58 protein-coding genes and 3 pseudogenes (1 of these 61 cut by a window edge) are annotated in these 57,413 nt (G+C 39.8%); 45 read left to right on the top strand and 16 right to left on the bottom strand.

Annotated features, from left to right (window positions below; translation table 11 throughout):
* Window positions 1–302: 302 nt before the first annotated feature.
* The 11 genes from PAUR_RS10525 (at window position 303) to PAUR_RS10475 (ending at window position 10,779) form a co-directional block, all read left to right on the top strand.
* Window positions 303–1,481 carry an acetyl-CoA C-acyltransferase gene (locus PAUR_RS10525; RefSeq protein ID WP_192507714.1) on the top strand — a complete coding sequence of 393 codons (1,179 nt, stop codon included), beginning with the start codon at window positions 303–305 and terminating at the stop codon, window positions 1,479–1,481.
* 106 nt (window positions 1,482–1,587) lie between these two features.
* On the top strand, window positions 1,588–3,078 hold the full coding sequence (locus tag PAUR_RS10520; RefSeq protein ID WP_192507713.1) for a CoA-acylating methylmalonate-semialdehyde dehydrogenase: 1,491 nt from the start codon (window positions 1,588–1,590) through the stop codon (window positions 3,076–3,078).
* A gap of 143 nt (window positions 3,079–3,221) precedes the next feature.
* Window positions 3,222–4,379: an acyl-CoA dehydrogenase family protein gene (locus PAUR_RS10515; RefSeq protein ID WP_192507712.1), complete on the top strand. Its 1,158-nt coding sequence runs from the start codon at window positions 3,222–3,224 to the stop codon at window positions 4,377–4,379.
* Between the two features lie 9 nt (window positions 4,380–4,388).
* Complete coding sequence (locus PAUR_RS10510; RefSeq protein ID WP_192507711.1) at window positions 4,389–5,165, top strand: enoyl-CoA hydratase; 777 nt, start codon at window positions 4,389–4,391, stop codon at window positions 5,163–5,165.
* Entirely contained in the window at window positions 5,165–6,304 is a 1,140-nt protein-coding gene (locus PAUR_RS10505) for an enoyl-CoA hydratase/isomerase family protein (RefSeq protein ID WP_192507710.1), read from the top strand. Before PAUR_RS10510 ends, PAUR_RS10505 begins: the two co-directional genes overlap by 1 nt.
* 13 nt (window positions 6,305–6,317) lie before the next feature.
* Window positions 6,318–7,205 (top strand): 3-hydroxyisobutyrate dehydrogenase, encoded by an 888-nt coding sequence (mmsB, locus tag PAUR_RS10500; RefSeq protein WP_192507709.1) that lies wholly within the window; start codon window positions 6,318–6,320, stop codon window positions 7,203–7,205.
* Between the two features lie 8 nt (window positions 7,206–7,213).
* On the top strand, window positions 7,214–7,975 hold the full coding sequence (locus tag PAUR_RS10495; RefSeq protein ID WP_192507708.1) for an SDR family oxidoreductase: 762 nt from the start codon (window positions 7,214–7,216) through the stop codon (window positions 7,973–7,975).
* Between the two features lie 271 nt (window positions 7,976–8,246).
* Complete coding sequence (locus PAUR_RS10490) at window positions 8,247–8,708, top strand: GNAT family N-acetyltransferase (protein ID WP_192507707.1); 462 nt, start codon at window positions 8,247–8,249, stop codon at window positions 8,706–8,708.
* Between the two features lie 204 nt (window positions 8,709–8,912).
* Window positions 8,913–9,809: a hypothetical protein gene (locus PAUR_RS10485; RefSeq protein WP_192507706.1), complete on the top strand. Its 897-nt coding sequence runs from the start codon at window positions 8,913–8,915 to the stop codon at window positions 9,807–9,809.
* Between the two features lie 231 nt (window positions 9,810–10,040).
* Window positions 10,041–10,259 carry a helix-turn-helix domain-containing protein gene (locus PAUR_RS10480; protein ID WP_192507705.1) on the top strand — a complete coding sequence of 73 codons (219 nt, stop codon included), beginning with the start codon at window positions 10,041–10,043 and terminating at the stop codon, window positions 10,257–10,259.
* Between the two features lies 1 nt (window position 10,260).
* Complete coding sequence (locus PAUR_RS10475) at window positions 10,261–10,779, top strand: Clp protease N-terminal domain-containing protein (protein WP_192507704.1); 519 nt, start codon at window positions 10,261–10,263, stop codon at window positions 10,777–10,779.
* 369 nt (window positions 10,780–11,148) lie between these two features.
* Here the strand turns inward: PAUR_RS10475 and PAUR_RS10470 are convergent, their stop codons facing one another.
* Window positions 11,149–12,261, bottom strand: a complete 1,113-nt coding sequence (locus tag PAUR_RS10470) for a DUF3466 family protein (protein ID WP_192507703.1) — start codon at window positions 12,259–12,261, stop codon at window positions 11,149–11,151.
* Window positions 12,262–12,885: 624 nt separating this feature from the next.
* Between PAUR_RS10470 and PAUR_RS10465 the strand changes: the two genes are divergently transcribed.
* From PAUR_RS10465 to PAUR_RS10455, 4 genes are all read left to right on the top strand, one after another.
* The gene (locus PAUR_RS10465; RefSeq protein ID WP_192507702.1) at window positions 12,886–13,479 is read left to right on the top strand and encodes a Crp/Fnr family transcriptional regulator; all 594 of its coding nucleotides are present in this window, start codon (window positions 12,886–12,888) and stop codon (window positions 13,477–13,479) included.
* A 53-nt stretch (window positions 13,480–13,532) separates the two neighbouring features.
* Window positions 13,533–13,655 carry a hypothetical protein gene (locus tag PAUR_RS23790; protein ID WP_263973686.1) on the top strand — a complete coding sequence of 41 codons (123 nt, stop codon included), beginning with the start codon at window positions 13,533–13,535 and terminating at the stop codon, window positions 13,653–13,655.
* Complete coding sequence (locus PAUR_RS10460) at window positions 13,652–14,089, top strand: hydrogenase (RefSeq protein ID WP_192507701.1); 438 nt, start codon at window positions 13,652–13,654, stop codon at window positions 14,087–14,089. The genes PAUR_RS23790 and PAUR_RS10460 overlap by 4 nt, the downstream gene beginning before the upstream one ends.
* A gap of 141 nt (window positions 14,090–14,230) precedes the next feature.
* Window positions 14,231–14,713, top strand: a complete 483-nt coding sequence (locus PAUR_RS10455; RefSeq protein WP_225738336.1) for a GNAT family N-acetyltransferase — start codon at window positions 14,231–14,233, stop codon at window positions 14,711–14,713.
* A gap of 34 nt (window positions 14,714–14,747) precedes the next feature.
* Here the strand turns inward: PAUR_RS10455 and PAUR_RS23975 are convergent.
* Window positions 14,748–14,859: pseudogene (locus PAUR_RS23975) on the bottom strand (IS110 family transposase); the annotation flags it as partial.
* A gap of 1,061 nt (window positions 14,860–15,920) precedes the next feature.
* On the opposite strand from PAUR_RS23975, the gene PAUR_RS10450 reads away from it, so the two are divergent.
* Both PAUR_RS10450 and PAUR_RS10445 read left to right on the top strand, forming a co-directional pair.
* Complete coding sequence (locus PAUR_RS10450; protein WP_192507699.1) at window positions 15,921–16,223, top strand: hypothetical protein; 303 nt, start codon at window positions 15,921–15,923, stop codon at window positions 16,221–16,223.
* 112 nt (window positions 16,224–16,335) lie between these two features.
* On the top strand, window positions 16,336–16,641 hold the full coding sequence (locus PAUR_RS10445) for a hypothetical protein (protein WP_192507698.1): 306 nt from the start codon (window positions 16,336–16,338) through the stop codon (window positions 16,639–16,641).
* 30 nt (window positions 16,642–16,671) lie between these two features.
* Here the strand turns inward: PAUR_RS10445 and PAUR_RS10440 are convergent.
* Window positions 16,672–17,064, bottom strand: a pseudogene (locus PAUR_RS10440) (IS110-like element ISPtu2 family transposase); the annotation flags it as partial.
* 86 nt (window positions 17,065–17,150) lie between these two features.
* On the opposite strand from PAUR_RS10440, the gene PAUR_RS10435 reads away from it, so the two are divergent.
* The 4 genes from PAUR_RS10435 to PAUR_RS10420 all read left to right on the top strand — a co-directional run bounded on the left by PAUR_RS10435 (window position 17,151) and on the right by PAUR_RS10420 (window position 21,035).
* Entirely contained in the window at window positions 17,151–18,125 is a 975-nt protein-coding gene (locus PAUR_RS10435) for a transposase (protein WP_192507697.1), read from the top strand.
* 407 nt (window positions 18,126–18,532) lie between these two features.
* Window positions 18,533–19,138, top strand: coding sequence for a DUF998 domain-containing protein (locus PAUR_RS10430; RefSeq protein WP_192507696.1), 606 nt, complete (start codon window positions 18,533–18,535; stop codon window positions 19,136–19,138).
* Between the two features lie 421 nt (window positions 19,139–19,559).
* Window positions 19,560–19,871: a DUF2834 domain-containing protein gene (locus PAUR_RS10425; protein ID WP_192507695.1), complete on the top strand. Its 312-nt coding sequence runs from the start codon at window positions 19,560–19,562 to the stop codon at window positions 19,869–19,871.
* A 327-nt stretch (window positions 19,872–20,198) separates the two neighbouring features.
* A complete protein-coding gene (locus tag PAUR_RS10420; RefSeq protein WP_318782606.1) occupies window positions 20,199–21,035 on the top strand; it encodes an alpha/beta hydrolase in 837 nt (278 codons plus the stop codon).
* Between the two features lie 390 nt (window positions 21,036–21,425).
* Here PAUR_RS10420 and PAUR_RS10415 read toward each other — a convergent pair.
* Window positions 21,426–21,797 (bottom strand): annotated as a pseudogene (locus PAUR_RS10415) (transposase); the annotation flags it as partial.
* 499 nt (window positions 21,798–22,296) lie between these two features.
* On the opposite strand from PAUR_RS10415, the gene PAUR_RS10410 reads away from it, so the two are divergent.
* The gene (locus tag PAUR_RS10410) at window positions 22,297–22,692 is read left to right on the top strand and encodes a hypothetical protein (RefSeq protein ID WP_192507694.1); all 396 of its coding nucleotides are present in this window, start codon (window positions 22,297–22,299) and stop codon (window positions 22,690–22,692) included.
* A gap of 317 nt (window positions 22,693–23,009) precedes the next feature.
* Here the strand turns inward: PAUR_RS10410 and PAUR_RS10405 are convergent, their stop codons facing one another.
* Window positions 23,010–24,068, bottom strand: a complete 1,059-nt coding sequence (locus PAUR_RS10405; RefSeq protein WP_192507693.1) for a hypothetical protein — start codon at window positions 24,066–24,068, stop codon at window positions 23,010–23,012.
* A gap of 666 nt (window positions 24,069–24,734) precedes the next feature.
* Here PAUR_RS10405 and PAUR_RS10400 point away from each other — a divergent pair.
* A complete protein-coding gene (locus PAUR_RS10400; protein WP_192507692.1) occupies window positions 24,735–25,091 on the top strand; it encodes an MmcQ/YjbR family DNA-binding protein in 357 nt (118 codons plus the stop codon).
* A 340-nt stretch (window positions 25,092–25,431) separates the two neighbouring features.
* Here PAUR_RS10400 and PAUR_RS10395 read toward each other — a convergent pair whose 3' ends face one another.
* Entirely contained in the window at window positions 25,432–25,899 is a 468-nt protein-coding gene (locus PAUR_RS10395) for an Lrp/AsnC family transcriptional regulator (protein ID WP_192507691.1), read from the bottom strand.
* A 153-nt stretch (window positions 25,900–26,052) separates the two neighbouring features.
* Between PAUR_RS10395 and PAUR_RS10390 the strand changes: the two genes are divergently transcribed.
* The 5 genes from PAUR_RS10390 (at window position 26,053) to PAUR_RS10370 (ending at window position 30,219) form a co-directional block, all read left to right on the top strand.
* The gene (locus PAUR_RS10390) at window positions 26,053–27,030 is read left to right on the top strand and encodes a hypothetical protein (protein WP_192507690.1); all 978 of its coding nucleotides are present in this window, start codon (window positions 26,053–26,055) and stop codon (window positions 27,028–27,030) included.
* Between the two features lie 605 nt (window positions 27,031–27,635).
* A complete protein-coding gene (locus PAUR_RS10385; RefSeq protein ID WP_192507689.1) occupies window positions 27,636–28,499 on the top strand; it encodes a helix-turn-helix domain-containing protein in 864 nt (287 codons plus the stop codon).
* A 100-nt stretch (window positions 28,500–28,599) separates the two neighbouring features.
* The gene (locus tag PAUR_RS10380; RefSeq protein ID WP_192507688.1) at window positions 28,600–29,070 is read left to right on the top strand and encodes a nuclear transport factor 2 family protein; all 471 of its coding nucleotides are present in this window, start codon (window positions 28,600–28,602) and stop codon (window positions 29,068–29,070) included.
* Window positions 29,067–29,381 (top strand): putative quinol monooxygenase, encoded by a 315-nt coding sequence (locus PAUR_RS10375; protein WP_192507687.1) that lies wholly within the window; start codon window positions 29,067–29,069, stop codon window positions 29,379–29,381. The genes PAUR_RS10380 and PAUR_RS10375 overlap by 4 nt, the downstream gene beginning before the upstream one ends.
* 427 nt (window positions 29,382–29,808) lie before the next feature.
* A complete protein-coding gene (locus PAUR_RS10370; protein WP_192507686.1) occupies window positions 29,809–30,219 on the top strand; it encodes a hypothetical protein in 411 nt (136 codons plus the stop codon).
* A gap of 113 nt (window positions 30,220–30,332) precedes the next feature.
* On the opposite strand, the gene PAUR_RS10365 is transcribed toward PAUR_RS10370, so the two are convergent.
* Window positions 30,333–31,229, bottom strand: coding sequence for a hypothetical protein (locus tag PAUR_RS10365; RefSeq protein ID WP_192507685.1), 897 nt, complete (start codon window positions 31,227–31,229; stop codon window positions 30,333–30,335).
* 501 nt (window positions 31,230–31,730) lie between these two features.
* Between PAUR_RS10365 and PAUR_RS10360 the strand changes: the two genes are divergently transcribed.
* On the top strand, window positions 31,731–32,678 hold the full coding sequence (locus PAUR_RS10360) for a bifunctional helix-turn-helix transcriptional regulator/GNAT family N-acetyltransferase (protein WP_192507684.1): 948 nt from the start codon (window positions 31,731–31,733) through the stop codon (window positions 32,676–32,678).
* A gap of 281 nt (window positions 32,679–32,959) precedes the next feature.
* Here the strand turns inward: PAUR_RS10360 and PAUR_RS10355 are convergent, their stop codons facing one another.
* The gene (locus PAUR_RS10355; protein ID WP_192507683.1) at window positions 32,960–33,382 is read right to left on the bottom strand and encodes a BLUF domain-containing protein; all 423 of its coding nucleotides are present in this window, start codon (window positions 33,380–33,382) and stop codon (window positions 32,960–32,962) included.
* 224 nt (window positions 33,383–33,606) lie between these two features.
* On the opposite strand from PAUR_RS10355, the gene PAUR_RS10350 reads away from it, so the two are divergent.
* Window positions 33,607–34,830 (top strand): FG-GAP repeat protein, encoded by a 1,224-nt coding sequence (locus PAUR_RS10350; RefSeq protein ID WP_192507682.1) that lies wholly within the window; start codon window positions 33,607–33,609, stop codon window positions 34,828–34,830.
* Between the two features lie 109 nt (window positions 34,831–34,939).
* Here PAUR_RS10350 and PAUR_RS10345 read toward each other — a convergent pair whose 3' ends face one another.
* On the bottom strand, window positions 34,940–35,317 hold the full coding sequence (locus tag PAUR_RS10345) for a winged helix-turn-helix transcriptional regulator (protein ID WP_192507681.1): 378 nt from the start codon (window positions 35,315–35,317) through the stop codon (window positions 34,940–34,942).
* 141 nt (window positions 35,318–35,458) lie between these two features.
* Here PAUR_RS10345 and PAUR_RS10340 point away from each other — a divergent pair, with 141 nt between their 5' ends.
* A complete protein-coding gene (locus PAUR_RS10340) occupies window positions 35,459–36,001 on the top strand; it encodes a nuclear transport factor 2 family protein (RefSeq protein WP_192507680.1) in 543 nt (180 codons plus the stop codon).
* A 174-nt stretch (window positions 36,002–36,175) separates the two neighbouring features.
* On the opposite strand, the gene PAUR_RS10335 is transcribed toward PAUR_RS10340, so the two are convergent.
* From PAUR_RS10335 to PAUR_RS10310, 6 genes are read right to left on the bottom strand one after another with little or no spacing between them, the layout of a single operon-like run.
* Window positions 36,176–37,291 carry a pyridoxal-phosphate-dependent aminotransferase family protein gene (locus PAUR_RS10335; protein ID WP_225738334.1) on the bottom strand — a complete coding sequence of 372 codons (1,116 nt, stop codon included), beginning with the start codon at window positions 37,289–37,291 and terminating at the stop codon, window positions 36,176–36,178.
* Window positions 37,292–37,318: 27 nt separating this feature from the next.
* Complete coding sequence (locus tag PAUR_RS10330) at window positions 37,319–38,845, bottom strand: FAD/NAD(P)-binding protein (protein WP_192507679.1); 1,527 nt, start codon at window positions 38,843–38,845, stop codon at window positions 37,319–37,321.
* The gene (locus PAUR_RS10325) at window positions 38,835–40,322 is read right to left on the bottom strand and encodes a CoA-transferase (protein WP_192507678.1); all 1,488 of its coding nucleotides are present in this window, start codon (window positions 40,320–40,322) and stop codon (window positions 38,835–38,837) included. Before PAUR_RS10325 ends, PAUR_RS10330 begins: the two co-directional genes overlap by 11 nt.
* Before the next feature lies 1 nt (window position 40,323).
* Window positions 40,324–40,728, bottom strand: coding sequence for a cupin domain-containing protein (locus PAUR_RS10320; RefSeq protein ID WP_192507677.1), 405 nt, complete (start codon window positions 40,726–40,728; stop codon window positions 40,324–40,326).
* On the bottom strand, window positions 40,718–41,119 hold the full coding sequence (locus PAUR_RS10315) for a tautomerase family protein (RefSeq protein WP_192507676.1): 402 nt from the start codon (window positions 41,117–41,119) through the stop codon (window positions 40,718–40,720). The genes PAUR_RS10320 and PAUR_RS10315 overlap by 11 nt, the downstream gene beginning before the upstream one ends.
* Window positions 41,120–41,141: 22 nt before the next feature.
* Window positions 41,142–41,663, bottom strand: a complete 522-nt coding sequence (locus PAUR_RS10310) for an HPP family protein (protein WP_192507675.1) — start codon at window positions 41,661–41,663, stop codon at window positions 41,142–41,144.
* 139 nt (window positions 41,664–41,802) lie between these two features.
* Between PAUR_RS10310 and PAUR_RS10305 the strand changes: the two genes are divergently transcribed.
* From PAUR_RS10305 to PAUR_RS10245, 13 genes are all read left to right on the top strand, one after another.
* Window positions 41,803–42,342: a TetR/AcrR family transcriptional regulator gene (locus PAUR_RS10305; protein WP_192507674.1), complete on the top strand. Its 540-nt coding sequence runs from the start codon at window positions 41,803–41,805 to the stop codon at window positions 42,340–42,342.
* A 114-nt stretch (window positions 42,343–42,456) separates the two neighbouring features.
* Window positions 42,457–42,858, top strand: coding sequence for a DUF4267 domain-containing protein (locus PAUR_RS10300; RefSeq protein ID WP_318782605.1), 402 nt, complete (start codon window positions 42,457–42,459; stop codon window positions 42,856–42,858).
* Between the two features lie 37 nt (window positions 42,859–42,895).
* Entirely contained in the window at window positions 42,896–43,849 is a 954-nt protein-coding gene (locus PAUR_RS10295) for an alpha/beta fold hydrolase (RefSeq protein ID WP_192507673.1), read from the top strand.
* Window positions 43,850–44,279: 430 nt separating this feature from the next.
* Window positions 44,280–44,855 (top strand): transcriptional regulator BetI, encoded by a 576-nt coding sequence (gene betI, locus PAUR_RS10290; RefSeq protein WP_192508553.1) that lies wholly within the window; start codon window positions 44,280–44,282, stop codon window positions 44,853–44,855.
* A 1-nt stretch (window position 44,856) separates the two neighbouring features.
* On the top strand, window positions 44,857–46,332 hold the full coding sequence (betB, locus tag PAUR_RS10285; protein ID WP_192507672.1) for a betaine-aldehyde dehydrogenase: 1,476 nt from the start codon (window positions 44,857–44,859) through the stop codon (window positions 46,330–46,332).
* Window positions 46,333–46,343: 11 nt separating this feature from the next.
* Window positions 46,344–48,011, top strand: a complete 1,668-nt coding sequence (betA, locus tag PAUR_RS10280) for a choline dehydrogenase (RefSeq protein WP_192507671.1) — start codon at window positions 46,344–46,346, stop codon at window positions 48,009–48,011.
* 188 nt (window positions 48,012–48,199) lie between these two features.
* Window positions 48,200–49,417 (top strand): BCCT family transporter, encoded by a 1,218-nt coding sequence (locus tag PAUR_RS10275; protein WP_192507670.1) that lies wholly within the window; start codon window positions 48,200–48,202, stop codon window positions 49,415–49,417.
* Between the two features lie 10 nt (window positions 49,418–49,427).
* Window positions 49,428–50,126, top strand: coding sequence for a TorF family putative porin (locus PAUR_RS10270; RefSeq protein WP_192507669.1), 699 nt, complete (start codon window positions 49,428–49,430; stop codon window positions 50,124–50,126).
* 160 nt (window positions 50,127–50,286) lie between these two features.
* Window positions 50,287–50,706 (top strand): tetratricopeptide repeat protein, encoded by a 420-nt coding sequence (locus tag PAUR_RS10265; protein ID WP_192507668.1) that lies wholly within the window; start codon window positions 50,287–50,289, stop codon window positions 50,704–50,706.
* 658 nt (window positions 50,707–51,364) lie between these two features.
* Complete coding sequence (locus tag PAUR_RS10260; protein WP_192507667.1) at window positions 51,365–52,486, top strand: serine hydrolase domain-containing protein; 1,122 nt, start codon at window positions 51,365–51,367, stop codon at window positions 52,484–52,486.
* Window positions 52,487–52,503: 17 nt separating this feature from the next.
* Window positions 52,504–52,947, top strand: coding sequence for a GNAT family N-acetyltransferase (locus tag PAUR_RS10255; RefSeq protein ID WP_192507666.1), 444 nt, complete (start codon window positions 52,504–52,506; stop codon window positions 52,945–52,947).
* A gap of 249 nt (window positions 52,948–53,196) precedes the next feature.
* Window positions 53,197–53,700 carry a peptide deformylase gene (def, locus tag PAUR_RS10250; protein WP_192507665.1) on the top strand — a complete coding sequence of 168 codons (504 nt, stop codon included), beginning with the start codon at window positions 53,197–53,199 and terminating at the stop codon, window positions 53,698–53,700.
* 420 nt (window positions 53,701–54,120) lie between these two features.
* On the top strand, window positions 54,121–55,365 hold the full coding sequence (locus PAUR_RS10245; RefSeq protein WP_192507664.1) for an MDR family MFS transporter: 1,245 nt from the start codon (window positions 54,121–54,123) through the stop codon (window positions 55,363–55,365).
* Window positions 55,366–55,597: 232 nt separating this feature from the next.
* Here PAUR_RS10245 and PAUR_RS10240 read toward each other — a convergent pair whose 3' ends face one another.
* Complete coding sequence (locus PAUR_RS10240; RefSeq protein ID WP_192507663.1) at window positions 55,598–56,815, bottom strand: DUF418 domain-containing protein; 1,218 nt, start codon at window positions 56,813–56,815, stop codon at window positions 55,598–55,600.
* A 232-nt stretch (window positions 56,816–57,047) separates the two neighbouring features.
* Between PAUR_RS10240 and imuA the strand changes: the two genes are divergently transcribed.
* Window positions 57,048–57,413: the 5' portion of a translesion DNA synthesis-associated protein ImuA gene (gene imuA, locus PAUR_RS10235; RefSeq protein WP_192507662.1), read on the top strand. Its footprint extends 315 nt past the window's final position; the window shows 366 of its 681 coding nt (coding positions 1–366); it begins with the start codon at window positions 57,048–57,050; its stop codon lies off the right edge, out of view.

Raw genomic sequence — 57,413 nt, 5'->3', positions numbered from 1 at the left:
TGTTTACACATTTACTTCTGTGACTGATTAGACCAATATAAGTGAAGTTTACGTAAAGGTAAAGCTGAACGTTTAAATCATACTTTGGTCGCAGTTGTAAATAGCCATTCTAGATATGAAAAGCGAGGCTGCAATAAGGAAATTACGTGTTTGGCAAGGATTGTGTGCAGCATAACTTTACAAATTAGGCCAATGAAGTTTGTTTGATTTTAGATTTACGTTGGCGTAAACGTAAATATTATGTATGCTCGAAACATAAAATTTATTGTTCAAGCTAAATCGCTTGTGAATAGGAGCAAAAAATGAGTAATGATGCTGTTGTCATCGTAGCCGCAAAACGTACCCCTATGGGTGGCTTTATGGGCGCTTTATCTGGTGCAAGTGCCACCGAATTGGGCGCAACTGCGATTAAAAGTGTGATGTCTGAAACGGGTTTGTCAGATGCATCTATTGATGAAGTTATCATGGGATGTGTACTGCCAGCAGGATTAGGTCAAGCACCAGCACGTCAAGCAATGTTGCACGGCGGACTTGCGCGTTCAACAGGCGCAACAACAATCAACAAAGTGTGTGGCTCAGGTTTAAAAGCAGCCATGCTAGCTCATGATTTAATTAAAGCTGGCAGCATTTCCTCTGCAATTGCCGGTGGCATGGAGAGCATGACAAATTCACCGTATTTTATCCCGAAGGCCCGTGGTGGCATGCGCATGGGACATGGTGAAATTAAAGATCACATGATGTCAGACGGCTTAGAAGATGCCTACGATAACAAAGCGATGGGTTGTTTTGCGCAAGACACCGCCGACCAATATGGTATTACGCGTGAGCATATGGATGAATTTGCATTGGGTTCATTAAGTAAAGCCAACGCAGCAATCGAAAACGGTAGCTTTAGCGCGGAAGTTGCAGCGCACATCATTAGCACTCGCAAGGGCGACGTTGAAATTAGCATTGATGAGCAGCCAGGCAATGCACGCCCTGACAAGATCCCAAGCTTACGTCCTGCATTTAAAAAAGACGGCACCATTACAGCGGCGAATTCATCATCCATTTCGGATGGTGCAGCGGCATTAATTTTAATGAGTGAGTCAGAAGCCCAACGTCAAGGTTTAACGCCTTTGTGTAAAATTGCGGCACATGCAACACATTCACAAGCACCTGAAGAATTTACATTAGCCCCCGTTGGTGCAATGAATACGTTACTTGAACGCACCGGCTGGAGCAAAACAGACGTCGACCTTTGGGAAATTAACGAAGCGTTTGCGATGGTTACTATGCTTGCTATCAATGAAATGGGCTTAGACACCAACAAAGTAAACGTGAATGGCGGTGCATGTGCACTGGGTCATCCAATTGGCGCAAGTGGCGCACGTATTTTAGTGACACTTATTCACGCACTACGTAATAGAGGCTTATCAAAAGGTATTGCTTCTTTGTGTATTGGTGGCGGTGAGGCGGTTGCATTGGCAGTCGAAGTGTAACGCTTACTTGACATTAATTTAAAAAATTCGGGCATCGAATAACTGGTATAAAAAATATTACTAACCAGCGGTGCCTTATCTCATTTACTCTGGGGAGGAGTGCGTCATGCACCAAGTACCTTTATACATCAACGGCGAATTTTCACAATCATCATCTGACACTTGGATTGACGTAGTTAACCCTGCCAACCAAGAAGTATTGGCAAAAGTTCCGTGTGCTACCGAGGCGGAAGTTCAAGCTGCAATTACCTCAGCACAGGAAACCTTTAAAACGTGGAAAGAAGTGCCTATTTCGGAACGTGCGCGGGTGATGATGCGTTATGCTGCGTTACTTAAAGAGCATCATGATGAAATAGCGACGATTATTTGTCATGAGTTAGGCAAAACTTTTGAAGATGCCAAAGGTGACGTATGGCGTGGTATTGAAGTTGTAGAACAAGCTGCAAATGCACCTTCTATGATGATGGGTGAAACGGTTGGTAACGTTGCACGTAATATTGATACCTACTCTTATATGCAACCATTGGGTGTGTGTGCAGGTATTACCCCATTTAATTTCCCAGCAATGATCCCATTGTGGATGTTTCCGCTTGCAATCGTGTGTGGTAACACGTTTATTTTAAAACCATCAGAACAAGATCCACTCACGCCGATGCGTTTGGTTGAACTGTTTGAAGAGGCGGGAGCACCTAAAGGGGTACTTCAAGTTGTACATGGCACCAAAGCGCAAGTAGATCAAATTTTAGAAGCACCAGAAGTACGCGCTATTTCATTTGTTGGGTCGTGTGGTGTAGGTCAATATATTTACTCAAAAGGCACGCAAAACTTAAAACGTGTTCAAGCATGTGTAGGCGCTAAAAACCATATGGTGATCATGCCAGACTCTAAAAAAGAGCAGCTGATCAATAATTTGGTTGGTTCGTCTGTTGGCGCTGCAGGGCAACGTTGTATGGGTATTTCAGTTGCGGTCTTTGTGGGTGATTCTAAAGAGTGGGTTGCTGATTTAAAAGAAGCGTTTACCAAAGTACGCCCGGGTGTGTGGAATGATCCTGAAGCTGCATATGGTCCACAAACAACCGGCGCGGCAAAAGCACGTATTTTATCTCTCATTGAGGGGGCAAAACAACAAGGTGCGACGTGTTTACTTGACGGTTCAGATTTTACCGTTGAAGGCTATGAAAATGGCAACTGGGTTGGTCCAACTTTATTTACTGATGTAACACCTGAGATGGACTTATATAAAGAAGAAATATTTGGTCCTGTGCTCGCGTGTATGTTTGTAGATACATTAGAAGAAGCGATCGAACTGATCAACAATAGCCCATATGGTAACGGTACCTCATTATTTACATCAAGTGGTGCAGCAGCACGTAAGTTCCAGCATCATATTGAAGTTGGTCAAGTGGGTATCAATGTACCGATCCCTGTGCCATTGCCATTTTTCTCATTCACCGGTTGGAAAGGGTCTTTCTATGGTGACCAACATACCTATGGCAAGCAAGGTGTACGTTTTTACACTGAAACTAAAACCATAACATCTCGCTGGTTTGAAGATGGCGCTGTATCTGGTCCGAATATGAGTATTAACCTTAAATAATTTATTTAGTTATCAAACAAGTAACCACATAGAGTTGCAGAAACTAAGTAGTAGCCTAACCTGATTTCAGGTTAGCGCATCAATAATTAAAACAATCAAGCCTACGTTAGGTGGGCTTGCATTAGACAACAAAAGAGGTCTCTATGGACTTTAATCTGAACGAAGATCAACAGGCATTCGCCGAAACCGCCCACCAATTTGCAATGAGTGAACTCGCACCCAATGCAGCATTATGGGATCGCGAACATATATTTCCAAAAGAAGTTATCAAAAAAGCCGGCGAACTGGGCTTTTGTGGTTTATACACCCCAGAAGACGCAGGTGGTTTAGGCTTATCACGTTTAGACTCTAGTATTATTTTTGAACAACTGGCTATGGGCTGTACCGCCACAACGGCGATGCTAACCATTCATAATATGGCAACTTGGATGATTGCCAGTTTCGGCACTGATACCGTAAAAGACACTTTCATTGACCAATTAGTAATGGGTGAGTTACTGGCATCATATTGTTTGACAGAACCAGGAGCTGGTTCAGATGCGGCATCACTTAAAACTAAAGCAGTGTTAGACGGTGATGAATACGTACTCAATGGTTCAAAAATGTTTATCTCAGGTGCGGGCGAAACCGATGTGTTGGTGGTAATGGCTCGCACTGGTGAAGCCGGTCCTAAAGGCATTTCTGCATTTTTAGTACCTGCTGATGCAGCTGGTGTTGAATATGGTAAAGCCGAAGAGAAAATGGGCTGGAATGCGCAACCTACTCGATTAGTTAGCTTTGAAAATGTACGTATTCCTGCGAGCTATTTACTTGGTCAAGAAGGGGAAGGGTTTACATTCGCTATGCAAGGCTTAGATGGTGGGCGTATCAATATTGCGACCTGTTCCATTGGTACTGCACAACAAGCATTGAATACGGCAAAAGAATATATGCAAGAACGAGAACAGTTCGGTAAGCCGTTAGCAGCATTTCAAGCATTGCAATTTAAGATCGCTGATATGAATACCGAGCTTGTCGCTGCGCGTCAAATGGTACGTTTGGCAGCCTTTAAGTTAGACACTAATGATAGTGAAAAAACCACATACTGTGCCATGGCAAAACGCTTTGCAACTGATGTTGGCTTTAAAGTGTGTGATGATGCATTACAGATCCATGGTGGTTATGGTTATATAAAAGAATACCCACTAGAGCGACACGTACGTGATGTTCGTGTACACCAAATTCTCGAAGGTACTAATGAAATCATGCGTGTCATTATAGCACGTCGAATTTTAGCCCAAGGCGCCGCGAGCGTATTGTAAGGAGTTCCCATGACAGCACAACTTAAACTTGAAAAGCAAGGTAATACAGCCGTAATCACGATGAGCAATCCCCCAGCGAACACTTGGACTCGTGACACATTAGTGGGCTTAAAAGAACTGGTTATAGATCTTAATCAAGACAAAGATATTTACGCGCTGGTTATTACAGGTGAAGGTGAGAAGTTTTTCTCAGCAGGCGCTGATTTAAATGTGTTTGCAAGTGGTGACAAAGGTGTTGCGGCGGATATGTCTCGTGTATTCGGCGAAGCTTTTGAAACTTTGAGTGACTTTAGGGGGGTATCGATTGCCGCGATTAACGGATTTGCAATGGGTGGTGGTTTAGAAGTCGCACTGGCATGTGATATTCGCATTGGTGAAGAGCAAGCACAAATGGCATTGCCAGAAGCGAAAGTGGGCTTATTACCTTGTGCTGGTGGCACACAAAACCTGTCGTGGTTAGTGGGTGAAGGCTGGGCAAAACGCATGATTTTATGTGGCGAGCGCCTTAAAGCAGACAAAGCACTTGAGATAGGATTATTAGAAGAAGTTGTGGCGACAGGTACGTCTTTAGAAGCTGCAATTGCTTTGGCTACCAAAGTAGCTGATCAGAGCCCTGTTGCTGTGACAGCATGTAAAGCATTGATCCAAAAAGGGCGTTCGGGCACCATTAATAGTGCGTTACCGTTAGAACGAGAGTTATTTGTTACTTTATTTGATACGCAAGATCAAAAAGAAGGCGTTAATGCATTTTTAGAAAAGCGTAAAGCAAATTGGGTGAATGGCTAATGGCAAAGCTGCAGTTATTAAACCAAGCTGATGCGCCCGTTGTATTTGAACTCGCGCAAAGCGACAACGGTATGCAAGTGGCCTTCGCGACACTGAACGTACCGAAAGCTTTAAATGCACTTAATTTAGACATGATCCGTTTGTTAGCGAAGCAATTAGATGTGTGGGCACAAGATGACCAAATAGCTATGGTTGTTATGAAAGGCGAAGGAGTGAAAGCATTCTGCGCCGGCGGTGATGTGGTGAGCCTTTATAATGCAATGGCTGCCAATGATAAAAATACTTACATTGAAACATTTTTCAGCGAAGAGTACCGCTTAGACTACCAAATTCATACTTATGAAAAACCAATTTTGTTGTGGGGCAATGGCATCACCATGGGTGGTGGATTAGGATTAATGGCAGGCGCAAGTCATAGGGTAGTGACTGAAACAGCGCGCATTGCAATGCCGGAGATCACCATAGGCTTATACCCAGATGTCGGCGGTAGCTACTTTTTGAATAAGATGCCAGAAGGCGTTGGGTTGTTTTTAGGACTAACGGGTGCATCGATTAATGCTGCTGATGCACAATTTGTTGGTTTGGCAGATCACTTTATTGATGCTGAAAAGTATGGTGAGTTATTGGCTGGCTTATTGGGAATAGAGTGGGGGACAACTACCAGTTCAAACCATAACATGCTAACAAATATGCTAACCGAATTGACTAACATTTCAGGTGAGCCCCCAAAAAGTGAGATTCAGGCGAATATAGAGCAAATTTCGCACGTGAATAATTGTCATGATCTGCAAGCGCAAGTTGACTATATTTTATCAATTCCAAGCGATGATAATAAATGGTTAAGTCGAGCGCAAAAGTCGTTAAAACATGGCTCACCATTAAGTGCGGTGTTGGTGAGTGAGCAGCTCAAGCTTGGTAAAGGCAAATCTTTAAAAGAATGTTTTTTACTTGAGCTGGGTATGTCTGTACAAGCGGGTGAAGCGGGTGAATTTCAAGAAGGAGTTCGCGCATTACTCATTGATAAAGATGGTGCGCCACAATGGCAGTTTGATGCAATAAGTTCAGTATCAGATGAGACTGTATCAGCATTTACGAGCGCGCGTTGGAGTGACGCCGCACACCCGTTAGCAAATATGTAGGGAGCAGAACAACATGGCAAAGATTGGATTTATTGGCTTAGGAAACATGGGTGGCCCAATGGCCTGCAATTTAGTAAAAGCAGGGCATACGGTAACGGTATTTGATTTAAGTGATGATGCAATGGCACACCTTGCGGAGCAAGGCGCGTCCACAGCAAGTGATGTAACACAGGTATGTGATGGTGCAGATTATGTGATCAGTATGTTGCCTGCCGGCAAGCATGTGCGCGCCATTTATTGTGGTGAGAACGGGTTAATTAATCATTTAAGCACTCATACTTTGGTCATTGACTGTTCTACCATAGATGCAGAGTCGGCACAGTTTGTTGGTAAAGCACTCAGTGATGCCGGTGTCAGTTTTGTCGATGCCCCCGTATCAGGCGGTGTTGCAGGAGCAGCCGCAGGGACACTGACCTTTATTGTTGGTGGTAGCCAAAACGATTTTGATGGCGCCAATAAAGTACTCCCTGATATGGGTAAAAATATTTTTCACGCGGGTGAAATTGGCGCGGGTCAAGTCGCGAAGATCTGTAATAATATGCTGCTAAGTATATTAATGGCAGGGACCAGTGAAGCATTGCAAATGGGGATTGATCATGGTTTAGACCCCAAAGTACTGAGTGAGATCATGCTCAACAGTTCTGGTCGAAATTGGACATTAGAATTATATAATCCATGTCCAGATGTACTTGAGAATGCCCCGAGCTCTAATGATTATAAGCCGGGCTTTATGGTTGACTTAATGGCTAAAGACTTAGGCTTAGCACAGCAAGCTGCACAACAGACCAATTCGGCAACGCCGATGGGCGCACTTGCGAAGAATTTGTACAACTTGATGCAAAATCAAGGCAAAGGCTCAGAAGATTTTAGCGCGATTTTTAAACTTTTTAGCGAAAAATAAGATTCATTATGGATATTAAAGACAAAACGGTAGTGATCACAGGTGGTGCGCAAGGCTTAGGGTTTGCGATGGCCACACAAATGGCTGAGCTGGGCGCAAATTTGGCACTAATCGATATGCAAGAAGACGTTTTGGCGTCGGCATCTGCTGAGTTAAGCAAGTTAGGTACAACGATTAGCACTTACGTGGCCAATGTCAGTGTTGAAGCGGATGTTGAAAACGTATTTAACAGTATCGCAAATGATTTTGGTCGTATTGACGTTTTAATTAATAATGCTGGCATTTTACGTGACGGTTTATTACTTAAAGCTAAAGAAGGCAAGATTATTGATAAAATGTCTTTATCGCAATTTCAATCAGTGATTGATGTGAACCTGACGGGTGTTTTCTTGTGTGGTCGAGAAGCCGCAGTGAAAATGGTTGAAGGTGGTGAAGGTGGCGTGATCGTTAATATGTCGAGTGTGGCACGTGCCGGTAATATGGGCCAAACTAACTATTCTGCCGCTAAAACTGGCGTAGTTGCATTGACTACAACATGGGCAAAAGAACTGGGCCGTTTTGGTATACGTGTAGGTGCAATTGCACCTGGTGTTATTCGTACGCAAATGACTGATGCGATGAAACCAGAAGCGAAAGAGCGACTGGTTAAAATGAAGCCTGTCGGTCGACTTGGTGAAGCGCAAGAAATTGCCCATACAGCAAAGTACATTATTGAAAATGACTTTTTCACAGGCCGTGTGATAGAAATAGATGGTGGTATTCGCTTATAGATGACTCGCAGTGTTACTGAGAGGTCTTTTAACAAAAAAGCATAGTGCAGGCTATGCTTTTTTGCTTTCATCACTGCCACGTTTGTATCAAAGTCATATTTTGACAAAGGGGTTTAAGGAATATAGCTTTGGATGCCGTTGATATCACTTAAGTTAAAAATGAAGGACTGTATACCAACGATGATGTATTATCACTTTGTTTAAATTGAGTGTAGTGTCAGATTGGAATACAGAGGTAAAGCAGCCCTGATTAAAAGGTTCACGAAATTCAATGATAAAACAACTTAATCATTCGCAACACTCAGTCGCCAGCCAAATATACGGTGTTTTTCAAGGCTCTTATAAAGTGGAAGCGGCGCTGATTGGTACGACGCATTTTCCACCACTTTCACGCAGCGTACAAAACATAGAGTCGGCAACGACGTTATTTTATGGTTATTTTGAAGCCAATGTGCTTGCCGCCGTGATTGAAATTTCGGTAACCGACATGTTATTAAGCATCGAGAGTTTAACGGTTTCCCCCCACTTTTTCCGCAAAGGCATTGCCCATAAGTTACTGAATTTTATTATTAGTACATATCAGCGACCAGAAGCCATTGTGGAAACGGCAGCAGTGAATACGCCAGCCATTAATTTATATCGTAAACAGGGTTTTAGAGTGTTTAAAACGTGGACACCAGCGCATGGCATTGAAAAAGTGGCTATGTTAATGAAAAAAGGACAAAGCACATAAATTTTATTGTGATTTAAAAATATTTTTACTTTTCTTATCGAGTTGTGTAGGAATTTCACGCTATTTAGGTTTTTTTAAAACTATTTTAGTTGCTTCATATTTTATACTCATTTAGTTTGTAAGTTAAATTATTGTAACAAATGTGATCGGCTTCACATTTGTGGGCTACTGAATTATGGACAGCTAATTATGCCAAGTATTTCAATGAGAAATTTTATGACCTTGGTTGAGGGAGCGCATGGCAGCTTTCGTCAATCAGCCTCTTCACTGAACAACATCATCATACTGCTAGGGGGCAATGCACAAAATAGCCCTGATATACGTAATATTAATAACCGCACCGCAATGAATATTGAAGCGCAAATTCACATTTTACCTGTGGATAAATTACAAAGATATCGGCTAGCTTTAATGTATATAGGGACGTTATTAAATATCGATAGTTATGCTCGACCGACAAACTACACGATGCGATTTTCTGGTTTTGAATTACAGTGGTGGCAATTTCGTCATCAGACTCATGGTATGACTCGTATTGATAACGCCCGATATATGTTTAAACATCAATTTAGTTTTGCAAGTACCAATGGTGATGATAATACCTTCAATCATTGCCTAACGCGAGAGCACATATGGTACCCAACAGCGAGGGCGTATGATCCGCCTTTTAATCAATTATTAAGTCGCGTTCAACAAAGCTTTGTACAGCCACCAAATGGCTCTCAGGGCACAGTGATCCGGGACGATCATTCAACCTTTAATCCCGATTATATAGTGAGACGACCACTGATGATGGGCAGAACGATAGAGGTCAGGCAGAGATACCAATATTTGCAGCCTGGACGTCAATGGACAGATATACCTGGCGCCTCCTATTTAATAAAAAAAGGAGTGCGTTGGGGCGCCGGTGGCGATCCTTGCTATTTTTTCTCAAAAGAGAACTACGCGCCAGAAAATACTCAGCCATTTCACTTTGAAGTTGAAATAGCCATTGGTAATGAACCTGCAGCGACGTTCAATCGAATGCCATCGCGCGGCTCTTGCACACACAATTCAATGAGTAGGCAAAGGGAGATCAGAGTGATAGCAGATGGGAGTTAGTACGTAAATTCCCTTAATGTCATTATTAAAAATCGTTGCTACTTACTGCCTTTATATAAGTAGCACAACCGCCAATGAAGTCACAAGCCATAAAAGTGACTCTCATGAAATTGTCAATATCAACAATGCTTTCGCTGCAAATGAATCGCTGTTGCATAACAATTAGTATTCTTTCTATGTATTTTGTCAATTAAATTTGACAAAATACTGCTTGTCAATTAAATTTGACACATGACAGATATAAAATCACTTCCTAATCCAAACAACCCTGAAGAGGCACTGGCTGCCGTAACGTCTTTGCGGTTACTTGCCGATCAGCTCGAACGACGAGCTGTAGAAGAGGCGGTAGCGCAGGGCTGGACATGGGCGCAAATAGCACAAGCACTTGATATAACGCGGCAAGCGGCACACAAACGCCATGCCGCATTTATCAATAAAAAGGAGACGTAGCATGATCAGTTCTTTTTTTAGAAATATAAAAATGAAAATTCAAGATATGAAAACGATCAGTCAATTATGTCTAGGCGCTGAGCAATATGCGCAACAATATGGAGAAAACAAACCGGGGGCAGAACACTTTTTGTTGGCGAGCTTAGATTTACAAGATGGCTCGGCGCAAAAAGTATTGGCAAAACTAGGCGTTAATCATATTGATGTAAAAGAAGCATTGAAAGCGCAACATAATAGTGTGTTAGCGAGTATGGGGGTTGAGAGCGAAGTGATGAACCTTGCAAGTGATATGCCCAAAGATACTAACCCTAGCATTGCATTATATGATACTAAGCCTTCAGGCCAAATGGTCATGAAAAAGCTCTACGAGAATAACAAAATGAGGAAAACACCGCTTAAGAGTATACATGTGATTGAAGTGGTATTATCTATGCAGTATGGAACGGCAATCAGGGTTTTACAAAACATCGGGGTAGATTTAGAGGCGTTAAAAAAGGTAACGCGCGCTGAGTGTTACTAATTAACCTCAGCTCTGGATGAGCGAATTTGCCCAATAAAGCTATTTTTCTCACTCTCGGCGTTGCTTTTATGCAGTAATAGCCCGCTATTACTGCATAAAAGCGCCTTGATATTGAATAAAATATCATCATTGGATTGTACGTAAGTTTGTTTACAAAATATTTCCTATTCCAAAACCCTTATCCAAACCTGAGGTTAATTATTAATCACCTGGCTAAGCATAGAGTTTAGATCATACCTTATTTAGCAGTTGCAAAATTATACAGGATTGACGGTGTATCTTTTATAACACCTCCATACTTTTATAATATGAAGGTGTATAGCAAATTCGTCAGTTAGCCCATATTTATGGCCTAACTAAAGGAAGTGATCATCGTTGCTTAAGGACAAAGCCACGCGTGTGATTATTTACATCACGGTATAAGCCCACAATGTCACCATGGTCATTGATTGCCGTGGCTTCAAGTAATGTTCCTGGTACATCTGTGACTGTATTTAAATCGATGAGCTCGCCTTTATAATACACGATGGCCAATGAACCTCGGTCAGGGTTTGATGACATGCCAACGGCTGTTCCTCGTTTGTTTATATCTTTAAATGCAGAGAGTTCTCGTTCACTATCGCCGATACCACCGACCACATGAGCTGCAAGACCACCGGTGATCGACGGATACCAAATTGTCGCTTGAGAAGGTCTAAATGCTTTTGGGGCTTGAGCGCCTGCGATCATACCATAATCGTTGATCTCATTGGCTTCAGTCCAAATAGAATCTGATTTTAATAATAACGACACACCTTTACTTGTTTGAATAAAGGCGCGATTTGGTTTGTAAGAATAGCGTTCATATTCCATACCAACCACATCACCTAAATTATTGGTGGCAGAGGCTCTGCGAAAAAACGCTTTATGCTCGTGTTTTATTTGCGCGTCACTGTATGTATTTTGCCACTCAACCATGACATCTTTATCATCATTGTTTTCAATCCAACCTACAATATAGCCATGATCATTAATATCAAACGCTTGACTAGAAGGTGACTGTTTGGTTGAGCTAAATGGCAACGGGACAACGTGGCCTTGCTCAACAAAAAAAGCGTGATAGCTTGAGTGACGCATCCCATTAATATTACCGATAAAGTGCTCATTGCCAACGATGTCACCGTGCTTATTAATGGCAACAGCCGTACTTTCGATGGAATCTGGGTGAGATGATCCTAAGTCAGTCATCATGCCAGCTTGATAAACAAATGCAAAACGACATGTCATCGGGTCGCCTGATATTTTGACACACGCTTTTTGTTTGCTTCGCGTTGACCAACCTACAATCTGTCCTGCGTTATTGATGTCAAATGCAGCGGTTTGTGGCCCACCTAATGACCCAATATCTTCGAAGGTATAGGACAATTCACTCGCTTGACTTAAACATGCGGTTAAAACAGAGATAGATAATACAGAACGAACCATTGTTTTAATGTAATTCACAACATAACTCCTTTAAGCATACATTAATTAAATTTCTGGTGCCTAGCTGCACCAGCGCTGACTACTTTATAGAAAGGACTAGGTAAATCAACTAATTCAATACATTTGTATTAATACCAATGTATTAATTGAAATACAGCGTGTAATCATATAGCTCCGATATTTTGCCTACGATTTATGAGCATATTTATTAATACATTTAGCAGTGGGGTACCCTAAAAGGTTCACTGTTTTTTACTGGAATTTAAGTGAGTTAATACCTCGCGTGAAGCACGGCATGCCGTCTGCTATCGTACTGATATGACTTCAGGTTTCCTGCCTTTTGTCAATCAGTTTCGCTGTTCCAAATTGCTCCAGATAATTGGTCGTCGGGACTTATTTTGAATCAACGACTACTGCTCTATTGATGGTGGACACGCCTTGTATGTCAAACAAAATAACCCTAACGGGGTAAAACAAACGCTTTACTTGTCACTTAGGGTTTATAGAAGATGGAAGTGGTGTTACTTCAGTTTATCGGTTGTTTCTTATGATAGCTTTTCAAAACTTACACTTGCCATGCTTATCACCAGCGTGGATACTAAAAACTCATTTGGCTAAATCACTACCAATAACTGTAATTCTATGAAATATTTTAGAAAAATGATTGAGCATTATATTCCTGTCAATGATGATGAGTGGGCTTATGCCTGCGGAATATTTGATATAAAGCATGTCAAAAAAGGAACGACTGTACATCACGCAGGCGACGTGTTTAGTGAGATATGGTTTATTAAAAGTGGTTTAGCCAGGTCGTATTTAAGTGACATGAATGGCAAAGAACACACTTGGCAACTTTATTTTCGCGGAAAAAGTAAACATGGTTTAAACCACTTTATGGACGATAGTGTCAGCTTTTCTGAAAAAACAGGGTCAATACTTAATTTTGAAACTCTTGAAGATTCAGTTTTTTATGTAACGTCTCTGGAAGCGCTTAATAAGTTTATATCACAAGAAAAAAAATGGGAGCGTTTAGCGAAAATATGGATACATGACACCTATTATTCTGCAACATACAAACGTGTTCTTTCTCTTATGTCAGAGACTGCTGCCCAAAGATATGATCGTTTACTTAACGAGTACCCTTTTATTTTTAAACAAGTTAAGTCTTATCATATAGCTTCTTATCTCGGTGTGGCTCCTCAGACATTGAGTAAATTAAAAAATGAATCTAGGTGAATGAATTTTAGTATTTCGTTGTTTACCATGTGTTTTTTCAATGGGGATTAGCAATGAATACCTTACAAAACTTTAAAAGCCAACATGAACAAAGCTCCGCGCTTTACATTGGCAACGTCTGTAAAGCACCTCGCGCCGCAGCACCTAGCGTTATGCATCCAGAAGGAACATTATGATTGAACTTACACAAATAGGTGCACAGCTCATCTTTATTGGTGTCGTCTTTTTCCTTGTTGGTTTAATACAAGGTGCGTTGATACCAGCGGTAAAAAATTCTCGTATGGCGCTTTCTGGTCATATGACTGCGGTTCAGTGCGGGATGGCGCTAGCAATCTTTGGTGTGATCTGGTCGCTGGTTGTGCTGCCTTTATTTTTAGAAGTCTTTGTGGCGTATGGGTGTGCATTGGGATTCACACTTATCTGGCTGGGAATAACGGTTGCATCTGTAACAGGGGCAAGTAAAGCGCTTCCGATTGCTGGCGCTGGATTTTCAGCAACCGTGACGACCGAATTTACGGTTAAGATTATGGTACGTAGTGGGTCACTATTATCACTCATCGCGTGTACTTTGTTGGTTTTTGGATTACTGCCAATACTTGGGCAGTCGTAATAAATACATAATAAAACCATAGCAAAGCCATCAAATTGACTCTCTTTCGTCTCGCTTTTTGGGCTTGGCGCAAGCGCCGGTCTAGCCCGAAAGGGCTCTGGTTGTCGGCTGATGGCGGTGTTATGTCTCAGAGGTAGAATCATGTCTATTAATTTAATAACTGAAAACGCTTGGGTTGATATTTTAAACATTCAAGCAGAGGCCTATGTAGAAATTGAGCCCGAAGATGTCAATATTCTCAAAAGTAAGTGGCTTTTATCACCCACAACTTGTGCAGTGTATCAAGCAGGCGACACGATTTCTGCCTACTTATTAGCACACCCGTGGCCCAGTGAAATACCTCCTAAATTACATGAAGAATGCCCTATAACAGCTAGTTTAAATTTGTACTTACACGACCTAGCTTTAGCGAGAGAATCAAGAGGCAAAGGGGTAGCAAAGAAGTTGGTGACAAACCTAGTTGATATAGCCAAAGCACAAGGGTTTAATAAAATACTCTTGGTCGCGGTGCAAAATTCAGGTGGTTTCTGGAGTAAGTTTGGGTTTATAAATATCCCTGATGCAGTCATTTGTCCAAGCTATGGTCATAATGCAAAGCTCATGGTTTTAGAGTTACAGCCGTAATCAGAGACTATGGCGTTAATACTTATTTCTAAACTTTTGGCTTTCTGACTGAGATTAACTTCACATATTGTGTATTTAAAAACGGCGTTAGGTTGTATTGTTGACATTATCGCCATGTATAAAACAGTTCGTACTTGATGTCGTCCGGCTTAGACTCCCCCCCTGAATGACATTGAATGAAATGAAACAGGTATAAAATGTGATTGAGGGGCAAGCAACGCCTCTATTTATTTCCGTTTCTATTGGTTTCTTATATGTAAATCAACGACTACGACCCCATTGATTCGCGATCCCATTGATTTCAATTTTATAGTTTGTCATATCCTTAGGGTGTATTTTATCATTAAAAATGATGAACGATTTGATCCAGTATCAGTACACCTTTTCAGTTTTAATACTATAGCGCCTTGTACGCAGTTCGGTTCGAACAGATTCAAGAAAAGGAGATGAAGACATAAGATGCTCTATAGCTGTGTTTATATACAGTTATAATTTAATTTCTCAAAATTGCTAACCTCTCTTCTCGTTATGTAATTTAAAAAATGCACGTTTAAATTGACATATAAACTTAATCGACTGAATTATATATAGTTTTTACTTTAGTAAAATTACATAACGACCCAAATGGTTCTCGGTTAAGTAAACTCTCGGTTTCAGAAGGTGTAAAAAGGTGATTGTTGTGTGTGAGGGAAAGTGTTAAGTTACTAATATATATTAAATTAATTGGCAGTTCTGATTGTCTCTGCATGAAATAAGGGCAGAGTGTTTATCGGAATTCACGCTAATACACTGTTAGGGTTACTCAAATATGCTGTTCCAGATAGGGACCATCATTTGTCTTTTAGTTGTTGGGTTTATTGAATCTTATTTTTACATGGGCTTCGCTGCAAGATTGGCTAAGGATAAGAAGGAAATAGGAATAACAAATTTTCGTTTAACTGAAGCGCACGAGGCCTTTTCTAAAGGAAACAGTTACACCAAACATATTCTTGAAAATGAGTGGTCAAAATTTAAATGGTGCCGTCGGTTACGAATCTTTCTTTTCACTTTTTTTGTGTTATCAATATTCTTTGTAAGCAATTAGCTGAGTGTAACCCTAACAAGTCGATGAAGGAAAGACTCGCTACGGCTTGCTCGAGTTCGTTCCTCACTTATTATAGCAAGCCTAAACTCGCTTCTTATCGAGGCGTTAGTTGCCAAGGAAAGTATGAAGTCATTTTTAACTCTTATTGTAGGAATTGTAGCAGGGGCAATATCTGTTTTTTCCTATGTACATTTTCAAAATGGTTCCGCTGAAGTGTGGGAGTCAAAGAAGAATCTTATTACTCAATCTGGCATTAAATTCCCAGCGGGAACCAAATTTGTTGTCGCAGAATACATGCCGGAAGGGTTCGTAGCTTTAAATTTAACTGTTAACGTTGAGGGGCAAGAATTAAGCTCCTTTCAAAAAACAGTTGTAAGTAATTCAAAAAATTTACGAACTCCTGTTTGGGTGCAAATTAGCAACTAACAAAGCAAATCAAAAGTTCGGACAAAAAAACAGTTGGCTTTGTTCGTGCCTCACAAATTATAGCCAACTATTTTTAGCCGTTTATTTGCGGCGTTAAGGCTAGTCTGGAATTATGAGCACTGAGCAAGTCCCTTGGGTTAAAACGGCTAGCGAGACTTACGAGGATTGTATCGTAGGTAATCGTGAAGGCTTGCTTCAGCTTAAAGATGCAATTGATAAAGCAATTCAAGAAGATTCTGTATCTCCAGAATTTAAGTCTGACTTTATTTCAGTGGTTTGCACTAAAGAAGAATGGGACTGTACAGAAGCTTCTAATATTCCTGCTTGGCAGGAGCTCTTATTCAAGGTTTTATGCGTAGGCTGGCTATTAATTTTACCAATTATCGGTATATTTACAGTGATTAAGTGGCTTAGGTAAAGCCTTAACAAGAGACTATGGCGTCAATAGCTAATTTAAAACTTTTGGCGCTTCCCACATAACCCCGTCTCTTAGCATCGAATTTAGGATCACAATCATCTTCCTGACACACGCAATAAGCGCTACTTTTTTTGGTTTCCCAGCAGCAACTAATCGCTGATAGGTTGATTTAAAAACCGGGTTAGATTGGATAGCTGACATCATTGCCATGTATAAAACGGTGCGCACTTGGTGTCGACCACCTTGGATTTTACGGAGCCCTTTATACCGTCCACTTTCGCGATTCATTGGTGCAACACCTAATAAAGAACCAGCTTCTTTGTTCGACATATAGCCAAGTTCAGGTAAGTTACTAATGATGGATGCAGCAGCAATTTTGCCAATGCCTTTCATACTTTGCAGGATCGTGTTTTTGGCTGAATAATTTAAACTGACACCCATCCAAAATTGACGATTTTTCATTCATCACCTATCTTTTAAATTTAGTATGAAAGGTAGGCAATTCCTCGATGGCCACAGCACGAAAAAAACAAGTGAGTTTAACTGATACCAAATACTACCATTGTATTTCACGGTGTGTTCGTCGTGCTTATTTGTGTGGTGAAGATAAGGTAACAGGTCAATCGTATGAGCACAGAAGAGGCTGGATAGAAGATAAACTACTTGAACTTGCCAAAGTGTTTTGTATTGATGTGTGTGCGTATGCGGTGATGAGCAACCATACGCATACTGTGCTGTATGTAGATGATATAAAAGCTAAAAGACTGAGTGATAAAACGATTGTGATCAGGTGGCATAAGCTGTTTAAAGGCACCATACTGTCTCATAAGTTCCTTCAAGGTGAGCGACTAGATTCAGCCCAACAGTATTTTTTAAATAAAGACATTGAACAATTTAGAGAACGCTTAGCGAGTATCAGTTGGTTTATGCGGGTACTGAATGAAAGCATTGCCCGAAAAGCGAATAAAGAAGATAACTGTACGGGTCGATTTTGGGAAGGCCGTTTTAAATCACAAGCCTTACTTGATGAAGCGGCACTGGCTGCCTGTATGGCGTATGTTGATTTAAACCCAGTTAGAGCCAAAATGGCTGATACACCCGAAACCTCAGACTACACCAGTGTAAAAACTCGCTGTGAACATGCCAAAGAAGGCAAGCAACCTAAACAATTGGCGCGTTTTGCAGGTAGCCCCCGAAAGCACATGCCAAAAGGTTTACCCTTCGAATTAAAGTCCTATTTAGAACTGGTGGAGTTAACAGGCCGATGTATGCGAGCAGATAAGCGCGGCGCTATCAACCCTATCAACTCTCCAATTTTAGACAGACTCAACATCGCCCCTGAAAACTGGTTAAAACTCACCACACAATTTACCAAAGTATTCCATGGCGCAGTAGGGCGACCTCAAAAGCTAGATAATTATTGTGCGAGCCTAGAAATAAAACGGCGCGCTAATTATAAGCAATGTGAAAAGCTATTGGCTTAATTTTTAGGCTATCAAGGTAATCTGTAGATAACCAACGCACCATGGTTGGCGGGTTAGACGCGCCTTTTGGATGCGTACTTTTTGAGTTTACGGTACAATGGGGATGGTTAACACAACACCGCATCTGTAGAATACAAAAAGCCATCAAAACGGACCTAGCAAACACATCCGCTTGCTGTTTTGCTTTCCTTGAACTCGATAAATCTGCGTTAGAGTAGCTAAGGTGACAGAAAGTAATATTTTTAATGTATTTCACAGTGAAAAAATATTGAAGCTGTGTTGCAATGGTGAGCGTATAATTATGTGCCTGTCCTATTTTACTTTTTACTAAAGGTTGAGGCATCAATAAAAAATAAATTATAACGAGTAGTTCTACAGGCTCGTTAGTTTACAAAGGGAGTTTGGTGGTGTTTGAGAGTATTGCGGTCTATTCAGGATTAATTGCAACAATCTGGATTTTCATTGGTGTTTATGTAGCAAGTAGGTTTTATACTGGTTACAGTCATTCTAAGCAATTTTGTAGTGAGTTAGGTGCGACTGGTAGCCCAACTGAAAAATTGTCTCCTTTAATTAATAATTACCCTCTTGGTTTTCTATTTTGCTTTTTCGGTTGGTATCTGGCTCAACTATCAAATGTTTCAACTTTAGTGAATGTTGTGGGTTGGTTAGTCATAGTTCATGGTGTTGGTACATGGGTCGCAGGTTACTTCCCAATGGACGCCGATCCATTTACTAAGAATCCAACTTTTAATTGTAAGGTGCATTCTTGGGCAGGTTTTATCATGTTGCTTTCATTAGTTGTAGCACCAATATTAATTGCTATAAGTCCAACAACTGAAATGATCCCATTATATTTCCGTATTTTTTCATTATTTGCTGTTGTCGCTGCTGTTTATTATCTTTTCTTAATGGCTAAAGCTGTAAAATCCCAAAGCAATCCAGGCATCCATCAGCGTATTTCATATGGCTTTCAGCTAATTTGGCTAAGTGTTTTTTCATTAGTATTGGTGTAAATGTAAACTAACAGATATGAACCTTCTTGGGTCAAGTAAGTATTAAAAAGATTAAGATGGGACAGTCAAAAATTTATAGCAGGAGGTTACAACATAAAAGGGCAGTCAAAAATCTCTTGCCTAATTGAGTTGCGATGGTGGGTGTATAATTATGTGCCCGTCCTATTTTACTCCTATGGTGCATAATATAGAAAAGCTACAAAACAGGATACATTAAGAAGAGTAGGGCCATTTTAACCAAAATAAAGCCACTAAAACCGATAAAATATCCCTCAAATAACATAATGAAAGCCAAAGTAAAAAGCCACTAAACGATTGAATCAAAGTAGGAACTCGGCTATGGTTGAGACATCAATAAAAAATAAATTAAAACGTGCAATTCTACAGGCTCGTTAGGCATTCAAAAAGGGTTTGTCATACAATGAAAAATTTGTATCTTATACTAGCCATATTAGGTGGCATAATTCCTTATCTATTTTTCTTCCAATTTATCCAACTTGAAGGCGTAAATATACCTTTATTCATCGAGTCTTTATTTGTAAATGGTGCGGCGGCAGGCTTTAGTGTAGATTTGTTAATTAGCTCATTTGTATTTTGGTTTTTCATGTTTCAAGAGTCAAAGGTGTCTTCTAATCCAAAACCATATCTATATGTTATTATTAATCTTACTATAGGGTTAAGTTGTGCTTTGCCGGCTTATTTATATGCAAAAGCTAGAGTAAAAAATACCTAACAAGATAATTGGACTCCCAACCTCTACACTGAGGTAGGAATTATTTTCGAAGGTCAAATATGAATAAGTTAAGAATTGGTGTCGATTTAGGTCATAAATTGATACAAGTTTGTAGTTCTATAAATAATAAAGTGCACTCAAATAATGAGATGACACTGCAATAATTTAGAGAGTATTTGGCGACGCTTAGTCCTTCAAAGGTTATTTTTTAAGCGTGTGCCTGTTCCATAGCTGCTAGCAGGTAGCACCTCAGTTCAACAAGTATTTATGCAGCACAAACAACGTGCTCCATAAATACTTAATAGTTATACGCAAAACGGAGTTTGAGTGAAATTTCTACCTTATATTTTCATATTTATTTTCATTAATTCGATTCAATTAGTCAAAGCTCAAGATAGAAATACCTTTGAAATTCCTCGAAGTAATGTTATCGAAATTCAAGACCCTGATTCAGGAAGGGTTTACCCTCTGTTTATAAAATTACCACGCTCATATAACAAACGAGAAGATAAGTCATATCCTGTTATCTACTTAACCGACGCATGGTATAGTTTCCAAGTTGTATCTGGCGCTACTAGATTTCCAATGAATACAGGAAAAATGAAAGAAGCAATAATTGTCGGGATTTCATACTCAAAAGGATCTAAAGGCCCCTCTAGTCGGATTCGTGATTATACTCATACTGAAGATTCAAGCTGGAAGTTTCAAACAGGAAAAGCGAAAGAACATATTAGTTTTATTGAAAAGTCAGTTTTCCCTTTCATTGAAAAAAACTACAGAGTAAATGAATCTAGGACTTTTGTTGGTAATTCACTTGGTGGACTACTTGGAGCATACATATTGTTTACTAAAGCTGATATGTTTAATAATTATGTTTTAGGCAGCCCATCTGTTTGGTTTAAAGATAATGATATTCTTAAAATTAAAACAGATCCTAATTCAAATAAGCATAAGGTGTTTATTGCTGTTGGTGCTAATGAGACTATTCAACTGGATTCGCCAAAACACGACATGGTTAAAGGTGCAAAGGAACTTGAGTTAAAGCTATCAGGTGAGTCATTCCCTAATACAAAAGTAAAGCTATTAACTATTCAAGGCGCAAACCATGAAACTGCGTTCCCAACTACTGCAATTCAAGGGTTGTATTGGCTGTTCAAAGAGTAGTGAACACATATGAGCCTTAACTCTGTCAATAGGTACTAATGTTCTTTTTGGCCGTTTTTATACAGTGACGGCTAACTCTAAAAATCAATATAAAAATTCGTTTATTTCGTCTGTCGATGTGGCTGTTAAGCAAGTTGCTTACGGCAAACACATCGTGAGGCTCTCTTATTGCGATCTCATCGTTGCCTACTTTTGTCCACTTCCTTATGGATTCGCAGAGGCACTATGCCTAAATGAAAGTAAGGTGGGACAGTCACAAATTTCTTGCATAATAGGGTGGCGTTATATTGCAATGTTGAGCGTATAACTGTGTGCCTGTCCCATTTTATCCACCTGTCCCATTTTATCCAATTAGCGACCCTGTCAATAATTCTGTGTAACTGCTCTTGGTTACAAGTATTGAGTTAGTCGGTCTTCAAACATAATCATAAAACGGTTTAGAGCTTGCTTCCAGTGATGAATAGGCATTGTCCACCTCTTGGAAGCATCCATTATAGCTAAGTACACCACCTTGCTAGCCGATTCATCTTTCGGGAACAGTTTACGTTTCTTGGTCGCTTTTCTGATCACACTGTTCAGAGATTCAATAGCATTTGTCGTGTAGATAGCTTTACGAATATCTTGAGGGTAGCTAAATAGAGTATTGAGATTATCCCAATGAGCCGTCCAGGAGCGACTGATTTGAGGGTACTTTTCATCCCATTTATCACCAAAGTGCTCTAACGCCAAAAGGGCTTCATCTTCAGTTGTTGCTTGATGGAGTAAGGTGGGACAGTCACAAATTTCTTGCATAATAGGGTGGTGTTACATTGCAATGTTGAGCGTATAATTGTGTGCCTGTCCCATTTTATCCCATTTTATCCCATTTTATCTTACGATTTAACGAAAGGGTTAATTCAAGTGAAGAGAGTATGAAATTAGCACGAACGAGTTAGCAGCAGAGCTTGCTGAATTAAATCAACGCGTTAACCTGCTTAAGTGTTCGGGCTAGAAGAGTGCGTGCTCGGTGAAAATATCATTGATAAATCGGCGAAAATTAGCTCTAATGGCAGGATAAAACGTACTGAGTAATGCAGGGATGGCTTAAGCATGAAAGATAAGCTGATAAAATAGGCATAAGACAAGTTATGCCAGTAAAAGCAAATTCCCATAGCATAAATAACACCAACTCTGACACACCGAGCAGGTAGCGGCTCAGTCCAACTAGAGATTATGCAGCACAAACAACGTGCCGTATAAATACTAAATAGTTAGCTAGCAAATGAGACCAATATACAAATTCTTGATCATTGTTGAAGCCATAATTGGGTTTGGTCCTTTAGTCATACTTTTAGGACTAGGCTTAATCACTATACCCATCTCAATTGTGGGTATATTAGATGGTTATTATGGTGCGATGGTTATGCTACTTATTGAAGTTGGAGGCTTTCTTGGCATGTTTGCGTTTATCTCCGTCTTAATGCATATTCTAGAGCCAAGCAGATATTTCTTGTCGTTTACTAAATTACGTTTATTTATAATCTGCGGCTTTTGCTCAATCCTTGGGTGTGCATTTATGTTAGGTGTGGATATCGAATTAATGTGGCTGCTCATACCAATGACTGTTGCAGTACACTTTATTTATTTGGGCCGCAAATATGTGTTTGCTGCTAGCTAGCAAACGCTTTAACCAAGGACGCAAAACAGCAGGCTTGCGCTCCTTCGTCGCTAATTTTAGCATGCTATTTTGTGCCGGTTAAGCGAGGCGTTGAACTATGGACTTCCCAGCTTTCACTAGACAGTTCCTAGATTCAAAAGGCAGCACATAAGATGAGATAGCCTAATATGCAGTTGTTTTATGCTTATTTTTTAAATTAATGACACGACCCTTATGATTTGATGAAACAGGCATAAAATGCAATAGAGGGGCAAGCAACGACGTTACTTATTGAAATTGGCTTTTCAGATATGTAAGTCGTTGCAATTAAATATTCATTATTCTTCTAAATGAGATACAGAAGTACCACCTGCTGACATTTTATTAATAGGTGCACTGTGGCGCAAAGCAACGGTGTTGGCAGGTGTATTTGCTAAAAATACAGTTTGTGCGCCTTCGGTAAAGCTATCGTTATGGATGCATTGCGGCCGAATGGCAAGCGCGCTGCCGTCTAGCGGAATTTCAAACATGGTAAAGTGGTATTGCTGTATTGTGACTGGGCGATAGTAACTGTCTTCATGCGTTTTATCTAGCCTGCGTCCGAGTAAAATACGAGAAACCGTGTGATTGCCAAATGCGGGGTCTTTTCCATGAGCAGGCAACCAAATGTGCGGAAAAGGATGATGTTCGACAAATAATCCCCCCGCTTTTTTTGCACTAAATTGATAGTCAGTGATGTACTGTGGTAGTTTTTGATCGTATTGAATACCCCATAAATCTTGGCTAAAGCCGAGCGAAAATTCTTCTTTGGGTGCCAATAAGGTGCCACCATAATAGGCTAAAGTGTCTAAGTAGGTGTGTTGTGACTTACAGGTAGTACCATACGTTAGTAAAGGGAAATTAAGTTCGTCAACATCGCAGATCAGTTGTCCTGTACTACCAAAAACATTGGCGGAACCGTCTAATCCTGTTATTCCTGCGCTATTTGTCGCGGATGTCCAAAAACCATTTACACACAGCGCTAAGTCGTTACTTGGCGGTATGCCTGTATGCTCATCATGCAGATTGTTGAGTCTGGTTATCAGATCAGCCTCTGGGTTTACAGGGGCTTGCTGACTTTGGATGACTTGATTGGCAGATAAAGGGTCTAAATGGATTAATGTGCCAGTTCTTATGGGGCCAAATAAGCCAGTGGTAGTGAGGAGTAGTTGGTTATTAGCATCACGGTTTAACACTGCGCTATTGATGAAATCAAAGTTACTATCTAAATCAGAATTGGTTATGCCCAGGTTTTGTTTAGCATATTTCCAGCGCGGTTCACTCATTTGCTCGGTGCGGTATTGGTTAAGTGTTTGGCCACCGAGGCAGTGTGCTTTTTTATATACAACGTGAGACATTGTTATCTCCTTATTAAACGGTGAGTTTTATGTATCTTGCATCGTCATGTTGCTTTCTTTTATCATCCACTAAGATTGGAAATAATGGACGTACAAATGAAACGGGACAGGCATAAAATACGGTAAGTTTTATACCGTTCCTTTTGTATTTACGATGTATGTTGAAAGTGAGTGTGGCAAATCTCCTTCAAGCTCGCCATTACATGCTATTACAGATGCACATAAGAGAAGCGTGTTATGACTAAAGGAGTAATAGAGTTGATGGTTGGTTCTGAAAAAGTGAAAATGACTTGCTTTATAACACCATACACTTAATAAAAGTCGTATGGCGAAGCAGTCTTAACTCGCTTTAAATATGAGTTAGTCGACAGCAGTTAAGCATCTAACTTCATATTAATCAGATGGTTACTTTAGTTCTATAGGTCAGATCAATGGCTATGACATCATTGATTTACATTAAAGAGGAGTCGCTCTATTAACCTCAATAAAACCACGTATTCAGCTAAAAAAACGCACAAAACAGCCCTCAAATGAAATAATGAAGCGGATAGTAGAAAGTGACTCAACGATTGAGTCAAAATAGGAACTCGGCTAAGGTTGAGGCATTAATAAAAAATAATGTTACAACGCTTAATCTACAGGGTCGTTAAATGTTTAGGAGAAACCATGCACGTATCTGATGTAAAGGACCTTTGCCTGAGCTTTACTGACGTTACAGTAGCCGAAAGAGGGGAGCCTTCGAATATACTGACATATAAAGTACGGGCGCGAAACTTTGCTTACTTTAAAACAAGTGAACCAGAACGCTGGCGTTTTAGCGTCCGTGTATCTCCTGAAAGGTTTTTGGAGCTAACTGATCAACCTGGTGTAAAACCAGCTCGGTACATGCATCGCTTTCACTGGATCACAATTGTTAACGTGAGTGAATTTGATCCAGACTATTTATTAGAGCTGATCAGTTGGTCTTATCGTAAGGCTTGCTCAACATTAAGCAAAAAATCACAACGCGAGTTAAACCTATAACAAGTATGCGTCGGATCACAGCCAATAGGAAATACAGTTTTATTTGACTGCGGTGATAGTCAATTTTTTATTAATTAAAAAATCTTTAGTTTGTCTGATATGTGGCTATTCAGCATTGCTTAGTGAAAACCAATATAGTTATAAAGTAAGATCGAGCAGACATAAGGTAGCGCCGTTTTTACCTGCTTTTCAATCAACGCTCCCTTGATTAGAAAAGGATTAAATTATGGAACTCATCAACGACTACGCCAGCGGCTAAGCAACTTAAGTGCTCAGCCAGCAACTTGCGACTAGGTTCTTTGTAAGGTTCAAAGCTGTACGTCTGTTTTTAAATTCGCGGTTATGACTCGTCTAAGTTAACCACTGTACTATATTTCACGGTTCTCATTGAGACAGAGCTGTGAAACTTACGAATGTTTAAATCTTTTCGCAGTACTCTCTCAACGAAATTTTCATAGGCTTGAATGTCTTTCACTGTCACTATCAACATGAAGTCATAGCTTCCTGAAATTTGGTAGCACTGAGTTACTTCTGCCGCATTTAAAATAGAGCGACGAAATATCTGATAGATGTCCCCTCGGTCGCGCTCCATTTCCACAGATACAACCATAGTCATTTTATTGCCCGTGAGATCAGGATTGATGATAGAGACATCACCAACAATCACGCCCTCGCTTCTCAAGCGCTTCACTCGCTTTAGACAGGCTGGCGGGGATAAACCAATAAGCTCAGCCAATCTCTGATTAGGAATTCGATTATTTTTTTGCAACTCTACAAGAATACGTCTATCTATACGATCTATTTCCATAATTTCTCAAAAGTATCATTTAGCGACCAATAATTTTTAATATTACGACAATTAAAAAATTAAAGATAACTTTCAAAGATAAATTAGAAATTTTGATTGCACTAATCACGATAAGATGTGTTCATACAATACAAGTGAACCATGGCTGTAATAATGAAATCCATTTATCAATTTTTTCAAGAGCTCTTTAAAGAGATCTTCAATGTCACTTCGACGCTTTTTCGAATTATGATCCCAATCATCATTGCCATAAAGGTTGTTGAAGAGCTTGGAGGGATCGTGATCCTTAGCGAATGGTTAAGCCCCATAATGGAAAGCGTCGGACTACCTAAAGAAGTGGGGTTGGTATGGGCTACAACCTTACTCATTAATATCTATGCAGGGCTGATCGTGCTGATTAATTCCGATGTTCCTTTAACGGTTGCTCAGGCCTCCGTTTTAGGTAGCATGATGCTGCTAGCGCATTCGTTGCCGATCGAGGGGGCGATAGCTAAAAAGGCTGGTGTGAGTTGGCTCGCTACCTTGTCAGTGAGAGTCGGTGGAAGCTTGGTCTTGGCATGGCTGCTCAACCTCAGTTATGAATACGGGGACTTGCTTAACTACTCTGCGACCGTGCTATGGCAACCTGAAGTATCGGGAGACATTAGCTATTTTGCTTGGGCTATTGAACAGCTCAAGAACTTTGCCGTTATCTTTATGGTGATCTCAGTATTATTACTGCTACTCAAAATTTTAAAGGTACTAGGCGTTGAAAAACTCATGGCAATCTTGTTAAGGCCGTTCTTAAGGCTGCTTGGGATCAGCAAGGACGCAACCAACTTAACCATTATCGGGATCACGCTTGGTTTGTCGTTTGGTGGCGGCTTATTGATCAATGAAGCGAAGAAGGGACATATCTCAGCGAGAGATGTATTCACTGCGATCATGTTGCTCAATTTGCTCCATAGTTTAATTGAAGATACGCTGTTGATCATGCTAATAGGCGCTGACTTTAATACGATATTTTGGGGAAGGTTGGTATTCTCTGTGCTAGTTGTTGCGTCGATATCACACGTTATTAAGCGGATTAATCCAAGCATTTGTGAGCGTTATTTTTATCGGGATGTATCCCATTCACCGCGGCAGATCTAGCTGGTCCAATAGTAAGTAGTGCTTTTGTGTTAACCCGTTACTAAAAAGCGCCTCAATACGAGCGTATTCGGTGCACTAGAGTACGTAGAGACAGGCATAAGGTGTGGTAGAGTTATGCCTGTCCCAAGACATGTTACTAATAGCAGGCTATTAAAAGCTGAAAAGTCCACAACTTCGCAGTTTCAAATTGCTCTAAATAATTAGGCGGTTACTTATTGTTAAAGCTAAAGGAGGTTGTTGTTGCACCACTTTTCCGTCTACATTCGGGGTTCAACGCAACGTTAGTTGCATCTGTGGCCAACTAAAATCCTATTACTACGTATTGCTATCTAACTAATTAAAAGTATTATATATTTATATTGGTTTCTACTATTTGGTTAATTGACAAACTAATTGTAGCTAAGGTTTATTTTTAGGCTAACCCACGAAATCGGAGGCTAATACCGTGTGAAACGCATTGTATGTATTGGAAGTTTGAGTGAGACTTTTAGGTACGGAGGAATATTAGCATTGTTCATTTTAGTTTCTCCAAAAATTAAATTTTGGAAGCGCCTTTTATTTATCTACGATACAGTTTCTATTAATATAAGGAACAGTTAAATCATATGAAATTTTTAACATTACCTAGAGCGCTATATTCACACCCGAATATAAAGACGTTTTTTTATGATTATCAATCGTGTATTTTGTTTAAAAGGTTAGCTCATAACTTATTAAATCAGGAAAAGGTTTGTATCTCGCACTGCTTTATCTTTGTATTAAAAGGCTATGTGGAAGTACAAACATCATCAGGTGAATTGATAACGACATGCGCTGGTGAGATTTTGTTCATGCCCAGAGATACATATTTGATTTCTGACTTTGTCACCGTTGATAACTTAGTTGAGATGTACTTAATTTTCATTGAGCATGACATCATTAACTCTTTTTTGGCACCAAAAATAGCACTTGAGAAGCCGGCATTTTCAGAATCGGTTGTTTGTAAAATCAACTCTAGTATTCATATAGAAAAGTACTTTACTGCGCTCTACGGTGTTTATGCAGATTTTGAAAATAGTAGAGATCTCTTAAAGATAAAAATCACGGAATTCCTACACTTGATCTATGCTAATAATCGAGCTGATATTTTGGCAACATTGGCATCCTCCGAGCAGCACAAAAAAAATCGTAATATAACAAACCTTATGCTTGAGAATTACGACAAAAACCTTTCTGTTGCCGATTTTGCCAGCTTAAGCGGTCGAAGCCTATCTAGTTTTAATCGTGATTTTAAAAAAAAGTATGGAAAACCCCCAAAACAGTGGTTAATTGAAAAGAAAATGATAAAAGCAGCTCAATTATTGGCTAATGGCTCTAGCGTTACCCAATGTGCTGTAGATGTTGGTTATAGTAATATCTCTCATTTCATCAAATTATATAAATCTATTCATGGTAAAACCCCAAGGGAAATGAAAAATATCAATATCTGACAAAAAGAGACTATTTTTGACGTTTTTGAGTTAGCACTGTTTTTACCCTCTTATTATGATTGCCTCACTCGTTTTTGAGTTCTTAATATAGGGGGTAGTGATGAAAAATTATGTATTTATGTGCTTATTGTTTTTGTTCAGCTTTTCGGCGACGGCGAGCAATGTTGAAGAAGTGTTAGATAGCTATTTTAATTCTTGGAATACTCATAACAAAGCTGCTATTAAAAGTTACTTCGCACCAGATGTTGTTTGGTATGATTTGGCAACGAATACAACTAAAGTAGGTAAAGAAAAAGTTGCGCCGGCAATTATTAATTATTTTATGGGTTACGTTAAAGATATGTATTGGTACAGAAGCGGTGACGTTTACATAAGTGGCAATACTATTATTTACGAATGGACTTACGGTGGCACTTTTAATGGTAATTGGGGAGAGTCAAAAATTACCAGAAAGGTTTTTTCATTAAAAGGTATAAGCACGACATCGATTAATGATGACGGAAAAATAATTGCTCAAAAAGATTATTATGATATGGATAGTTTCAAGCGTGCAGTTGGAGTAAAGCCATGAGTATTACAGTTATTTTGGAGGCAAAGGTTAAACAAAGAAACAAGGAAAAATTCTTACAATTATTGACAGAGTACCTTCCTGACACCCATAAATTTAGTGGTTTTATAGATATATCCATTTATAGCGAAGTGGATACGGAACTCATTATTTTTATTTCTAAATGGCAATCTTTAAAAGTCTACCAGCGGTATTTAGATTGGAGGATAGATACAGGTGTTATGACTACTTTAGAAGCATTAATGATAGACCCACCAGTGATCCGTCAGTTAACGAAAGAGATATCTGATAACTTGGTGCTAATGTATGTCTGAGAAATATCCTATGTGAATGCTTTTTGAGTGTGGCGGGTTAACTGCGCAGCTTTATCATACGTTAAAGTGATTAAATAAAGGTAGATAAAGCATGTTTATAACTTTATTAGGCTCTTGAATCTTACTGAGAAGGGGCACGCAAATCAATAAAGGTTTAGTGCTGTTGAATTGTGGTTCTATGAAACTTGTTTTCAAAAGCAGGTTTCATAAAATTTAAGTGACGCTAACAATGACTATGTGCAGTTGACGTTACTTATTGTCGCTAATAAATACACTACGTATTATTTGGGTATTGAAGCGGTAGAGTTTATATTTGGTCCATTTACAACCTACTCAATGGTTTATGTACATTTTTATCGTTTTTGACAATAAGCGAAGAAATTAGTTTTTCTTTTTATAAAACTTAATGAGCTCGTTAGGGAGGAGTATGGTTAGTTTTAAAAATTTGAGTGTTATGACGGCATTGATAACTTTTGGTCTATGTATAACTCTTTTGTTTACTCCTGAAGTAATATTCAATTTATTTCAAATTGAAGGGCATGATTCTGCATTTTTTATCAGCAGAAGGGCTGCAATTTTGTTTTTAGGAATATCAATTATTGCTTGGGCTGGTAGGTGTGCTCCAGAATCAGACTCTAGGCTAGCAATTAGCTTAGGCTTGACGGTTTCAATGATAGCTTTAGCATTAATAGGCGCTCTGGAGTATTTTCGAGGGTTCGTTGGCTTAGGGATATTTTTAGCCATTGTTACTGAAGTTGCACTAGGTGCTGCATACGGCAATATCTGGTTCAGTTCTAGGAAAAATAGAAATAAAGGTTTGGGCGATTATACTTTCTGATACTTCAAACCAGAATGAGTTTTGCTACTTTTCTGTGTAATCAACTTACAGTATTTAGTTGGAATGTAACAGGCATAAGGTGTGGTAGAGTTATGCCTGTCCCAAGCATGTTACTAATAGCACGCTATTGAAAGGGTACTCCAAGGGTTAACGCTACCGTCTGCGTATTTATTACATATGCCTTTTGCAAACAGGTTTTCTAGGTGATAACCAAAACTGGTGAATTCAACAAGATTGCCGAAGAAAGGGAACTTCCCATAAACATGCAATTCTCGAAGCATATTATCTAAGTTATAATTGGTTTGTTCTGCGATAAAGGTTTGGTCTATTTCTTTTAAATTGATGATTTGTGGATCAGGAAATCCTGGAATTACAACATGTAAGTATTCTTCATCGTAAGCACCATCAAAAAATCTCACGTTTTGCAGCATTTCTGTAGGTGATAGTTGATTTATGGCGAGTTTGAAGTCGGTAACTTGCAATTTACTCTGTGTTAGGTTTCGGTTGACGTTTATTTCTCCTGGTAAAATATCATGTAGTGCGCGCATCACGGCTTGTTCATCATCATTTACAGGCAGTGCAAGGGCGTAGTTAGGAAACCTTTTATTCGTAAAGCGTTCATAAGATTCTTTAACCATCCCGATGAAGAACTCGAGAGTTTGCTGTCGCGCAATGGTATGTGCTTGTGCTTCGCTCACTTCTCGTGACATAAGTAGTGTGGTCTTTTTACCAACATAGAAGCTGATCAGGTTTTGCGTGATTGAATAGACAGCAGCATTTGAAGAGTTTTTGGGATTCCCTCCTTGGTAAATTCGCGTGCCATTGGCATAGTCAAAAATAGTGCTTAAATCAAAGCGGCCATTTTCGTCGTTTTCACGTGTTTCAGCATTCCACTGAAATAGGTCGTGAGAGGCCAATCCTATCACCCCTATGTCTACCACACGGATTGGTTTTTTGGCTAAAGCCGGTACGGAAAAAAGCAGAACGAGTAGTATAGAAATTATTTTCATTTAGTAACTATCCTTTCATGTAAATGAGAATCATTATTATATACGGTGTTTTTTTGTGAATCAATGTGTTTTTAAAGTTAATAAAAGGTGGTTTTTAAATAAATAGGTTGATTCATTACTTTCATCATACGAGCAATTAAATATGAATAACGTGGATATTCATTCTGCTTAGCCCACAAATAGCTTAATGATCCACGTTTCACTTCGCTGTTCATATGTGTACGTGGCGTATACGGGCTATACGTCTTAAATGAAGGCTCAAACCCTACGACTGAATATCTTTATTACCTTTCACAAATCTAGCCATAAAAATAGCTCAATGCGCCGTACCTCATGTCTACGCGAGTTATACGCCTTAGATGAAGGCTCAAACTCTACGACTGAATATCTTTATTACCTTTCACTGCAAATTCAGCCATAAAAATAGCTTGATAGAAAATTCATTTGACAGGCTCTCACACTTGTAACTAATATATGTGTAACTAGTTACGGAGTTTTATCATGAAACCATATAATGAGTTAGGGCATGTTGCTTTAGGGACCACCTTAAGACACCTTGCCACACAAGTATCCAAAGATGCAGAAAACACTTATAAGCAATTTGGCTTTGAGATCGAACCTAAATGGTTTCCAGTCTTTTATGTGCTTGCATCAACTGGGGCTGATTCGGTCGTGAATATAGCGAAGAAAATAAGTCATTCTCATGTATCGGTCAGTAAGATTATTAAAGAAATGAAAGTTGCTGATTTAATTGACAGTTATAAATCTAATGAGGATTCCCGTATTACCTTGGTGATGTTGAATGAGAGGGCACTCGCTATGCTTCCTGCAATGCAAAACCAATGTGAAGCGATTGATCTAGCGATGAAGCAACTAACAGAGGAAACGGGAATTGATCTGTGGCAAGCATTAACGGTCATTGATAGGCATTTAAGGTTCCGTCCAATAAGTTCAAGAGTGAATGAAGATAAAGCCGATATTCATATTGTAGATTACGCTCCAAAATATCAGAACGCTTTCAAAGCGTTAAATGTTGAGTGGATCAGCCAATATTGGACGTTAGAAGAACCAGACTATAACGCATTAAATGACCCTGAGGGTTATATATTAAATCAATCTGGCGCTATTCTCATTGCATTGGATAAAGGGAGAGCTGTTGGTTGTTGCGCCCTGATAAAAATCGATAATAATAATTATGAGCTTGCAAAAATGGCTGTATCACCAGACGTTCAAGGTAAAGGTGTTGGTTTACTTTTAGGTAAGAAAATCATCGAAAGAGCAATTTTGATGAAGGTAAAGCGCCTTTACTTAGAAAGTAATACGGTATTGGTGCCGGCACTTAAGCTTTATGAAAAGTTAGGTTTTAAACCCATAGAGGGCGCAGTGTCACCGTACGAGAGATGCAATGTACAAATGGAACTTCACTTACCTCATGTGAAAGCGAAATAGAAAGGGCAATATGAAATATGGGGGAAACCTGATCCAAAGGATTATAGTTTTGAGTTTAATTCACATCGGCTTTATTTCAAATGTGCGCATTTCAACTATCGCTATAGTGTGACAGAGTTTGATGTGGTGTATTCAGATGAATATATTGGCTATTACACACGGATTCAATGTTAAATGGCGAGTCAACGGATGATATGCTGGTTGTAACAAATGATGATTTTATAAAACGTGGATAATTCAAGTGTTGTGGCGATCACGCTCGAGAGCTTGAAACCATAGTGCTAAGTCACGTTGTGAAGTGCATTTCTGAGTTCTAACATCATTTTATGGGCGCTTTCACCTGACATTTTATAGGGGTTGAAAATGCTACTTTCAGAGAATCGAAGGTTAAGTGATGCTGTTAAACTCGTATCAGGCACATATGACATAGACCAATTGCCAAATTCTCGTTCAGATATCTCTTTATAATCGAGTAACGTAATATTCGAATGCCGTTTATCGTTTAATATCTTATGATAAAGCTCATTTACATTAGCGCGGGATGACTCAATCGATTGGAGGAAATAATTGTTACTAAAACAAAGCATACCGGTGATATCTAGCTTACCGTTATTTTTTCTAGCTTTAGTTAAGATATCCTCAATGTCGAGTGGTTTAAATTGCTCTGAAGCGGTGCTTGCGTATAAAAGTCTAGTAAGAAACATAACTACAATTCCCGAGGTTTTATTCAAGTATAGTCGCCTTAGATCATTTGTAGTAAGTCAAACCATTAAATAAGGATAGGTATTGTAAGTGCACTTTCATCAGGGATAGACACGCTTGAAATTATGGTAGAAAATTACATAGAGATACATAAAATTTATAACAGGTCGAGCTTAGGTTTATGTCAATTCTGAGCGTACTGATATTTAACACAAAGAAAGTATGGATGACGTTTAATTTTAGTTTAAAAATATTATTTTGTTTTGCATTGATAGCAACCAGCCAAAGTTATGCTAAGCAGCAAAAATTGTTACCTGATGATGGTAAAACAGGCGATCAGTTTGGCTTTAGTGTTGCTATTGATGGCACAACCGCCCTCGTTGGTGCACACAAAGCGGATGCTAAAAGTACCCAAGATGCTGGGGCTGCCTATGTGTATTCCTTGAACGCTGGTGGTTGGCAACAACAGGCCAAATTAGTCGCTAAGCCAGCATATGCCAATGATACATTTGGCGGTAACGTGGCATTGAGAAATGATATAGCCATGTTGGGTGTTATTAAAAGAGACGATAAAGGTGAAGATGCAGGCGCTGTGTTTGTCTTTGAGAAAGAAGTTAACTCTTGGTCACAAAAACAAATATTAACAGCGAATGATGGCAAATCAGGAGATGCTTTTGGTCAAAGTATTGCGCTGACAGAACGCTTTCTTGTGATAGGCGCACCACACAGTGATGCACCTGAGCATGACTCAGGTGCTGTTTATGTCTACATACGAGACAAAGGTGCATGGCGTTTTCATACTAAACTCACAGCAAAAGATGGTGCTGATGGTGATTTATTCGGAATAAGTGTCGCGATCGACGGCGATACGATTTTGGTTGGTGCTGATCTACATGATGAAAAAGCCGAGCAGGCGGGGGCGGTATATGCTTACGTATTTGATGGAAAAAACTGGCATCACCAAGCCAAGCTAACGGCAACAGATGGCGAAAAAGTAGATATTTTTGGCGTGAGAGTGGCCTTGCTTGGCGATACGGCATTGATCTCAGCTAGAAGAGACGACGTTGAGGGCATAGGCACTGATGCGGGCTCGGCCTATATATTTGAACGAGTAAAAGGCAAGTGGATTCAAACACAAAAGTTAGTCGCACCGGATGGTAAAGCGGATGACCGGTTTGCTCGGGGTGTGGCATTAAATAAAGAGACCGCCTTAATTAGTGCTATGCACCATGACGTGAATGGCAGTAATGCCGGGGCGCTGTATGTATTCAAAAAAGAGCGTGGTTTATGGCGTTATAGATCAAAAATAGTGGCCAGTGATGGTGTTTCAGAAGACCGCTTTGGTTGGAATATAGCGCTCACAAGGAATACAGCGATAGTGGCGGTGCCTCATCGTGATGACAATGGTGATGCATCTGGTGCTGCGTACGTTTTTGATTTAGGTGAGTAAAACTTCTACCCGATGGGGGTCGGTGGCTACAACCCCACTAGTTGAGTAATGGCCAACGCAATTTGATCACGACATACAGAGTGCTTTATGGTTTCTCAGTGGGTTAAAATTAAGTCGAGCTAACTTTTTTATCATATATTTTTCTTGCTTGCTCAATCTTGGGCTGATGTTTATCCGCCCAAACAACAAGCTCATATAAAGGCTTTACAATGTCTCTTCCCATTTCGGTTAAAGCATACTCCACCCGCACAGGCACCTCAGGATAAACAGTTCTGTCAACATAACCTTCTCGCTCTAAGTCTCGAAGAGTCTGCGTCAACATACGCTGAGATATCCCTTCAATCCTAGATTTAAGCGCGTTAAATCGTTCTGCACCATCTGTCAAAGCGAATAAAATTAACAGTGACCATTTATCGCCAATTTGTGCGACAACATTGCGTACTGGACACGCTTCGTTATTGTGAAAAATACGTCTATCAGATGCCATTTTAGAGTCTCTTTTTAATATGACTGGTTACCAAAAACTGCCTAACCCAGTTTTTGGTGCCTTCTTGTAACTATAGTTACTCTTAATTACTATAGTTACTAATATATACCATATTAAGTAAAACAGCCATTGGAGCGACCTATGTTAAAAGTACTTATTCCTTCTATTCTTCTATTTGCGAGCAGCTTGGCATACGGTCAGGTGAAAGAAGGGTTAAATATTGACCTATCAACACTTAAGAAAGAGAGCTGGACAGAACAAGAGCTGTCGAATGCGAAAATGATCACTGATTTTGTGCAAAATCTCATGAATAACCATAATTTCGAATACATCATTAAGCATTACAACAATAGCGCTTACGTACAGCATAATAGAAACTTACCTGACAAAGTGACCGGTTTAGTGGATTTTCTAAAAGAATTTGTCGAAGATTATCCTGAGTACGGTTATGACGTTAAACATATTTATGTTGATGGTGATCATGTCATTTTTCACTCTCACGTTACCCTACATAAAGAGGATAGAGGCAACGACCTAAAAGGCATGAATATCATCGATACGTGGCGCATTGAAGAAGGAAAAATTGTTGAGCACTGGGATTCTATTCAAGCGCTTGATTTGTCAATGAGGATTTATGCACTAGTGAATGGCGGTAATATCGCAAATTCTAATGGTGTTTTCTAAGTGAATTAAGCGGAACATAAAACGATCTGATACTGTTATGCGTTCGTTTATTTTAAATATCACGTAAAAACATCTATCAACTTATCCACGTTATAATACAAGGTGGTAAAAGAAAGTACCGCAAGTGATACTTTCTTTTACCGTCAAGATTGACTCATTTAAAGTGAGGCGGGTTTATACAAGCACTTCCTTTAATGCCGTCAGCAGTAGAGCGACATTTTGTTCGTTTGCGGTAGCACCCATGAGTCCTACGCGCCATGTTTTTCCTGCAAGTTGCCCTAAACCGGCACCTATTTCAAGGTTAAACTTATTTAGCAAATGTGTTCTCACTTGTGCATCGTCGACACCTTCAGGTATTAAAATTGAATTTAATTGAGGTAACTGATGTGCATCATTCACCAAAAAGCGAATGCCTAATTCCGCTAAACCACTTTTGAGGCGTTGGTGTAATTGTGCATGACGCGACCAAGCTTGTTCTAGTCCTTCATTTTTCAGCATAAGCAATGATTCATGCAGTGCGTAGAGTGAATTGATAGGAGCGGTGTGATGATAACTGCGTTTCCCTTCTCCAGACCAATAACCCATTACGAGAGATTGATCTAAGAACCAACTTGGCACTTTTGTCTTACGGCTTTTTAGGATTTCGACCGCCTTTGGACTAAAACTAACCGGTGACAACCCCGGCACACATGATAGACACTTTTGAGAGCCTGAATAAACGGCATCTATTCCCCATTCATCGACTTTGAGCTCACTTCCCCCTAACGATGTTACCGCATCCACAATGGTGATAGCATCGTTTTGTTTGGCAATATTACATAGGGTTTTTGCATCAGAGCAAGCGCCTGTAGATGTTTCAGCATGCACAAAAACCAGTGCTTTGACATTTTTATGCATTGCAAAAGCATGCTCTACTTTGCCTACACTGACGGGGTCCCCCCAAGTATCTTCAATGACAATCGCTTGCGCACCAACTCGCTCAATGTTTTCTTTTAAGCGGCCACCAAAAACACCATTAACACAGACGATCACTTTATCGTTTGGCTCAATTAAGTTGACGATACATGCTTCCATACCTGCAGAACCAGGGGCTGAGAGTGCGATAGTAAATTCGTTTTTGGTGACAAATGCATATTGCAGCAATTGCTTAATTTCGTCCATTAACTTAATAAATTGAGGGTCTAAGTGGCCTATGGTCGGTTTAGCTAATGCGCCTAAGACTCTTGGCGAAACATTTGAAGGCCCAGGCCCCATTAAAATACGCGGCGTAGGGTTGAAAGTTTCTAGCATAATAGTTTCCTAATTTTTATTATTAAGTTAAACAGCTAAAGCATGCTGAGTGTATGTATTCAAATCATGATGAACACTCTTTGCACAATTATGCGCATGTTTAACAATAATATCTAATGCACTGGTAAATAAAAAGCACCCATGTGTGACTTCACCAATTGCGTATATTGATGCACTGCGTTTGCCTTTTTTATTGAGTAACGCATAGCTGGTATTACAGACATCAATACCACCAAATTTATGGGCTTTTGCGATATTGGTATCTACCATATTACGAATGAGTTCTGAGTCAGATAAATATATATCCCGCGGGCTGCCCACGGCATACACAATGGAGTCTGCATGTGAAACACCGCCTTGATATTTGACCGATAAGATGTTTTTCGCACATGTTTCAATTTGTGTATCACCGCCTATGTACTCTAATTGCCCATTGTCGATATAACTTTTGATTTTAGATGCATTTTCATATGGAATAGACACGCGCATAGACATAGCTGCTGACATCATAGTCGTCATAAAGCGCGCTTTATCAGCATCTTTGAGCATTTCCCACACGAGGGCTAAAATTGAGTTTGTGTCATATAAAATCGCTTGCCAACCTCTATTTTGATTGGCTTTTACCATTTCTGATGAGAGAAACTTGCTGAGATCTTTAATGGGGGTCGGTGGAAAAACAATCTCTTCACTACACTCTTGAGGGTGCATCTGCTGATAATGGCACATTTCTTTTATAAACAACTGGCTCAGTTGTGACAAAGTCAGGGAAGTATAGTGTTGCGTGATAAACTCAGCAGATAGATAGGTGTTTTTATATCGTCCTTGAGTACCTCGCACAAATGGAAATAAATGGCTTCTTGAGAAAAGTGTTATTTTTCCATGATGACCATTCTCAATTAAGCCTATAACAGCATCTATTGCACTTAAGCGCGCACCAATAATGGCAACGCTGTCACTTTTTTCAATGTTACGGCGTAATGTTGAAATAGGGTAGGGGGTATGGTGAATTTGAGAGTTAATAGGTGGCGAAAATGGCGATTTTGAGAGCGTACCACACGCCACAATGACGCTGTTAAATTTAAAGCTCTGCTGGCAAAGTGTTTTCAAGGTAATAGGCAGTGGATCAGAGTTTTCAGTTAATTGAATAACTTCGCTTCTTATGACTTTGACGATGATATTTTTCATAAATGCTTTTTTGACGATTCGGTCAAATGCATTTGCCATATACATCCCAAATAATGGGCGAGGGGCATAGCTGTTTTCAGCCACTTGTAAATTGGGATAAAGAGGTTGCCAGCGGTATCGATAGAGCGTTAACCATTGAAAAAAATCACCAGGTTTGTCTTTAAATATGGTGATATAGCCAGCTTTGGTATTAAGTAAATTCGACTCTGCATCGCCTTGGTACGCATTACCAGGACCTAAGTCTTTTGATTTTTCAAACACCGTAATATTAATCGGACTAGGGGAGTTCGATGTTTGCTTTTCTATAAAGGCATCAATAAAGGCAATACTTGAAGCTCCTCCACCGATGATTGCAATTTTAGAGTTCATGGAGTACCTGCCTGATGTTTATTGTGGTGAGCGATGGAGAAACAGAAATTGGAAAATTAATATGCTGTTGTAAGTCTGCAATACTAAATCCTTTCGAAATTTCCATGACAGTTAATACTTTGTTTTTAAAGCTAAAGGTGGCTCTTTCAGTAATAATGATAACGTCTTTATTACAATATGTAGGGTGGGCTAAGTCGATGGTGATTTGCTGTACGTGTGACACAAATTTTGTGATATTACCTTCATTTTTAATGCATAAGAGGCCGTTTTCTTGCGCTGCATGCAAAGCGCCTGTTGTTAAGGTGCCACACAAAACCAGTTTTTTAGCAGATTGTGCAATATTGATAAATCCACCGACTCCGGTCATTCGTTGGCCCAGTAAACTGGCATTAACGCAACCTTGGGCATCTATTTCGGCAAAACCAAGAAAGGCAACATCTACGCCTCCGCCGTCGTAATACGCGAATAAATCAGACTGGCCTATAATGGCGTCGGGCTCTGATGAATCACCAAAAGACAAACCATACTTTGGCTGCCCGTTAAATATGCCAGATTCAACCGTGAAGCTATTGTCAGTCTGCGTTTTGTTAATATATTTCCCGAGCAGTGCGGGTATACCTATTCCTAAATTAATACAGGCTTTAGTCTGTGGGAGTTCATGCAGAGCACGCTGAACTATGTAGTGTTTAGCGATGTTTTTAGGCTCAGGCTGGTGGTCTGAAGTAGTCAGCTCACCATAGCTGGGTAAGTGGTCAAGCGGGTCTTGAGCAATAGTCACAAAGTCAACTAAATGCGCTGGAATATGTACGTCTTGACATGGCAGTGCCTTCACAAGTTCTTTAACCTGTACCGCGACCTTTCCACCGCTGTTTTTGGCTGCCATCGCTTGCAGCAGTGCATCATGATATGCAACTTCTTCATCCATGCTGATATTGCCTTTTTCATCCGCACGTGTGCCGCGTAAAAGCGAGAAATCGATAGAAAACGCGGGATAAAATAGGTGCTGTTGACCTTGTATTTCTAATTTAGATATAAGAGAGGGGGCATGGTTTTCGATACAACCACCTCCAATATCTGGGTCGATGTAGCTTCCTAAGCCAATGTGTGTGATGTGGCCTAATGCGCCTCGAGTAATATCCCGAAATAAGTGGCTGATCACCCCCATCGGCCAATTGTGTCCTTCAATCGTACCTTGTCGAGCTGCATTGGTTAACGCAGGACAAAATCCCCAAAAACCCCCAATGGCTTTTTTAATCATGCCTTTAGCTGCGAGTTGGTCTAATCCTTTTCCCTGCTTGTCACCCGCACCAGATGCGAATAATAAAGTGAGAGATTTGGGTTGTCCCTCATTTTCATACCTCTGACGTAAGGCATGGGTATATAAATCAGGGTGTCCACAACACCCAAAGCCACCGGGTATGACGGTGCTATCACTATTTACTTGGCTTGCTACATAGCTAGCAGTGACGATCTCCATGCTATTTATACTCCGTAAGCTGTTTAACCGGTTTATATCTAGAGGCAAGAATCAAACAACCATTTGTTGATGCCATGCTATGGCACGTACCAGGGGCACGTACTATGAAAGAACCAGGCGAAAATGTTTGGCCATTCTCAATATAATCACCTTGTAAAACGAGTACGGTTTCATAGCCCATATGAACATGCCCAGGGACAAATGCCCCTGCTTGATAGCGTAAAAAAGCACAATCTGCACCTTCTGGGTTTACACATGTTTCATCGAACAGTACCGCAATATCAACGCCTTCTCTAAGCCCTGGTTGATAAGGACTAAAATCAATATCGGCGGGTATCGCGATATCACTAGAAAACCCTAACTTGACAATACGGTCATTAAGCTCAGGTGGTGAGTTAAACTCCATTGTGTTCTCCTTGTTTTTGTAGTCTAGCCGCTTGCGACTGTCCGTTGTAGCCCCAGTCGGTCGCTGGGATCTCTTGGATGGATATGTAATTTGGATTGTTATGTAAGTTAATGAAGACCTCTTCAAACAATTGCCATGAGTGCTTTAACCATTGTGCTTTTTCTTGTGGGTTGTTGGTTCCTTCTGTGATGATAATATTTAAGGAAAACTGAAACTCAGAGGTCGATTGTCCATTGCAGTACCAGCTTCCACAATTTTCATGGATGACGATATTGGTCAAGGTTGGAAGCTTGCCTAAATACATACTGGTGATTGCGACTAATGAATCTGCCAGTTTAGATTTGATTGTGGGTAGTAGAGTTTGATTGGTATGAATGGTTAGAGTTGGCATGTCATTGCTCCTAGTTCGTCAGTTACTGTTGATTGCTTGAGGAGCCATACCAATAGATAGGCCATTTTTTCGTTAAACCAATATTGTTAATTAATGAAGCAATACCGACGAGAAATATGCTGCCAATCAGTACAGGGAAAATTAAAAAATCAAAGTGATAACTTCCGGCCATTAGAATGACGAGTGGATTTGCACCTGCGGGTGGGTGTACAACTCTGAAAAATTGCATAGCCACAATAGCCAGTCCCACAGATAAAGCCATTACCCAGGGGTTTGTGCCGAAAGTCAGCAGAGCAAGGATGCCAATTAATGCAGAAATAAAGTGACCTCCAATCACATTGCGCGGTTGCGCCAACGGAGAGGTTGCTGCTGCAAATAAGATGACGCAAGTCGCGCCAAACGGCGCCATAAGTAGCGGGTAGCCTGCAATACTTGTTATAAAGCACAGCCCCAAAATACCAACAAACCCGCCAACAAAGCCCCTAAGTAGCTCGATAACATTTACTTTGGGTGGGAGTGCACCACCGCCGGATAGCTTTTTCATTTCATTCTCCAAATTATCAATACTTTTGTAACGTTAACGTTCACAATAATGTGTTATTATCAAGTGTACCGATCTGTACACCTTTACCAAAAGGTACAGATCTGTACACTTTTGTGCAAGCAATTTTTTAGGGTATTAGATGAAAGTAGAACAGCATATTTTGGATGTCGCTGAGGATCTGTTTAATAGAAATGGATATAACTCGGTTGGAGTAGATTTGATCAGAGATGAAGCAAAAGTATCGAAAACAACAATTTATAGACGGTTTGGCGACAAGGTTGGCTTGGTTGAAGCTGTATTAACACGGCGCCATGATCGCTTTCAAGCCTCATTAGAGGAGGCTGTTTGTAGCGTGAAAAGTAGTGAAGATAAAGTGTTTGCTATTTTAGATTGGCATTTTGAGTGGTTTTCTTTACCGCATTTTGAAGGGTGTATGTTTATGCATGCCTTGGCGGAGTTTAAAAAAGTCGATCAATCAATCAGTGGTATCGCGTTAGATCATAAGCGTTGGTTGTTAGCGTTAATACACACAGCATTAGGCACTGAAACAGAGCAGCATGAGGCTAAGTCTGAAATGATTATGACTTTTATTGAAGGGCTTATTGTACGAGCGGAATTCGAAGAAATAATAGATAAAAAAGAAATATATCAGGGCGCATTAATGAGGATATTAAGATGAGAATAATCATAATATATGAATAATGTAACTAACTGTTAAATCTATAGTGTATATATATTGGTTTTGCTTAATAATAAAAAATTACTCTCTTTACGAACGATTGAGGTACTTAAAGTGGTTAAATCTAAAATAGAAGTGATAGCGATAATACTCGTGTCACTTATGGCGTTGCTGCAAGGGTTTTATGGTATTTTTTCTTACCTTGAACCATCCGGTTTTGCAACTGTGAGAGGAACGGAGTTGTTTTCTCATTTAGACGCGGACTGGGTAATAATATATGGGTCTCGCACGATTTTTATTACTTTGGTACTTGGCCTGCTTATCATAAAAAAACAATACTCAATTTTAATGTGGTGCGCGATTTTTGGTGTTGCTATGCCTGTCACTGATGGCGTTTTAGCCTATCAAGCCGATGCTCCATTGAAAGTGATCTATAAGCACATCGCCACCGTGCTTTATTTATTAGTGACATTTTATGTATTAAAGCTCATGGTATCAAGGTGCTCAGGGAAATGAGTATTTTAGTCATTGAAATTTCTAAAGGAGATGTTAGGTGAAGAAACGTTATTGGGCTGCTGGCATGATAGTAATAATAATTGTCGGTACGTTGGACTATTATTATGAAGATTATTCACGCTTTATGTCAGCAAGGGAAATGTCCAATGCACGATATTTAAAATCAGAATTAGGGAGCACTCGCTATCAAATATATGGAGAAAATAATCAAAAAACGATTATTCTCATTCCGGCATCGAATGGTTATGTTGAGCAATGGGATCCAAATGTAGCTCCGTTGGTCAACGCCGGTTATAAGGTGGTTGTTTACGATTTATTTGGCCGAGGTCTTTCAAGCCGCCCTGATGTTGATTTAACGTTATCTGTGTTTACAGAGCAGTTGGATAGCGTCATACGTGAAGTTGGGGCTGACAGAGTGTCTTTAATCGGTTCTTCATTTGGCGGCATTATCGCAGCTGAATATGCTAGCAATAAACAAGAAAAAGTTACAAAGTTAGTCTTTGTAGGCCCTGCAGGCTGGCCATCAAAAGTGAATTATGCTCAGAAGATTATCAATATTCCGATACTGGGTGAGTTGATCTTTAAGTATTTTGGAGAAATTATTTTAAAGCCGCGGGTTGAAGGGTATTTTTATCAAGAAAAAGAACATCGTTGGGCCATTGATATGTGGCAGAAGTTCTCACAATACCCAGGGTTTATGCGTACTTATTTATCGACCTTGAGGCACTCTCCCGTTCTTGATTACACCGAAGGGTGGAAGGCGCTTGGAGACACCACGATAAAAACGCTGTTTATATGGGGAAAGCAAGATATTAGCTTTGATTTTGGCAACTCTGAAAAAGCGATGACTTTGATCCCCTCAACCAAGGTCGTCGCAATTGACAATGCTGCACATTGGCTGAATATAGAACAGCCTAAGCAAGTTAATAATGCGATGATTTCATTTTTAAATGATGAGCCTAGGAAAGTATCAGAAGGTAGTGAATTATAATATTTTAACAACGGAGTGAGTTAAAAAAGCCCAAAAACATGCGCCTGTGCATGATATTTCGCTGTAGTACGAGTTGTCAATTCAAGTCGTAGGGCATTCTGCTACGTGATGACTTTAAATGGGTATTAATATGAACGTTTTACAGCATGTCTTTTTCGACAAATCCCATAATTCTAATGACAAACCTTATCGGCGTTTTGGTACGTTATAAATACAATATTCGATAATATTGGTTTGCTTTCACAATTATTTCACAAAATATATCTGGCGATGAAATAAAGAATTATCTTTTTATTTCAATGTATTAGGTGTTTTTTGTGAGGTTTCATACACACATCCGGCACAGGGAAACCTTGAAAAATCCGGACATCTTGTTTAATATTTATTTTTATTGAACGTTCAATTAATAAAAATCATGCCTAAAGTCGGAATGGAACCTGTACGCCGTCAGCAGCTAATTGACGCAACCATAGAGTCAGTTGGTGAGCTTGGTTTACAAGGAACTACTATCAATAGTATTAGTAAAAAAGCAGGGTTATCTTCTGGGATTATTAGCCATTACTTTGGTGGTAAACAGGGATTAATTGAAGCTACAGTGCGTCATTTATTGTCTAGTTTGAAAGAGTCATTAATTTCTCAGGTCGCAGATAATACGACGCCAGAACAAAGACTGATGTATATCATTGAAGCAAATTTTGCGTTAGTACAACAGCGCAAAGATACGACACGCACTTGGTTAAGCTTTTGGGCGCAGTCAATGCACGATCCTGAATTACATCGCTTGCAAAATGTTAATAGCAAGCGTTTGTATAGCAATTTAGCCTGCTCATTTAAACGTATTATGCAAATAGATGATGCTAAACAAGCAGCAGAACTAAGTGCCGCTATGATTGACGGCTTATGGCTACGGGCTGTCCTTAGTCAATCAGATACAGATCAATTTAAACACAGTGAATTGCTTGCCAAGCAATATGTAAATTCACTCATTCAGCAGTATGGAGCGTAATATGACACCGCCTGTAACTCCCCCTATTTATCAGAATTTTATCCATGGACGTTATCTTGCAAACCAGTCAGGCGAACGCTTTGACGTAATTAACCCAGCGACTGATGACGTTATTTATCAAGTAGAAGTGGCTGATCATGCTATCCAAAAAGCAGCGATAGAAAGTGCCAAAGCAGGGTTTGAAATTTGGTCTGCAATGACAGCCATAGAACGCAGCCGAATTTTGCTTAAAGCCGTTGAATTATTACGAGCACGAAATGATGAGTTAGCTAGAATTGAGGTACTCGATACCGGTAAACCGTGGCAGGAAGCTGAGTGTGTTGATGTGCAAACTGGTGCTGATGTGATTGAGTATTTTGCGGGATTAGCACCTGCACAAGTCGGTCAGCAGCAAATGGTGGGTGATGACTTTTATTATACTCGCAAGGAACCGCTTGGCATTTGTGCTGGTATTGGTGCATGGAATTATCCTTTACAAATTGCATGCTGGAAAGCTGGCCCTGCGTTGGCGGCGGGTAACGTTCTGTTATTTAAGCCGTCTGAAGAAACGCCTTTAGGGGCATTAAAACTTGCTGAGATCTTTATTGAAGCGGGCGTGCCTGAGGGGGTATTTAATGTTGTGCAAGGTGCTGCTGAAGTTGGACAATGGCTGACAGCACATCCTGATATCGAGAAAGTGTCGTTCACAGGAGAAGTTGGCACAGGAAAGAAAGTCATGGCGAGCGCAGCGAACACGTTAAAAGATGTCACCATGGAATTGGGCGGAAAATCGCCACTGCTCGTATTTGATGATGCAAATGTCACCGAAGCGGTTAGCGCTGCTATGTTGGGGAATTTCTATACTCAAGGTGAAGTCTGTACTAATTGCACCCGTGTCTTTGTACAACGCGGTGTGTATGACAAATTTATTGAAGAATTAAAAACGCGAACTGAACAAAATATTGTGGCAGGTGATCCTCTAGACCCCAATGTGAACTTAGGCGCATTGATCTCCAAAGTGCATCAACAGCTTGTTCTAGATTACATCAATTTGGGTATTAAAGAAGGGGCTAAATTATTGACTGGGGGCGAAGCGCTTTCTCCTGCATCAGCACCGAATGGTTACTTTGTTGCCCCAACGGTTTTTGTAGATTGCCAAGACGATATGACTATCGTCAAAGAAGAGATTTTTGGACCCGTTATGAGCATTTTAGTGTTTGATGAGGAAGCTGAAGTCATTAAACGCGCAAATAACACGCACTTAGGACTAGCTGCTGGCGTATTTACTCAGGATATTCAGCGTGCACATCGTGTTATTCATAAACTACAAGCGGGGATCTGCTGGATAAACGCGTATGGAAATTCACCCGCTGAAATGCCTGTGGGAGGTTATAAGCACTCAGGTATCGGCAGAGAAAACGGCATTGAAACTCTGGATCATTATACTCAGACGAAGTCTGTGTACGTTGGTATGAATAACATTGATAGCCCATTTTAATGAGACATCCAATGAAGCAAGAGTTTGATTATATTATTGTTGGAGCTGGTTCGGCGGGTTGTGTGCTAGCGAACCGTTTAAGTGAATGCGGTCAATATGATGTTTTGTTACTGGAAACAGGTGGTAGTGACAAAAGTATTTTTATTCAAATGCCAACGGCTTTGTCTATTCCTATGAATTCAGATAAATACGCGTGGCAGTTTCATACTGAGGCTGAGCCGTATCTAGATAACCGAAAAATGCATTGTCCACGTGGCAAGGTGTTAGGTGGGTCGTCTTCTATTAACGGCATGGTGTATGTTCGAGGACATGCGAGAGACTTTGACGAGTGGCAGCAACACGGCGCACAAGGTTGGGATTATCAGGCCTGTTTACCGTATTTTAAAAAAGCAGAGTCTTGGTATTTAGGTGATAACGCATACCGCGGAAATCAAGGACCAGTTGGTGTTAATAACGGCAATGAAATGGAAAACCCATTATATCGCGTCTTTATTGAAGCCGGTCAGCAAGCTGGTTACGCCAAAACAGATGATTATAACGGTGCGCAACAGGAAGGGTTTGGGCCAATGCATATGACGGTGAAAAATGGCCGCCGTTGTTCTGCAAGCCGCGCTTATTTAGATCCGGTAAAAGCACGCAATAATTTGACTATTGTGACAGGCGCAATAGCGCAACGGATTGTGTTGGAGAATAAACAGGCTAAAGGGGTGGCTTATAAAGTAGGCGGCCGCTTGCTTCATGCGAGTGCGCGTAAGGAAGTTGTGCTCAGTGCAGGGCCTATCGGATCACCACATTTATTACAGTTATCGGGTGTTGGCGACCAAGCGGTTTTAGAAAAAGCCGGTATAGAGGTAAAACATCATTTACCGGGGGTGGGACAAAACCTACAAGATCACTTAGAGTTTTATTTTCAATACAAATGCAAGCAGCCGATCACCCTAAATGGCAAACTAGGGCTTGTTTCTAAAGGGTTGATTGGTGCAAGGTGGATGTTGAATAAAAGTGGTTTAGGGGCAACAAATCATTTTGAATCATGTGCCTTTATTCGCTCAAAGCCTGGCGTCGAGTGGCCAGATATTCAATACCATTTTTTACCAGCGGCCATCCGCTATGACGGAAAAAGTGCTTTTGCAGGTCATGGGTTTCAAGTGCATGTTGGGCACAATAAACCCAAAAGTCGAGGCTCGGTAACCGTTACGTCAAATAACCCAGATGACGCGCCAAAAATTCAGTTTAATTATTTGGCTCATCAAGCCGATATCGAAGGATTTCGGGCATGTGTGAGGTTGACGCGTGAAATTATTGAGCAAAGCGCATTTGATGATTATCGAGATGGAGAAATTCAGCCAGGCAAGCATGTACAGACAGATGAACAAATAGATCAATTTGTGCGCCAAGCTGTTGAAAGTGCTTATCACCCGTCATGTTCATGTAAAATGGGGGAAGATGGCATGGCTGTGGTTGACTCACAAACCAAAGTGCATGGTATTGATGGTTTACGTGTAGTGGACTCTTCTATTTTTCCTACCATCCCCAATGGCAATTTGAATGCCCCCACCATGATGCTAGCAGAGAAAGCAGCAGACCATATTTTAGGTAAAGTGCTTTTGAAAGCCGATGACACAGAAGTCATTGTCGGCGAGCAATGGCACACAGTACAACGTAGTTCGGAGCTTTAAAATATACAGATAGTTAGTTTGCCAAAACGCTTAGGATAACTTAGTTCTAGGCGTGTCTTGCAGTGGCGTACAGGGTAAATAGGTTACTCGTGGTTAATTGAATTAAGTTCAATAACATTAAGTATTGATGCAAGAAAACAATAACGGAGAAACAATGAGTTACTTTTACTTGTTTTGGGAGGGTGACAATGACCTTATGGCTTAGCGCTGGTATCATTTTCACCCTTTTAGCAATTGTAGTGATTTTGTTTAAATGGGGTAATTTGCAGTGTGTGGGTGTTACCCCTGTAAAAACCTTTACTTTTATCGCTATCTTATTTACATCTGGGTTAGATGTCGGTTTGATAATGTTTCCACTTACTGAGTTTGCGGGTTACGCAGACATAAAAGCAAGCCCAGAATATGCGTTTGCAAATCCACTGGCCATCGAGTTTGGGTTTTGGGGGTTTTTAATCTGGGGGTTTTATTTCCTTACCTGTTTTTATTTCTGCGTAATAGAGCCGAAGGTGAAGTTTTTCGAAATACCTTGGGTGAAGTTGCTTAACAATATTATTATTATTGGTACATGTGCGTTTACTGCTTATTTGTTGCTTTCTAATTTACCTTGGTACCTCCCCAACCTGGGGGATGGTAGTACCATAATTCCAAGCTTTTACTTGGTGGTATTTGCAGCCATTTGCTTCGCGGTGTACTCCAGTACGAGTTTAAAATATGTGCGCTTTTTAAGCATTACAACAACGTGGATGTTTATCGCATTAATTGCTTTTATGTGGAGCGCGACGTTTATATTTGGCGATAGTTCCGTGTCGAGCTTTACCAATAAATTAGGGCTCATAGGTGAATACTTTACTAATTTAAATCACTTTATATTGCCACTCAATGACTATCATGAGTTTTATTTATTTTGGTGGTTTGCATGGAGTATTATGATTGGCCAATTTACATCTCGTTTTGTGGGGGGGCTGAAGACTTATCAGGTACTTGCTGCGATGTTGGTGTTCCCATCAATTCCCATTGCGCTTTGGTTTGGGGTACTTTATCACTATCACGAAGCAGGTATTTCTACTGAAGGTATTAAAAACTTCGCGATGGTGTTTGTGGGTATTGTGTTCGTGATTAACTCTCTCGATTCATTGATCCGTTTATACACAGACAACCTGAATTTGACGGTAAAACGCTTAGGCATGCGCAATTACATGCTATTCAATATTGCCGCTTTATCATTGCTCACATTACTCTTTAAACTTGAGTTTATTCAAATCCAATGGGTTGGTGCTTTAGTCATTGGGCTATTCTTATCGTGTGCACTGTATATTGGTTACAACAAATTCAAAACAGTGAGCAATATTGACAGCTCACCGAAAGATAACACAATTGATTTCAGTAAAATAGAAACAGCTGGCTAAGGAACTTATTATGACAACGACAAAACATTTACTTTTTACGGCGCTGGCGCTTGCTTCTACCAATGCAATGGCTGACTGGTCAACGACAGTCACTGGCGCATCAGATTATACGTTTAATGGTGTGAGCCAAACACAAGACGATCCTGCTATTCAGGGGAGCTTAGACTATGGCTTTGATAGCGGTGTATATGCTGGTTCTTGGGCGTCAAATGTTGACTTTGCTGATGATACTAATCTTGAGTGGGATTTTTATGTTGGTAAATTCATTACATTGAACGAAAGCTGGAGCATGGACTATGGTATTGCATATTATAGCTATCATGGTGATACCAACTCTAGTGATGGTAACTACCCAGAAGTATATAGTAAGTTCGGCTTTACTAACGAATTAGGTCAAACAGAATTTAATTTTTGGTATAGCTGGGATTACTTTGGTACAGGGGCTGGGCATACAATTGCAATGATCGCACACAGTGTTGAAGTGGCAGAAGGCCATACACTACGCGCCAGTTTTGATGTATCAAACTCGCTTGATGGTGATAAGTATATGTGGGACGCAGGTGATAAGTCATACTATCACTATCGTTTAGCTTATCAGACGAGTGTTGAAGGATTTAACTTAGAATTAGCAGCAGAAAATACCAGCCTGGATTACAACACCGCAGATGAGCGTATAGTATTTTCGGTATCTCGTACGTTCTCGTTATAAGTTATATTCGTAAACATATTATTTTGTGACTTATAAACAAAGCCAAGCATCATTTGCTTGGCTTTGTTATTTGAAGGGCCAGAGTGTTAGTTTTAGGTGAGACGGGCTATAATGTTTGGCTACTTTTTAGATAAGCATATATTGCTTACAGGGCTATTAGATGAATACTAAACTATACAAATCTGTACTTTCCATTACTGATCACTTAATGGGGGCGGCTCAAGAGCAAAATCAAGGCACGTTCGATAGGTATTATGCTGAGTTAAAGCAGCTGTGTGAACACAATGAAAATTCAGATAAAGACCACCCAGTACAATGGGAGACGTTGGCTGATTTTACAGATGATTTAGCATTGGCTGTGACAATATATGAACATGCGTTGACAAAAGCTGAAGCCCTTAATTCAAAAGACTTTTGTTCTTCTATTGGCTATTCAATAGGGGCTTTAAAAGCTGAATTAGGTGACCACACTGGGGCGATTGCGCATTTAGAAAAGGCAAAAATAAGCAGCAATAAGATCATTGATAAGCAATTAAAATCAGAAATTCACGATTTGCTTGAAGAACTGAAAAGTAAATAGTGTTTTTATCAATGGTTTATGAAAACACGGTGGATTGACGAAGAGGACCCGTACGAGAGGTGCTTTTTTTGTTCGTATTGATTGATGAATTTTGTGCCGCTGTAATTTAAGTCTAAGTTAACCTCAGCTCTGGATAAGCGAATTTGCCCAATAAAGCTATTTTTCTCACTCTCGGCGTTGCTTTCATTTGTAATAGCCCGCTATTACTACATAAAAGCGCCTTGATATTGAATAAAGTATTATCATTGGATTGTACGTAAGTTTGTTTACAAAATATTTCCTATTCCAAAATCCTTATCCAAACCTGAGGTTAAATAGGCAAAAAGTTAAAATGACATTTGGTATAATTAAAAATACGTTGTGTCATTTTAATTATCGCTTTTAATGTAAAGTGTTCTGGCTTTACGCGTAATTCCTACTATTTAGAACTTTTTGTTTCTATGGGTAATCTCATCCGCGTAAAAGTATCATAACTGTTGTTTATTAAGTTTGTATCAAGCCATTCAGGTAGAATTCTTTATTTTCTTAACCTATTTATTAACTGATTGGTGGGCTGATGAGGTTATTTATTCGGTAGGCGACACATAAAAGTTACTTAACAATTGCTATGAATTCAGTATTATTCATGTTAATTGTTGTGGGAAGGTAAGAAAAATTAATGAATTGGCTGTATAGCTTTGCAATTACGGTGCTTTTTTGTGCAGAATCACTTGCGATATCGGCAGATCAAACATTACATCGCTTAAATCGAGATATTGCAGCGTCTACTTTTTCAGGCGTTGTGTATGCAGTCAATGGTGATGAGATTGTTTTTAACGCGTCTTATGGTTTGGCAAATACAGAGACAAAAACGGCATTTAATGCACAAACTGTCCTTGATATTGGGTCTATCACAAAGCAGTTTACCGTGGCTGCTGTACTGAAGCTTGCAGAGCAAAACAAGTTGTCACTTAAAGATTCTCTTGCTAAGTACTTCGTAAATATTCCTATCGAGATGCAGACAATCACATTACATCAATTAATGACGCATTCTGCTGGATTTGACTATAATGCGGGGCCTGTGTATGAGTTAATTAATAAGCACGATTTTAGAAAGCGCGTATTTAATACCCCATTGTTATTTAAGCCTGGTTCGCAATATGCTCACTCGAATGTGGGGTTTGGGTTGTTAACGCAAGTAATAGAGAAGGTAAGTGGGCAGGGGTATGAGCAATTTATTCACAGTAATATATTATTGCCTGCGGGCCTTAAAGAGACTGGTTATAGGTTAATTAGCCGTGAAGAAACCGATTTAGCAGTTCATTATGAAAATAAGCCTAACCTCTTTGAGCGAATATTTTCAATGACGCCTAAGCGTGATGCCATAGGACATTCATTAGTACATTTTTATGAAAGTTTGGGGCAACGGTGGAATATAGAAGGCTCTACGGGGTACTTATCGACAGTACAAGATATGTCTGCTTGGTATCAGGCGATACGAGATAAAAAGGTACTCACTGAACAGTCGTGGGATCTGATATTCACGGAACACGTTGGGAATGGCTCTGTGACTAATACGCAGCATGGCTATGGCTGGTCCATGGGGGAAACAAAGGAGGGCCGGAGTTATTTTTATCATCAGGGAAGGTACCGAGGCGCTTTATCAAAAATAAACTATTACCCTGATATTGACCTATTTGTTTTTATTATGACGAACTGTCGAGATGATTACCCATATGAAATGATTGAAAAACTGACGTATACAATACAGAAAAAAACGTTGCAACTATCTGCATTATAAAAAATAGAGGACGTATTATGACTATTTCACTTCGACCGATTGATATTCATAATTATGAAGCGGTATGTGATTTAGATGTTGCTGATACACAGCAAAATTATGTTGCATGCAATATGTGGTCATTAGTTGAGGCACAATTTAATCAAGGATATACAACACGTGCTATTTACCGTAATGAAGAGGTTGTTGGTTTTTTTATGTGGGTAGCACAAACAGGGCATAGTGTGTCGATATGGCGATTTATGATTGACCTCAAATTTCAACAACAAGGCATTGGCAGAGAGGCGCTGTCTCTTGCATTAGAACAAATTAAATCATTGACAGATGTAAAGCAGATTGAAATCTGTTATATGCCAAGTAACCCAGTTGCAAAAGCGTTTTATAGCTCATTCGGGTTTCAAGAGGTCGGTATGGATGATGAAGGAGAAGACATGTTAGCGGTGATTGAATTGTCTCAGTAATTTTGCGCGAAGTGTTGTGGTGTTATTTTTTGTGCCCGAGAAGTGTATGTTTATTGTGGCGTTTTTAGTAGGGTAAATTGAGTTTTTTGCGTTTGGCAATATGCTCTTAAAGTGGCTTCACTTACCTTTTAACTTAAAAGTAAGTTAGAATGTGTCCACTAAATTTAAGCATTCAAAAAGCATATGCCGAGGCTTAATGATAGGTTGGTCGCCTAAGCATGTGTTAGCAAGTAAAAATACTGAGGTAAAATGGCTGTTTTAGAGATCCTTAAAGCTCCTAACGAGAAGCTAAAAATTCCCGCAACGCCTGTCACAGATATCAGTTCTGTACAGCAACTCATTGATGACATGTTAGATACGATGTACGCAACAGATGATGGTATAGGCTTAGCGTCTACGCAAGTTGGTCGTAAAGAGGCCATTATTGTGATTGATATTTCCGAAGAAAGGGATGCGCCATTGATCTTGATTAATCCTGAAGTGGTTGACGGTGAAAACGTTGAAAAAGGTCAAGAAGGCTGTTTATCTGTGCCTGGTTACTACGCCGACGTAGAACGTTTTACTCAAGTTAAAGTGAGTGGATTAGACAGAGAAGGCAATGTTGTTAATATTGAGAATGATGATTTCTTAGCCATCGTTTTGCAACACGAAATTGATCACTTGAAAGGCAAGCTCTTTATTGATTATTTGTCTCCTTTAAAACAGAAAATGGCATTAAAAAAAGTAAAAAAAGCAGTGAGCCAAAGTGCTTAATACTGTAATTTAGATAGAGTGGCTCTTTGCGAGTCACGCTGTCTTGTTATTCTAGTGAAATAACGACCATGCGATTACTTTGTTGTTGGCATTCATCATATCCCTTTTTTCTTCAGCCCGTATACTCAAAGCTTTCTTTAAGCTATTTCTCGTGCAATAAGCATGATATCAATACATCAGTTGTGATAGCGTTAATGTGATTCGCAGAGGTTGGTCATTGCGAGTAAATCTCAAAGGTATATCAATGAATGAGCTTACTAGGAGGTGTTTTTCCCAATATGAAAAATGCCCGCTGGTTGCTATAAGCGTATGACATAAGATTGAAAAAATCTCTAATTATTGTTGTTGAAATGACTTTACCTAAACTTATATTGAGGTTTTAAACTCTAACTAAATAATTCAAAAAATAAAGGAAATGCAGTGGAGCGAGGAAACGTATTATCTCAATTATTACGGTTTACACCCTTAGTGTGGGTGATGTTGTTGGGGAATTTCTTTGTGCGTGCCACCTATTATATGGTGTGGCCTTTTTTATCCGTATTGCTATACCAAAAATACAATTTGAGTGCCACAGAGGTTGGGCTATTGTTGAGTATATCAGCAGTGTTTTCAGTGTTATTAGGTTTTTATACCGGTAATCTAGCCGATCGCTATGGGCGTTTTAAGTTGCTTTATGCCTCAGTATTAGTTGGCATATTTTCATTTATAGCATTGGCATTTGTTGAGTCGCTATGGGCATTCTGTATGGCGGTATTTTTTGCAACTATGCCGCGCGCGTTATGGGATGCACCCAGTAAAGCATTATTGAGTGATGAGCTAAAGGAGGATGGAGATAGAGAGTTGGCACTGCATATGTTGTACTTTTTAGTGAATGTAGGTGCTGCAATCGGACCTCTTTATGGCTTGTGGGCGGGTTTAAATGGTGAGCAATTTAGTTTTATTTATACCGCTGTATCTTATATTGGTTTGTTGGTGGCATTATTGGTAATGCATCGTGGTCATTCTGTTTATAACGCAGGCGTTGCGACGACATTACCCAATTTCTCCAGCTGGCTAGGTATCCTTAAAAAGGATACGGTGTTTTTGTTAGTACTTGCTGCAAACCTGCTTATTTACTTTGTATTTGCACAAGGCGACTCTAGTCTTATTCAGTATTTGGCGAGGGCTGAAGTCCCTGAGCTAGCGACACTTGTTTCTATGCTGATAGTGGTTAATTCGTCTGTTATTGTGTTATGTCAATTCCCATTACTGCACCTGATGCGCCACTGGTCGATTCAAAAGAGGTTGTATTGTGGTGGAGGGATCCTTGCTTTATCGCAAGTGATGATGGCGCTTAACCCTGTTGATTATTTTAGTGGCTGGATTGTGTGCGTATTAGTATGGAGTTTAAGTGAAGCTGTTATGTTTTCAAATATTAATGTACATATTGATAGACTTGCACCAGAACACCTTAAATCGAGCTATTTTGGCGCAGCCGGTTTATGCTCTTTAGGATTCGCATTGGCACCATTGTTGGGGGGAATTGTGCTTGATATTGCCAGTGGACCGGTATTATTTATAGTGACGACGGCGATAAGTGTTGTGGCTTTGATGATATATCGCGTGGCAGAGCGCACTCCTCGAGACGAGACTTTATTAGGGGTAAGTAACCTCAGATCTGGATAAGCGAATTTGCCCAATAAAGCTATTTTTCTCACTCTCGGCGTTGCTTTCATTTGTAATAGCCCGCTATTACTGCATAAAAGCGCCTTGATATTGAAGAAAATACCCTCATTGGATTGTACGTAAGTTTGTTTTCAAAACATTTTCTATTCCAAAACCCTTATCCAAACCTGAGGTTAAGTAGTTAATTGGTGTATGGGCACGTACTACTTTTATAGAACATGCCCATCCTACTTCAAGAGTGTATTTGTGTTACGCTTTCTTTTACCTTTCTAAAAGGGACCCACTCTAAATATGACCCACATCTCCATAGCCATTCACATGGTCCATATTGGAAGTAATGCAACCAAATTGCGCTTATGCCAATTTGTACCATAAACACCACAGACGCAATGATAAAACAAAGCATGGGGCTAAGCGTTTGATATAGTGATGCACCTAAGCTGGTAAAAAGTAACAAGCCAATAAAACTTTGTAATAAATAGTTACTCAGTGCTGTACGACCGACATAGGAAAAGGGCATAAGGAATTTTTGTGCAATATGTTTGTGCCATAGCCATGCTATGCCCCATAGGTAGCATATGCCCAATGTAACATCACTTAAAAACATCATTTTGAACCACAGTGGGCGTAATAGTTCATTGCGATATAATTGGGTCTCAGGCAATAGCCAAAGAAAGATAACTTTATATATCAAGCCTATGATAGCAATGAAAATAGCCATATTTTTATAATGAAGCGTCCACTCCTTACTTGCGAAAGTTAATCTTGCTTTGCCAGCAGCGATACCTAACAAAAACATTGAAAGGGCAATGGGCCCTAAGTAAAAAAGTAGCATAGGTAAGTTAGCCACATACTCATGCCAGTGCAAAGTGATAATTTGCAAATAATTACCGTGACGCAAAGTATCGATAATTCCCTGTTCAGTATATGCCAATAATTGTTTGTCTAGTTGCATCGGAAGTGCTTGGAGTACTACATGGGTGAGTTGATCATAAAAGGGGAAAAGCAACAATACGCCACTGATACACACTAAGATTTTGCATGAAGCATGAATGAACACTAAACACAGTAAACCCAGGATGGCATACAGATGTACGACATCACCAGACCACAGAAAACTAATATGCGCTAAACCAAACATAAATAATATGCTCATTCGGCGAGTAAAAAAAGCAATGTAAGGTTGTTTAAGTTGTCGTTTCTTTTGCATTTGAGAGGCAATACCAAAGCCAAACAGAAATGAAAAAATGGGGAAGAATTTATTGTAGAAAAACAATTGTAATAGTCGGTTTACGGTGTCATTGAGCGGGTCTTGAAATTGTACTGAGAACGCATCTTGATTGATAAATAAACAATGCATAATTGTTATATTAACAAAGAAAATACCAAAAATTGCAAACCCCCTAAAAATATCGAGTAGTGGCAGCCTAGGTACTTGTTGAAGAGTCATACTGTTGATTCTTATTGTTATTATTTACTTAAACATGATGCCATTTTGTACTTTTAATTACCACATTTATAGCACGTAAATACAGTGCTTATTTTTATGATGTAATTGCACATAATAAAGCAATGAGTCGCCGAAAGTAGTGTGGGGCATAGGTTGGTTTAAGGGAATAGATCTTGCGGATCTGCTAATAATAATTATACTGTGTTTATATACAGTATTTTGGTGGTTGCTTATGAATGACCTTATTGATTTATTACAGCGTCAGCAATTGGTATGGCATGGAGACGAACAAATTGGCAATATTGAACGTGTTAGCTCTGGGAACGATGAACTTGATGAAGCCTTACAAGGGGGGTTGCCCAAATATGGTGTTGTTGATATTCAAGCGCAGCAAGGCATTGGAGAGTTGCGTTTATTATTGCCATATCTAGTGCAGCAGAGAAAGTTGACTATTTTTATTAACCCTCCGGGATATATAAATGGCCATGGGTTGTTTCACTTAGGCTTTGAGACTGCTTTGTTATTGAGTTTATCAGTTGATAATGAGATTGATGCGCTATGGGCGGCTGAGCAGTGCTTGAAAAGTGCGGAATGTAGC

Source organism: Pseudoalteromonas aurantia 208 (assembly GCF_014858725.1).
GTDB lineage: Bacteria > Pseudomonadota > Gammaproteobacteria > Enterobacterales > Alteromonadaceae > Pseudoalteromonas > Pseudoalteromonas aurantia.
The sequence above is the reverse complement of the archived record's forward strand: the minus strand, read 5'-3'. Positions and strand labels throughout refer to the sequence as shown.

Bases quoted from the DNA above. Each gene is read 5' to 3' on its own strand.
- PAUR_RS10460 (WP_192507701.1), top strand. From the start codon at position 13,652: ATGATTGAACTTACACAAATAGGTGCACAGCTCATCTTTATTGGTGTC.
- def (WP_192507665.1), top strand. From the start codon at position 53,197: ATGGCTGTTTTAGAGATCCTTAAAGCTCCTAACGAGAAGCTAAAAATT.
- mmsB (WP_192507709.1), top strand. From the start codon at position 6,318: ATGGCAAAGATTGGATTTATTGGCTTAGGAAACATGGGTGGCCCAATG.
- PAUR_RS10320 (WP_192507677.1), bottom strand. From the start codon at position 40,728: ATGGAGTTTAACTCACCACCTGAGCTTAATGACCGTATTGTCAAGTTA.
- PAUR_RS10405 (WP_192507693.1), bottom strand. From the start codon at position 24,068: ATGTCTCACGTTGTATATAAAAAAGCACACTGCCTCGGTGGCCAAACA.
- PAUR_RS10260 (WP_192507667.1), top strand. From the start codon at position 51,365: ATGAATTGGCTGTATAGCTTTGCAATTACGGTGCTTTTTTGTGCAGAA.
- PAUR_RS10340 (WP_192507680.1), top strand. From the start codon at position 35,459: ATGTTAAAAGTACTTATTCCTTCTATTCTTCTATTTGCGAGCAGCTTG.
- PAUR_RS10240 (WP_192507663.1), bottom strand. From the start codon at position 56,815: ATGACTCTTCAACAAGTACCTAGGCTGCCACTACTCGATATTTTTAGG.
- PAUR_RS10515 (WP_192507712.1), top strand. From the start codon at position 3,222: ATGGACTTTAATCTGAACGAAGATCAACAGGCATTCGCCGAAACCGCC.
- PAUR_RS10445 (WP_192507698.1), top strand. From the start codon at position 16,336: ATGAGCACTGAGCAAGTCCCTTGGGTTAAAACGGCTAGCGAGACTTAC.
- PAUR_RS10435 (WP_192507697.1), top strand. From the start codon at position 17,151: ATGGCCACAGCACGAAAAAAACAAGTGAGTTTAACTGATACCAAATAC.
- PAUR_RS10305 (WP_192507674.1), top strand. From the start codon at position 41,803: ATGAAAGTAGAACAGCATATTTTGGATGTCGCTGAGGATCTGTTTAAT.
- PAUR_RS10365 (WP_192507685.1), bottom strand. From the start codon at position 31,229: ATGAAAATAATTTCTATACTACTCGTTCTGCTTTTTTCCGTACCGGCT.
- PAUR_RS10270 (WP_192507669.1), top strand. From the start codon at position 49,428: ATGACAACGACAAAACATTTACTTTTTACGGCGCTGGCGCTTGCTTCT.
- PAUR_RS10505 (WP_192507710.1), top strand. From the start codon at position 5,165: ATGGCAAAGCTGCAGTTATTAAACCAAGCTGATGCGCCCGTTGTATTT.
- PAUR_RS10310 (WP_192507675.1), bottom strand. From the start codon at position 41,663: ATGAAAAAGCTATCCGGCGGTGGTGCACTCCCACCCAAAGTAAATGTT.
- PAUR_RS10385 (WP_192507689.1), top strand. From the start codon at position 27,636: ATGAAATTTTTAACATTACCTAGAGCGCTATATTCACACCCGAATATA.
- PAUR_RS10480 (WP_192507705.1), top strand. From the start codon at position 10,041: ATGACAGATATAAAATCACTTCCTAATCCAAACAACCCTGAAGAGGCA.
- betA (WP_192507671.1), top strand. From the start codon at position 46,344: ATGAAGCAAGAGTTTGATTATATTATTGTTGGAGCTGGTTCGGCGGGT.
- PAUR_RS10355 (WP_192507683.1), bottom strand. From the start codon at position 33,382: ATGTTTCTTACTAGACTTTTATACGCAAGCACCGCTTCAGAGCAATTT.
- PAUR_RS10370 (WP_192507686.1), top strand. From the start codon at position 29,809: ATGGTTAGTTTTAAAAATTTGAGTGTTATGACGGCATTGATAACTTTT.
- PAUR_RS10335 (WP_225738334.1), bottom strand. From the start codon at position 37,291: ATGCTAGAAACTTTCAACCCTACGCCGCGTATTTTAATGGGGCCTGGG.
- PAUR_RS10350 (WP_192507682.1), top strand. From the start codon at position 33,607: ATGACGTTTAATTTTAGTTTAAAAATATTATTTTGTTTTGCATTGATA.
- PAUR_RS10485 (WP_192507706.1), top strand. From the start codon at position 8,913: ATGAGAAATTTTATGACCTTGGTTGAGGGAGCGCATGGCAGCTTTCGT.
- PAUR_RS10400 (WP_192507692.1), top strand. From the start codon at position 24,735: ATGCACGTATCTGATGTAAAGGACCTTTGCCTGAGCTTTACTGACGTT.
- PAUR_RS10410 (WP_192507694.1), top strand. From the start codon at position 22,297: ATGAGACCAATATACAAATTCTTGATCATTGTTGAAGCCATAATTGGG.
- PAUR_RS10390 (WP_192507690.1), top strand. From the start codon at position 26,053: ATGAAATCCATTTATCAATTTTTTCAAGAGCTCTTTAAAGAGATCTTC.
- PAUR_RS10375 (WP_192507687.1), top strand. From the start codon at position 29,067: ATGAGTATTACAGTTATTTTGGAGGCAAAGGTTAAACAAAGAAACAAG.
- PAUR_RS10520 (WP_192507713.1), top strand. From the start codon at position 1,588: ATGCACCAAGTACCTTTATACATCAACGGCGAATTTTCACAATCATCA.
- PAUR_RS10380 (WP_192507688.1), top strand. From the start codon at position 28,600: ATGAAAAATTATGTATTTATGTGCTTATTGTTTTTGTTCAGCTTTTCG.
- PAUR_RS10265 (WP_192507668.1), top strand. From the start codon at position 50,287: ATGAATACTAAACTATACAAATCTGTACTTTCCATTACTGATCACTTA.
- PAUR_RS10510 (WP_192507711.1), top strand. From the start codon at position 4,389: ATGACAGCACAACTTAAACTTGAAAAGCAAGGTAATACAGCCGTAATC.
- PAUR_RS10495 (WP_192507708.1), top strand. From the start codon at position 7,214: ATGGATATTAAAGACAAAACGGTAGTGATCACAGGTGGTGCGCAAGGC.
- PAUR_RS10255 (WP_192507666.1), top strand. From the start codon at position 52,504: ATGACTATTTCACTTCGACCGATTGATATTCATAATTATGAAGCGGTA.
- PAUR_RS10325 (WP_192507678.1), bottom strand. From the start codon at position 40,322: ATGGAGATCGTCACTGCTAGCTATGTAGCAAGCCAAGTAAATAGTGAT.
- PAUR_RS10395 (WP_192507691.1), bottom strand. From the start codon at position 25,899: ATGGAAATAGATCGTATAGATAGACGTATTCTTGTAGAGTTGCAAAAA.
- betI (WP_192508553.1), top strand. From the start codon at position 44,280: ATGGAACCTGTACGCCGTCAGCAGCTAATTGACGCAACCATAGAGTCA.
- PAUR_RS10330 (WP_192507679.1), bottom strand. From the start codon at position 38,845: ATGAACTCTAAAATTGCAATCATCGGTGGAGGAGCTTCAAGTATTGCC.
- betB (WP_192507672.1), top strand. From the start codon at position 44,857: ATGACACCGCCTGTAACTCCCCCTATTTATCAGAATTTTATCCATGGA.
- PAUR_RS10345 (WP_192507681.1), bottom strand. From the start codon at position 35,317: ATGGCATCTGATAGACGTATTTTTCACAATAACGAAGCGTGTCCAGTA.
- PAUR_RS10465 (WP_192507702.1), top strand. From the start codon at position 12,886: ATGAAATATTTTAGAAAAATGATTGAGCATTATATTCCTGTCAATGAT.
- PAUR_RS10455 (WP_225738336.1), top strand. From the start codon at position 14,231: ATGTCTATTAATTTAATAACTGAAAACGCTTGGGTTGATATTTTAAAC.
- PAUR_RS10475 (WP_192507704.1), top strand. From the start codon at position 10,261: ATGATCAGTTCTTTTTTTAGAAATATAAAAATGAAAATTCAAGATATG.
- PAUR_RS10425 (WP_192507695.1), top strand. From the start codon at position 19,560: ATGAAAAATTTGTATCTTATACTAGCCATATTAGGTGGCATAATTCCT.
- PAUR_RS10450 (WP_192507699.1), top strand. From the start codon at position 15,921: ATGAAGTCATTTTTAACTCTTATTGTAGGAATTGTAGCAGGGGCAATA.
- PAUR_RS10490 (WP_192507707.1), top strand. From the start codon at position 8,247: ATGATAAAACAACTTAATCATTCGCAACACTCAGTCGCCAGCCAAATA.
- PAUR_RS10275 (WP_192507670.1), top strand. From the start codon at position 48,200: ATGACCTTATGGCTTAGCGCTGGTATCATTTTCACCCTTTTAGCAATT.
- PAUR_RS23790 (WP_263973686.1), top strand. From the start codon at position 13,533: ATGAATACCTTACAAAACTTTAAAAGCCAACATGAACAAAGCTCCGCG.
- PAUR_RS10360 (WP_192507684.1), top strand. From the start codon at position 31,731: ATGAAACCATATAATGAGTTAGGGCATGTTGCTTTAGGGACCACCTTA.
- PAUR_RS10315 (WP_192507676.1), bottom strand. From the start codon at position 41,119: ATGCCAACTCTAACCATTCATACCAATCAAACTCTACTACCCACAATC.
- PAUR_RS10525 (WP_192507714.1), top strand. From the start codon at position 303: ATGAGTAATGATGCTGTTGTCATCGTAGCCGCAAAACGTACCCCTATG.